The following is a 55,507-nucleotide window of genomic DNA, read 5'->3' as shown; positions in this document are numbered from 1 at the left end:
TGAAGGGGACGTCGCTCAGCGGCAATTGCGCGTCGACGCCGATGACCTCGAAGCCGCCTTCATGCAAAAGCGTCGCCGCCAGCCGTCCGACCTTGCCCAGGCCGAGAACGGCGATCTTTTCAAAACTCATTCATTCCTCCCACGCGCCGTTTTGGCGCTTCAGTCTTTGACATGCAGTTGATGCGCGGGAGGTATAGAATAAAAAACTTATAAAGGAAAACGGCCGGAATCGCTTCCGGCCGTTGAATCCTTAAGAAAACCCGTCGATTATTCGTTGATCAAGCGCTTCAGAAGCTCGACTTCGTGCGAAAGTTTGGTGTCTCCCGAAATCAGCTCCTCGATCTTGCGCACCGCGTGCAGCACGGTCGTGTGATCGCGCCCGCCGAAACGACGGCCGATCTCCGGGAAGGAGCGCGGCGTCAGCGTCTTCGACAGATACATGGCGATCTGGCGCGGTTTGACGATGACGCGGGTGCGGCGGTTCGAGACCAGTTCCTGACGCGAGACGTTGTAGTGCCTTGCGACGATGCGTTGGATATCCTCGATGCGCACACGGCGAGGCTCGCCGGAGCCGACCAGATGGGCGAGCAGTTCGTCGACGCGTTCGATCGACAGGTTCGGCTCGAAGGAGCGGCGGAAGACCAACTGGTTGAAGGCGCCTTCGAGTTCGCGGCCGCTGGCCGTGACGTTGCGGGCGACGTGCTGGAGCAGTTCGGCGGGAATGTCGAGCGACGGATCTTCGAGCCGGGCCACAGCAAGGCGACGCTTGAGGATTTCGAGACGCATTTCGTAATCCGGCGCGTCGAATTCGATCGCCACACCGCCCTGCAGGCGCGAGCGGACGCGGGGGTCGAGCGACTCCAGCTCCCAGGGCGCACGGTCGGCGGCAACGACGACCTGCTTGGCGCTGTCGAGCAGCATGTTCAGGAGATGGCAGAATTCATGCTGGATCATCTTGCCCTGCAGGAACTGCATGTCGTCGATGATCAAGAGATCGATGTTGCGCAGCGAATCCTTCAGCGTCAGCGCATCATTGTCGCGGATCGCGGTGGCGAAGCGCCACATGAAATATTCGGCCGTCAGATAGACGACGCGCAGCGCCCGCGGGTTCTGCACCGCGGCATTGGCGACCGCCTGTAGCAGGTGGGTCTTGCCGAGACCGACGGTCGAATGGATGAAGAGCGGGTTGAAGCGCACCGCGCCCTGACCAGCTTCCGAGATGGTCTTTGCAGCCGCAAGTGCGACCCGGTTCGAGCTGCCTTCGACGAAGGTGTCGAAGGTGAAGCGGCTATCGAGCGGCGAACCGAAGAGCGGCGAGCCGAAGCTTGCAGGCCTTGCGGCGGCAACAGCCGAAACCGCCTGCTGGACGGCCTGACCGGCCGGCTGCGCGCTTGTCGGGCGACGCATCTGCGTGGGGGCGGCTGGTTCCGGCGCGGCCGCCTCATCGAGCGCCTTCGTGCCGTGGCGCGTTGCCGTGCGCACCAGGACTTCGATTTTAAGAATTTCCGGATCCTCGGCCTGGAACAGACCGGTGATGAGATCGAGATAACGATTGTTGATCCACGACTTCAGGAAGGTCGTGGGAACCGAAAGGCGAACCACGCTCTTCGATACCGAATGCAGCTTCAGCCTGGCAAACCAGCTGGCATAGACGTCAGGACCGACCTGGGCCTTCAAGCGCGCGCTGACGCGCTCAAACAAGATGCTTTGCTTCATTTCCGCCTTTGCTTCGCCCACTTCGAGGCGAATGGAGCCGAACGCCTGCGGTGCCGCATCCCCATTGTCGAGCCCGCCCGTCGTCATCGTATTCATCTGCATAATGCCGCCTTTCAATTCCACCGGGCGGCATCCGCTAAAACGGCCGCCCGATCATCCCCGCTTTGGCGGGCTGACGGATCCTCATGAGCCGCTCGCCTGCCGGTTCACTCAAACACTGCCCCATAAGGGACCGGCGCAGAACTCCGTTGCAGGTGCCGCGCTCATGCGGCAACCTTCATCGGCTTTCCGTGCCAGGCTGGCGGTCGAACCTCGTTTTCGGCCGACCAGCCCGAACGCAATATAACTTTAACCTTCTCCGCTGGCCTCGCCTTAAACGTGTGGCCAATGAAGGCACAAAACATCCCCGCTCCGTAACAGCCACGTTACGGCTCAAATCCGTCGAGTGCTTGAAAAAACGGAAGCGCAATGCTCCGTAACAAACGGCACAAACTTATCGCCCTGCCGACGTGGCAGTTAAGACCGAGCCTGTGCAGGTGATGTCCGCGCCCTTTGTTGAAAGCCATTTAGGCAGGATCAAAAGGCAATATCAACGATGAATTTTACGCAAAATTAAGAAGCGGGCATTGACTCCGCCTGCCCTTTTCGGGCGTCACACCAGCGTCAAAAAAGAATCGCAGTTGAATCAAAGAGATTCCCCCGTTCGGGCTATTTTGACACGCATTGAAAGAAAAAAAATAAAATCCTCTTGACTCGCCTGTGGTCCCGGAAGCTTGGGGCAGAGTCGCGCGGCGTGAAAGCATCCTTGCGCAAACCTTTGTTTTTAAACAATTTTTCCTGTCATGGCGCTGACACGAAACAGTCGTCAGATTAACCATGCAGGGGCTGATCGGTGGAATCGAAAAAGCCCGGTAAAATTACCGGGCTAATCATAAAGAAGAAGTCCTTAATGGAAGATTACGCGGTCGTGGTGACCGAAAGAGCCTTCACACGAGCGGCCAGGCGCGAGACCTTGCGCGATGCCGTGTTGGCATGCAGCACGCCCTTGCTGGCGGCGCGGGCAAGCTCGGGCTGAGCAGCCAGGAAAGCTTCCTTCGCCTTGGCGGCGTCACCGGATGCGATGGCCTCTTCGACCTGGCGAACGAAAGTACGAACGCGCGAGCGACGAGCCTTATTGACGTCGGTACGGCGGGCGATCTTGCGGGTCGCTTTTTTCGCCGAAGTTGTATTGGCCATGGATGCCTCTCTCAAGAATTCGAACAAACTCCGCCATTACCGCGGGCCCTGCGGCCACAAAATCCAGCAATGCGGGAGCAATCGCGGAAAACCAAACCGGCTTTCCGAACCGTGGGCGGGCATATAACTCTAAAGCCGGCCCACGTCAACGCGGATTTTCACGCTTTACCACTGGCAAGCGCCTAAAAGCATTTAACGGTGCGTAAAAGCCGGTTTGCGCTTCTCGACGAAGGCCGCCATGCCTTCTTTCTGGTCGTCCGTGGCAAAGAGGCTGTGAAACAGGCGGCGCTCGAAACGCAAGCCCTCCTCCAGCGTCGTCTCGAATGCGCGGTTGACCGCCTCCTTGGCCATCATCACCGAGGGACGCGAAAGCGAGGCGATCTTTTCGGCCGCTGCCAGCGCCTCGTCGAGCAGGCGATCGGGCGCCACCACACGCGAAACGAGTCCCGATCGTTCGGCTTCCGCCGCATCCATCATGCGGCCGGTGAGGATGAGATCCATCGCCTTCGCCTTGCCGACGGCGCGCGTCAGTCGCTGCGAACCGCCCATGCCGGGAATGACGCCCAGGGTGATTTCCGGCTGGCCGAACTTCGCCGTCTCCGAGGCGATGATGAAGTCGCACATCATGGCGAGCTCACAGCCGCCGCCGAGCGCAAAACCGCTGACCGCAGCGATCACCGGCTTGCGCGCCTTGGCGACCTCATCCCAGCCGCTGATGAAATCACTCTTATAGATATCGGCGAACTGGAGTGGCTGCATCTCCTTGATATCGGCGCCGGCGGCAAAGGCGCGCTCGGAACCGGTGAGCACGATCGCCCCGACCGCCTCATCGGCGTGGAAGGCGGCATAGGCCTCTTTCAGTTCCTTCAGGACGGTGGAGTTCAGCGCGTTCAGCGCCTGCGGGCGGTTCAGCGTGACGAGGCCGACATTGCCTCGGGTTTCGACGATCAGGGTCTCGTAGGCCATGCTGTTCTCCCGGTTTCTCACTCTTACTTCTGGCAGGCTTACTTCTGGCAGGTGGCGCAATAGAAGGTGGAGCGACCCGCCTGGACGATGCGGGCGACCGTAGCGCCGCAGCCGGGCGTGCGGCAAGCCTGACTTTCGCGATCATAAACGGAGAAGGAATGCTGGAAATAGCCGAGCGATCCGTCGGTCTGGATGTGGTCGCGCAGCGATGATCCGCCGGCGGCGATCGCATCGGCGATGACGTCGCGGATCGAGGCGACGAGCAGGTCGAGCTGCGCCTTCGGCCGGCCAGTCGCCGTCACCAGCGTGCCGGCGGCGCGGATCGGCGAAAGATGCGCGCGCCACAGCGCCTCGCAGACATATATATTGCCGAGACCGGCAATGTTCTTCTGGTCAAGCAGCGCGCTCTTCAGCGGCTGCGCCTTGTCCCGGAAGCGTTCGGCAAGATAGGCGGCGCTGAGCTCGTTTCCTGTCGGCTCCGGGCCGAGATCGCGGAAGAAGGGATGGGCGGCGAGATCGGCACGTCCCACCATATCCATGAAGCCGAAACGGCGCGGATCGTTATAGATGACACGACGCGGGCCGCTTGCGGCTTGCAGATGGAAGACGACGTGATCGTGCTTTTCGTCCTTCGAGCGAGCATGGTGGAATTCGCCCGGCACGCCGGAGGCCGCACCCTCCTCGATGCGAAACGAACCGGACATGCCGAGATGCGAAATCAGCGTGTTGCCGTCGTCGAGATCGACCAGCAGATATTTGGCGCGGCGGCCAAGGCCAACGATGGTGCGGCCGGAAACTCTGTCTGCGAAAGCGTCGGGAAAGGGGAAGCGCAGATCGCCGCGGCGTAGCTCCAGCCTGGTGACGCGGGTGCCCTCCATCGCCGGCGTCAGGCCGCGTTTCACCGTTTCGACTTCTGGCAATTCCGGCATCTTAACCCATCTATATCTAACGTGTTTCAACCGGCGACGATGTGCGCTATAGCGCCAGTGTGCCGTGGAGAACGCGGCCCATAGATAACGTCGCGCGCGGTCTTTCGCTATGGCCGCCTCGCCCGAATCTTCAGGAACGGAGCAGTCTGATGTCAGAAAGCCGCACTTCCGCCGATGGCGGCATGGAGACCTCCTACGGCTTCCGCGAGGTGCCTGATGGCCAGAAGCAGAGCCTCGTCAACCAGGTGTTCCACAAGGTCGCCAAGCGCTACGACATCATGAACGACGTCATGTCGATGGGCATGCACCGCGCCTGGAAAGATGCGACGATCTCGGCGCTGAACCCGCGCAAGGAGCCGGGCTACAAGGTGCTCGACGTGGCCGGCGGCACCGGCGATATCGCCTTCCGCATCGTCGAGGCTTCGGGCAGACAGGCGCATGCCACCGTGCTCGACATCAACGGTTCGATGCTCGGTGTCGGCGCCGAGCGGGCGGAAAAGAAGAAGCTTTCCGGCAATCTCACCTTCGTCGAGGCGAATGCCGAGGAACTGCCCTTTGAGGCAGGCAGTTTCGACGCCTATACGATCGCCTTCGGCATCCGCAACGTGCCGAGGATCGATGTGGCGCTGTCTGAGGCCTATCGCGTCTTGAAGCGCGGCGGACGGCTGCTGGTGCTGGAATTTTCCGAAGTCGATATGCCGCTTCTCGACAAGATCTACGACGCCTGGTCGTTCAATGCCATTCCGCAGTTCGGCAAGGCGATCACCGGCGATGCCGAACCCTACCAATATCTGGTGGAATCGATCCGCAAGTTCCCGAACCAGGAGAATTTCGCGGCAATGATCCGCCAGGCCGGCTTTTCGCGCGTCACCTTTACCAATTATACCGGCGGCATCGCCGCACTCCATTCCGGCTGGAAGCTCTGACGCATGACGCCGAAAAGTGTAGAGCGGTTTTCGAATAGCGTCGCGCGAGAATCAAACAGAACATGAGTACTTTCGGCGCATATTTCCGCCTTTGGCGCGTCGGCTGGGTGCTCGTGCGTGAGGGTGTCGTGTCAGCCCTTCCTTCCGAAGGGCTGCCGCCTCCGGTCGCGCTCGCCAAATCCTTCGTCACGATTTTCGAGCGAGGCAAGGCGCGCCATCAGAAGCGCAGCGACCGGTTGGCCCAGGCTGTCGAGCGGCTCGGTCCCTCCTATGTGAAGATCGGGCAATTCCTGGCAACGCGGCCGGATGTCGTCGGCGTCGAATTCGCCAACGACCTGTCGCAGCTTCAGGACCGGATGGCCTTCTTTCCTTCGGCAGCCGCCAAGGCCAATATCGAAGGCTCGCTCGGACGGCCGATCGGCGAGCTCTATGCAAGCTTCGGCGATCCGATCGCTGCCGCCTCGATCGCGCAGGTGCATCCGGCCGAGGTCGATAGTGCCGAGGGCCGGAAGAAGGTCGCCGTCAAGATCGTGCGGCCCGGCGTGCGCCAGCGTTTTGCCCATGACATCGAGGCAATGTATCTCGTTGCCCATATGCAGGAGCGTTTCCTGGCGTCCAGCCGGCGGCTGCGGCCGGTCGAGGTGACGAAGACGCTGGAGCAGACGACCAAGGTGGAGATGGATCTTCGCCTGGAGGCGGCCGCTCTTTCCGAGATCGCCGAGAATACCGAAAAAGATCCCGGCTTCCGCGTGCCGAAGGTCGACTGGGAGCGCACAGGGCGCGACGTCATCACCATGGAGTGGATCGACGGCACGAGAATGTCCGATGTCGAGGGCCTGCGCGCGGCGGGCCACGATCTCAACCGGCTTGCCGATACGCTGATCCAGTCGTTCCTGCGCCACACGCTGCGCGACGGCTTCTTCCATGCCGACATGCATCCGGGCAATCTCTTCGTCGATGCGGACGGGATGATCGTCGCCGTCGACATGGGCATCGTCGGGCGGCTGGGCAAGAAGGAGCGGCGGTTCCTCGCCGAAATCCTCTATGGCTTCATCACCCGCGACTATATCCGCGTCGCCGAGGTGCATTTCGAGGCCGGCTATGTGCCCGGACATCACAATGTCGAAAGCTTCGCCCAGGCGATCCGGGCGATCGGCGAGCCGATCCATGGACAGCCGGCCGAGACGATCTCGATGGGCAAGCTGCTGACGCTGCTGTTCGAGGTGACCGAACTCTTCGACATGGCGACGCGGCCGGAGCTGGTGATGCTGCAGAAGACCATGGTCGTGGTCGAGGGCGTATCGCGCATGCTCAATCCGCGCTTCAACATGTGGAAGGCCTCCGAGCCTGTCGTCGGTGACTGGATCCGTACCAATCTCGGACCGAAACGGATCGCCACCGATCTCAAGGACGGGCTGAAGGCGGCGGTCAAGCTCGCCGAAGCCGTGCCCGAAATCGCAGCGAAGACCGAAAAATTCCATCATCAGCTCCTGCATATGAGCGAGCACGGCTTGCGTTTCGACATTGAGACGGCGGAGGCGATCGGCAAGGCCGAAGCGCGGCACAACCGCTCGGCCAAGATTGCTTTGTGGGTCATCGCATTGACGCTTGTCTATATTGCCTGGATGCTGAGCTGATCGGCTGCCAAAAACATGCTGTGTTCGGCATTTGGGATATCCCATGTGACGGAGGGCTCGCTTAGTCTCGCGTTCCGAGCATGATGCCGAAAAGTGTGAGCGGTTTTCGACATCATGCTCTGACTCTTTAATTCAGAACAGGATTCAGATTTTCGGCCGATCGGCCTAAAATCATCCTGTTCTAGGGACACACAGCACATGAAGCACGAATGCCTTGGCATCGAACTTTCCGGACAACCGCTCGGTTTTGCCGAGATGGTGACGATTGGTGCGGGCAAGGCTAAGATTTCGGCTTCGGCGACAGGCATGGCCCGCATCGCGATCGCCCGCGAGGTCGTCGAGGATGCGATTGCCTCCGGCATGCCGGTCTACGGCTCGACAACAGGCGTCGGCGCCATGAAAGACGTGGAGTGGTCGGCCGACGAACTCGACACCTTCAATCTCGGCCTGGTGCGCGCCCATCATTTCGGCACCGGCACACCCTTTTCCTGCAATATCGTGCGCAACGCCATGGCGATCCGCATCAACACGGCGCTGACCGGCCAGGTCGGCTGCACGCCGGAATTGATCCAGGCCTATATCAGGATGCTCGAGGCCGATCTTATCCCGGTCGTGCGCCGCACCGGCTCGATCGGCTGTGCGGATATCGGCCTGATGGGACAGATCGGCGCGGTGCTGACCGGCGTCGGCGAAGCGATCTATCGCGGCAACCGGATGCAGGCGGCCGAGGCTTTCCAGGCGGCTGGGCTGGAGCCGATGCGGATGGCGCCGCGCGACAGCCTCGCCTCGCTCAGCATCAATGCGGTGAGCTTTGCCTCTGCAGCGGAAACGACGCGCAATGCTGCTGCCTCGATCCGCGTCCTGCTGGCAACGGCGATGATGGCGGCCGGCGCGCTCGGCGCGTCCCGCGATCCCTGGAAGGCGGTCCGGCATGTCGGAACGGCGCGCGAGGCGCTGATCGGCGCCTGGCTCTGCAATGCCTCCGACGAGTGGAACTGGCCCGTCGCAACGCATGTGCAGGATCCGCTCAGCCTGCGCATGATCGCACAGGTGTTCGGCGCGGTGATCGAAAACCTTTTATCGACCGGCCACAAGATCCTTGCCGCCACCGGGCGCTCGGACGACAATCCCGTCGTGGTCGAAGGCCGGGTGATGACGTCGGGCGGCTCGCTTCCGCTCGATGTGACGATCCTGCTCGAATCGGCCGCGCTCTGCATGGCGCATGCGGCGCGCAACGCCTTCAACCGCTGCGTCATTCTCGGCAATGGCCAGCGGCGCGACCTGCCGGTCAATCTCGTGCCGCCGGGGCGGATTGCCACCGGTTTCGGGCCGATCATCAAACTTGCCGGCGAGATCTTTTCGCGCGTGCTGTCGATGTCCAATCCCGTGTCGGCGCAGTCGCTGGTGGTTGCGGCCGGGCTGGAGGACGAGGCTGCCTTCCTGCCGCTCGTCATCGAGCGCTTCGACCGGCAGATGCGGGCGCTGAAGCGTCTCGCAGCCCTCGAGGCGCTGCTGTCTGCCCAGGCGATCGACATTCTCGGCGATGAACCGAAGGGTGTCGCCGCCATGCTCTACGAGGTCGTGCGCAAACATGCGGATTTCTATACGGTCGACCGGCCGCTTTCGGCGGAGGTCGAGGCAATCGAGGAGGAACTCGGTTCGGACGACTTCGTTTCGAAGCTGACCGATCAGGTTCCGATCGCCTCCTTCGACGATTTCTTCGCGCTCGGCTCGCTGGAGCGCATCGAGGAGCGGCTGACCAGCCCCTAGAACAGGATGAGTTTAGGCCCAGTCGGCCCAAATTCTGAATCCTGTTCTAAATTAAGAGTTAGAGCATGATGTCGTCCGAAAACCGCTCACACTTTTCGGCATCATGCTCGAGCGGCAGTCTGATTTCAGCTTAGGAAGGAAGCGGCATGGATTTCGATCTCGTTCTGCAGGGCACGGTGGTGCTGCCGGACCGCATTCTCGACGAGGGTTATGTCGCCGTTCGCGACGGCAAAATCGCCGAGGTCGGCCTCGGCGTGCCGCCTGCGGGCCGCGAACGGCATCTGCTCGGAAAAGCGCTGATCCTGCCCGGGGCGATCGATGCGCAGGTGCATTCGCTTTCCCAGAAAGACCAGGAGGATTTCCTCTGGTCGACACGATCGGCGGCGGCCGGCGGCGTGACTGTCATTGTCGACATGCCCTATGACGAAGGCAATCTCGTCTGCTCGGCAGCGGCGGTGAAGCGGAAAGTCGATCATGCCGGTCCGCAGGCGCTGGTCGACTTTGCGCTTTACGGTACCGTCGATCCGGAAGAAGGCCCGGCGCGCATCCGTGAGATGGTGGAGGCAGGTGTCGCGGCCTTCAAATTCTCGACCTTCGGCACCGATCCCAAGCGCTTTCCACGCATTCCGCCGGCCCTGCTCGATGCCTGCTTTGCGGCAATCGCGCCGACGGGGCTGACGGCGGGCGTGCACAATGAAGACGACGAGGCGGTGCGCACCTATATGGAGCAGGTGAAGGCGAGCGGCATCTCTGATTGGCGGGCGCACGGCCTGTCACGGCCGCCGATCACCGAGCTGCTGGCGATGCATACGATCTTCGAGACGGGTGCTCATACCGGCTGCCCGGCGCATGTGGTGCACTGCTCGCTCGGGCGCGGCTACGATATCGCGCGCGCCTATCGCCGCGACGGTTTTGCGGCGACTGTGGAATGCTGCATCCACTACCTGACGCTCGACGAGGAAAACGACGTGAAGCGGCTCGGCGGCAAGGCGAAGATCAACCCGCCGGTGCGGCCGCGCGCCGAGGTGGAGAGGCTCTGGCGGAAGGTGGCCGAAGGCGATGTCTGGCTGGTCTCGACCGATCACGTCAGCTGGTCGGAAAACCGCAAGACCAATCCCGACATGCTCGCCAACGCCTCCGGCGTTCCCGGCCTCGAGGTGATGGTGCCGCTTTTCGTCAAAGGTGCCACCGAACGCGGCATTCCTTTGACCTGGGCCGCCAGGCTGATGGCGGAGAACCCGGCGAAGCATTTCCGGCTCGACCATATCAAGGGCGCGCTGACCCCGGGCAAGGATGCCGATATCGTCGTGCTCGAGCCGCGCGACAGCGTCTATGATGCATCGGCAAGCGGCAACAACGTCGTCGGCTGGAGCCCCTATAACGACATCCGCCTGCCCTGGACCGTCTCGGCCACCTATCTGCGCGGCGAAAAGATTGCCGAGGGCGCGAAGGTGCTGGCTGAGCCCGGCACCGGCCGGTTCGTGCGGCCGCTGCCGCGCCAGGTCATTGCGGGAGCTGAAGCATGAGCCGCAATCTTCCCGTCAATGCCAGCCGGATCGCTGACGATATCGAGGCGCTGGCCGGGATCACCGAGCCGGGGCGTCCCTGGACGCGGCGGGCCTTCTCGCCGCTCTTTCTCGACGGCCGGGCCTATATCGAAGCACGGATGAAGGCGGCGGGGCTGGAAACGCGGATCGATGCCGCCGGCAATCTGATCGGCCGGCGGACAGGCCGGAAACCGTGGCTCGGCACGATCATGATCGGCTCGCATTCCGACACGGTGCCGGACGGCGGCCGCTTTGACGGCATTGCCGGGGTCATCTCGGCGCTGGAGGTGGCGCGCGCGCTGCGCGATCAGGATATCGAACTCGATCACGATCTGGAAATCGTCGATTTTCTTGCCGAGGAGGTGAGCATCTTCGGCGTGTCCTGCATCGGCAGCCGCGGCATGACCGGCCAACTGCCGGAGACCTGGCTTTCGCGCGTCAGCGACGGGCGCGACCTGGCCGAGGGCATCGCCGAGGTCGGTGGCCGACCCGATGTGCTGATGCAGCAGAACAGGCCGGATATAGCCGGCTTTCTGGAGCTTCATATCGAACAAGGCCCGGTGCTCGAAGCCGAAAAGGAGGATGTCGGCGTCGTCACCGCGATATCAGGCATCACCCGAATCGAGATCACCGTCGAAGGGCGGGCCGACCATGCCGGCACGACGCCGATGGACCGGCGGGCGGATGCGCTGGTGGCGGCATCGCAGCTGGTGCTCGACATCCGCAATGCCGCCGCCGAACTTGCCAAATCGCCGGGGCATTTCGCAGCGACGGTCGGAGAGTTCAGGATCGAGCCGAATGCCGCCAATGTCGTGCCGTCGAAGGTGGTGCTGCTCATCGATGGCCGTGCCGAAATCCGCGCCGACATGGAGGCATTCTGCCGCTGGCTCGACGGTCATATCGAAAAGCTGGCGGGAGCCTATGACGTGACGATCAAGACGCCGAACCGGGTTTCCGACAATCAGCCGACGCCTGGCGATGCCGGGCTGCTGTCGATCTTGGAGGCTGCCTGCGAACGGGTCGGCGCGAAACACCGGCGCATGGCCTCCGGCGCGGGACACGATACGGCCTGGATCGCCAGGGTGGCACCGGCGGCGATGATCTTCGTGCCTTGCCGGGAAGGCCGCAGCCATTCGGCCGACGAATGGGCGGAGAATGACGATATCACGCTCGGCGCCGCCGTACTTTTCGAGGCTGTGCGCGAGATGGATGCGAGCTTGAATCAGGAGAGGACCGATGGGACGCATACTCGTTGAGAAGGACGTGGAAGCTGCCGTCAAAGGCGGCTCCGTCTATGCAGCCGGCGGCGGCGGCTGGGCCGATCACGGGCGAATGCTTGGGCTTGCCGCCGTCAATGTCGGCAAGCCGGAGCTGGTCTCGATCGACGAGCTGAAGGACGAGGAGTGGATCGCCACCGCAGCGGCGATCGGCGCACCGGCCTCCACCACCCCCTGGGAAATGCAAGGCATCGACTATGTGAAGGCTGTGCAATTGCTGCAGGAGGCGCTCGGCGAAAAGCTCTCCGGGCTGATCATCGGCCAGAACGGCAAATCCTCGACGTTGAACGGCTGGCTGCCGTCGGCGATCCTCGGCACCAAGGTGGTCGACGCGGTCGGCGATATCCGCGCGCATCCGACGGGCGACATGGGCTCGATCGGCATGGCCGGTTCGCCCGAGCCGATGATCCAGACCGCGGTCGGCGGCAATCGGGGGGAGAATCGTTATATCGAGCTGGTCGTGAAGGGCGCGACGGCGAAGATCTCGCCGGTGCTGCGCGCCGCAGCCGACCAATCCGGCGGCTTCATCGCCAGCTGCCGCAATCCGCTCCGGGCCTCCTATGTCCGCAGCCATGCAGCACTCGGCGGCATCTCGATGGCGCTTGCGCTCGGCGAAGCAATCATCGCAGCGGAGAAGCGCGGCGGATCTGCCGTCATCGATGCGATCTGCAAGACGACGGGCGGACATATCCTTGCCGAGGGCGTCATCACCCGCAAGGACGTCGTCTACACCAAGGAAGCCTTCGACATCGGCACAATCACCGTCGGCGCAGGCGGAACATCGGTGACGCTGCATGTGATGAACGAATATATGGCGGTGGACGATGCAGATGGCAAAAGGCTTGCGACCTTCCCCGCGGTGATCACCACGCTTTCACCGGAGGGCGAGCCGCTCAGCGTCGGCCAGCTTCAGAGCGGCATACATGTCTTCATCCTGCATGTGCCGATGGAGATCATTCCGCTGTCGGCAAGCGTGCTCGATCCGACCGTCTATCCCGTCGTCGAAAAGGCGATGGGGATCGAGATCGCACGTTATGCACTGGCGACGAAGGCCTGAGCCATGGCGCGCGATCCAGGCCTTGAAGAACTGATGCGTGAGGAACTCGGCGATCGGCCGGGCCTTGCCGAAAAATCCATGTTCGGCGGCTGGGCCTTCATGCTGAACGGCAATCTTCTCTGCTGCGCGCGCCATGACGGCATGCTGATCCGTCTCGGCAAAGGCAATGACGGCTGGGCGCTGGCGCTGCCGGGCGTGATCCAGATGCTGTCGGGCGAGCGGGTGATGCATGGCTGGGTGCGAGGCAATGCCGAAGTTTACGGCGACGATGCCCTGAGACGGCGTTTGCTCGATGCGGCACTCGGCTATGTGGAATCGCTGCCGAGCAAATAACGAACGATACCATTCCCTTCTCCCCAGCGGGGAGAAGATGTCCGAAGGACAGATGAGGGGGTGAGCGGCAAGGCCGCGAGTGCCCTGAGCGCAAGCGAAGGGCAACATATAGGTCCTGTCGTGCAGCCCCCTCATCGGACCCTTCGGCCCCCCTAGGGGAGAAGGGAAAAACAGAGAGCAAAACGAGGAACCCACGATGCCGAAGGCCAATCCACGTCATCCGAAATTTCCGATTCCCGGCGGGCCGGAGCTGCGCGCCAAGGGCTGGCGGCAGGAAGCGCTGCTGCGGCTGCTCGAAAATGTGCTGTCCGTCGGCGAGGATCCCGACAACCTGATCGTCTATGCCGCTCTCGGCAAGGCGGCCCGCAACTGGGCGGCACACAAGGGCATCGTCAAGGCGCTGACCGAGATGGAAGAGGACCAGACGCTGCTCATCCAGTCCGGCAAGCCGATCGGGCTGGTTCGAACGCATGCCAAGGCGCCGCTTGTTATCATGGCGAACTGCAATATCGTCGGGCAATGGGCAAAGGCCGAAGTGTTCTACGAGCTGCAGCGCAAGGGACTGATCTGCTGGGGCGGGCTGACGGCCGGCGCCTGGCAATATATCGGCAGCCAAGGCGTCATCCAGGGCACGTACGAGATCTTCATGCGCATCGCCGAGCGGCGCTTCGGCGGCGATCTCCTCGGCCGGTTCGTGCTGACGGCCGGTCTCGGCGGCATGGGCGGGGCGCAGCCACTCGCCGGCCGCATGGCAGGCGCTGCGATCCTCTGCGTCGACATCGATCCGGAGCGCGCCCGCAAGCGCCAGCAGATTGGTTATCTCCAGGAAATCGCCCCCGATCTCGATACCGCCCTTCAGATGATCGATGCGGCGGTGAAGGACAAGCGGGCGCTTTCCGTCGGCCTCGTCGGCAATGCGGCGGAGGTCTATCCCGAAATCGCCCGGCGCGGCATCGTGCCTGATATCGTCACCGACCAGACCTCGGCGCATGACCTCGTCTATGGCTACGTGCCGAAAGGCATGAGCCTCGATCAGGTCAAGGGCCTGCGCGATGATGGGCAGGGCCAGTTGATGGCGGCAAGCCGGGCCTCGATCGTCGAGCATGTGATGGCGATGCTGGAGTTCCAGAAACGTGGCTCGGAAGTCTTCGACAACGGCAATCTGATCCGCACACAGGCCAAGGAGGGCGGCGTCGCCAATGCTTTCGACATCCCGATCTTCACCGAAGCCTATCTCAGGCCGCTGTTTGCTCGGGCGATCGGCCCATTCCGCTGGATGGCTCTGTCAGGCGAGGAGAGCGATATCGCCCGCATCGACGACCTGCTGCTCGAAATGTTTCCCGACAACAAGATCATCACCAACTGGATCCGGCTGGCGCGCGAGCATGTGCCATTCGAGGGGTTGCCGGCCCGCATCGCCTGGCTCGGCCACGGCGAACGCACGGCACTCGCAAGGCGCGTCAATGCGCTGGTTGCGAGCGGCGAACTCAAAGGCCCCGTCGCCTTCTCCCGCGACCATCTCGACGCCGGCGCCATGGCGCATCCGAATATCATGACTGAGGGGATGAAGGACGGCTCGGATGCGATCGCCGACTGGCCGCTGATCGATGCGATGATGCTCTGCTCGTCGATGGCCGATCTCGTCGTCGTCCATTCCGGCGGCGGCGGCTATGCCGGCTACATGACCAGCTGCGGCGTCACCGTCGTCGCCGACGGCACGGATGCCGCCGACGAACGGCTCGACCATGCGCTGACCAACGATACGGCGCTCGGCGTCATGCGTTACGCCGATGCCGGTTATGAGGAGGCGCTGGACGAGGTGGCGAAGAAGGACGTGCCCTATATCCGGCTTGGTTGATGTGCGGGAGGCGGACGTCAAGCAATCAGATTGGAGAATTCGAGAAGGTTGCCGTCGGGATCCCTGAAATAGACCGAGCGCAAACGCCCGGTCGCGCCGGTGCGTTCGACCGGGCCTTCTTCGATCGCAACGCCCGCGGCCTGTAGATCAGCGATGACATCGGCAATCGGCGTTTCGGCGATGAAACAGAGGTCACCGGAGCCGGGTGTGGGGTGTCTCGCCTTGGGATCGAATTCGCGGCCGGCCTGATGCAGGTTGATCTTCTGCCCGCCGAATTTCAGCGCCTTGCGGCCCTCCGCAAAGGTTTCGACCGACATGCCGAGGATGCGGGAATAAAAATCGCAGGTGGTGGCGATATCGGTGACGGTCAGCACGAGATGGTCGAGACGGTCTATGCGGATCATGCTTTTCTCCTCGCGAATTGCTGGGCAAAACAGGCGGAGACAAAGGCCAGCCCCAGCATGGCTAGCGTGAAGATAACGACAGCGACCCAGCCTTCAACCGCGAAGAACCAGCCGCCCGCCGAACCCATGAGGCTGGAGCCGACATAATAGGCGAGCATATAGAGCGACGAAGCATGGCCCTTGGTGCCATGCGCCAGCTTGCCGACAAGGCCGCTGGCGATCGAATGGCTCATGAAGAAGCCGGTCGTGAGCACTGTTATACCGAGGATGATAACCGGGAGCGAGGCAAAGAGCGTCAACGCGCTGCCGGCGGCGGTGAGTGCCAGACCGAAGAGAAGCACGGAAAAGTGCCCGATCCTGTCCCCGAGCAGGCCGCCGATCGAGGAGGCGCCGATGCCGAAGAGATAGACGGTGAATATCAGCCCGAGTTCGGTCTGGTTGAGGCCGTAGGGCGGCGCCACCAGGCGGAAACCGGCATAGTTATAGATGGTCACAAAGGAGCCCATCGCCAGGAAGGCGATGGCGAAGATGAAGGGCAACGCCGGATTGCTGAGATGGCCGAGCCAGGCTTTTGCATGAAAGCGCGGATCGAAGCCCGGCCGGCGGACGAAATTGCGTGACGGCGGCAGGAGGGCGATGAAGCCGATCGCGGCGGCAAGGCCGATGGCGCCGATGATGAAAAGCGCCGGACGCCAGGTGAGATATTCGGCGAAGATGCCTGTCAGTACGCGGCCGGACATGCCGCCGAAGGCCGTGCCGCCGACATAAAGGCCCATGGTGGCGCCAAGACCGCGCGGATCGATTTCCTCGGCGAGATAGGCCATGGCGACAGCAGGCACGCCGCCGAGAACGAGGCCTTGGAGAGCGCGGATGACGAGCAGCAGATGCCAGTTCGGGGCAAAGGCGGTGGCGATGGTCAGCAATGCCGCGCCGACCAGCGATATCGACATCAGGCTGCGGCGGCCAAGGCCTTCCGAGACGGCGGCGGCGCAGACGATGGCGACCGCGAGAAAGCCGGTGGAGAGCGACAGGGACAGCGAGCTTTCGGCCGGACTGACGGAGAATTCCTGAGAGAAGATCGGCAGCAGCGGCTGCACGCAATAGAGCAGCGAGAAGGTGGAGAAGCCAGACAGGAAGAGCGCCAGGCTGGCGCGGCGATAGGCGCCGGTTCTGCGGGTCAGGTAGTGTTTTTGTCCTGGGATCGTGGTTGTCTCGGCGGTCTTCACGGCATGCGCTCTCGTCGGCATATCTCATCCTTCCGACCTCCGATCTAGTCAACGCCACTCCATTTGTCCAATATATGAAACTGGCGATTTCGATAGGTTTTGGAGATGGCAATGGAGTTGCGGCACCTGAGATATTTCCTGGCGGTGGCGGAGGAAGGCAATTTCACCCGTGCCGCCGGCAAGCTCGGCATCGGGCAGCCGCCGCTCAGCCAGCAGATCCGCGATCTGGAGAGGGAAGTGGGTGCGGCGCTGTTTCACCGCGTGCCGCACGGCGCCGAATTGACGGCAGCGGGTACGGCCTTCCTCGGCGAGGCAAAGGCTTCGCTGGCGGCTGCGGAAAAAGCGAAGCTTGTGGCCCAAAGCGCCAACCGCGGCGAGACCGGCCGGCTGTCGCTCGGCTTCACCGCTTCCTCCGCCTTCAATCCCGTGGTCAGCACGACGATCCGCCGGTTTCGCGCGCGCTGGCCGGAGGTGCAGCTGTCGCTGACGGAAATGAATACGCTGGCGCTGATGCAGAAGCTGGAACGCGGTGAGCTCGACGCCGCCTTCATGCGCCCCGGCCTCGACGATCCCGCGGGCATCCGGCTGCGGCGGCTGCCGGATGAGCCGATGGTGATCGCCCTGCCCGCCAGCCATCCCTTGGCACGACGCAGCGAGCTACCGCTTGCGGCGCTGGCGGACGAACCCTTCATCCTCTTTCCCCGGCTCGTGGGCTTGAGCCTCTATGACGATGTCGTGCTCGCCTGCCGCAAGGCGGGATTCGAGCTGACCGTGGCACAGGAGGCGCCGCAGATTTCATCGGTCGTCAATCTGGTGGCGGCCGATCTCGGCGTCTCGATCGTGCCGGCCTCGATTTCGCAGATCAAGCTCGAAGGTGTGGCCTATCGGCCGATCGAGGGACCGCCGGCCGTGGCGCGCCTGGCGCTGGCAATCCTGAAAACACACCGCTCGCCGGTCACCGAGAACCTGATCAGCCTGCTGAGTACATGAGTTAACCCACCGGATCCCAATAGGGCGGATCACCAAAACTCTTTTTCAGGTGATCGGCGATGGCGCGGAGCTTGGCGGAAGGATTTCGGCCCTCGGGATGGGCCATGTAGATGAATTCGGCCTCCGGCCTATGGCCGACATCGATTTCGGCAAGCCGGCCCTCACGGATGGCCGGGCCAGCGATGAAGGCAGGCAGCAGCGCGATGCCGAGCCCGGCAATCGCGGCGTCGCGGAGCATGTCGCCATTGTTGATGCCGAGCGCCAGTTTCGCGCGCACGACGATCGCACCGTCGGGCGTCTGGAAGCGCCAGTCGGCAACGCCGCGATTGGTGTAGAAGATTCCGCGATGGCTGTTGAGATCGGCCAGCGACGACGGAATTCCCTGGCGCGCGAGATAATCCGGCGAGGCGCAGAGAAGGCGGCGGCTGCGCGCGAGTTTCCAGGCGACCAGCCGGCTATCGGCGATCGGGCCGTTGCGGATAATGGCATCATAACCGTCCGAGGCGGCATCGACCCGTCGATCATCGATATCGAGGGTCAGTTCGATCTCGGGATGTTCGGCAAGAAAAGGATAAAGCGCCGGACCGAGATGCATGCGGCCGAAGGTGACGGGGGCGGCGATGCGGATCGGGCCTGACAGCGTTCCGCGCCGCTCGGCCATGTCGGCCGCGGCTTCCTCGATCTCGCGCACGATGCGCGCGGCGCGCCCGAGGAAGACCGTGCCATCCTCCGTCAAGGTAAGCTTGCGGGTCGTTCGATGCAGCAGTATGCCGCCCAGCGACTTCTCCAGTTCCGCCAGCCTTTCGCTGACGACGGATTTGGACAGCCGCAGGCGCCGGGCCGCCTCGCTGACCGAGCCCGCCTCAACCACGGCGACGAAAGCCGCAATACCTTCTATCCTGATCATCGTTCGGCTTTTCCGAATTCGAGTTCCCCGGTCTGGAGACTAATCCGAACGAATGGAAAATGCCATCTTCCACTCATCGAAAGGGCAGGGGCCGCCTCACCTTAAACGCAGGAGATGGAACCATGAACCGCTTGAACAACAAGGTCGCGATCGTCACCGGCGCAAGCTCCGGCATCGGCCGCGCCACGGCAAAGCTCTTTGCCGCCGAAGGCGCCAAGGTCGTCGTCGGCGCCCGCCGCCAGGGCGAACTCGACAGTCTCGTCGCCGAGATCAAGGCAGAGGGCGGCGACGCCATCGCCATTGCCGGCGACGTGCGCTCGGAAGACTATCACAAGGCGCTGGTCGCCGCCGCCGTGACAAATTACGGCAAGCTCGATATCGCCTTCAACAATGCCGGCACGCTCGGCGAAGCCGGTCCGAGCACCGCCGTTTCGGAAACAGGCTTCAGCGAGGCGCTGGCGATCAATCTGACGGCCTCCTTCCTCGCCGCCAAGCACCAGATCGGCGCAATGGTGGAGAATGGCGGCGGCTCGGTGATCTTCACCTCGACCTTCGTCGGCTACAGCTTCGCTTTTCCGGGCGTTGCCGCCTATGCCGCCAGCAAATCCGGCCTGATCGGCCTGACGCAGGCGCTCGCCGTCGAATTCGGCCAGCAGGGCGTGCGCGTCAATGCCATCCTGCCGGGTGCTGTTGATACCGACATGTATCGGGACATGAACGATACGCCTGAGAAGCAGGCCTTCGTCACCAATCTGCATGCGCTGAAGCGTGTCGCGACACCCGAAGAACTCGCCCGCTCGGTTCTCTATCTCGCCTCCGACGATGCGAGCTTCGTCACCGGCACGGCCTCGCTGGTCGACGGCGGCGCTTCGATCACCCGCACCTGAGACGGCGCGGCGCGATTATCCGCTGCGGGTTGACGATCCTTCAACACGCCGGCTTATCGCGCCGCTTTTTTCAGCGCATTCTCCCATTCAACAACAACAACGGGCCGCGGCCCAAAATTCGATCAAAGGAACGTCATCATGTCACGCCTGCAAAACAAGACAGCCCTCATCACCGGCGGCACCAGCGGCATCGGTCTCGAGACCGCCCGCCAGTTCATCGCCGAGGGCGCCCGCGTCGTCGTTACCGGCAGCAGCACGGCAAGCGTCGAGGCGGCCCGCGCCGAACTTGGCGGCAAAGCCACCGTCATCCAGGCCGATGCCGGCAATGCGGTCGGCCAGAAGGCCGTCGCCGATAGCGTGAGAGAGGCTTTCGGCACGCTCGACATCCTCTTCGTCAACGCCGGGGTCGCCGAATTCGGGCCGCTGGAACAGTGGAGCGAAGCCGCCTTCGACAAGTCGGTTGATATCAACGTCAAAGGACCGTTCTTCCTGATTCAGGCGCTGCTGCCGATTTTTTCGAAGCAGGCCGCGATCGTGCTCAACACCTCGATCAACGCCCATATCGGCATGCCGAACTCCAGCGTCTATTCACTGACGAAGGGCGCGCTGCTGACGCTTGCCAAGACATTGTCGGGCGAACTCATCGGCCGCGGCATCCGCGTCAACGCCGTCAGCCCCGGCCCGATCGCCACGCCGCTCTACAGCAAGCTCGGGGCGTCGGAAGCGGATTCCAAGGCGATGACCGAGCAGATCCAGGCCCAGATCCCCGTCGGCCGCTTCGGGAACCCCAGCGAAGTCGCCAAGACGATCGTCTTTCTCGCCTCCGATGAGGCGGCCTATATCGTCGGCAGCGAACTCATCATCGACGGCGGGATGAGCAACCTCTGACCCCACGAGCGCGGCGGAAACCAGCTGCCGCGCTGCTTGCCGGCTTCGGCATGGCGATCGCGATCGTCATGCAGCGGCTACCCGAGCAGGTCCGCTGCATGTCGCGGCGCGATTGCATGTTCTCCGCCAAAGGCTTAGGGTCGGGGACGGTCAGAAAAGGCGACGGGTAGAAGGCCATGGCTCTCAGCGGCAAACGCATCCTCCTCATCATCTCCGGCGGCATTGCGGCCTATAAGAGCCTGGACCTGATCCGCCGGCTGCGCGAGCGCGGCGCGAGCGTGCGCCCTGTGATGACCAAAGGCGCGCAGGAATTCGTCACGCCGCTTGCCGTCGGTGCACTGGCGGCGGACCATGTCTTCCTCGATCTGTTTTCGCGGCAGGACGAACAGGATATCGGCCATATCCGCCTGGCGCGCGAATGCGACCTCGTGCTGATCGCCCCTGCCACCGCCGATCTGATGGCGAAGATGGCGAACGGGCTTGCCGACGATCTCGCTTCGACCGTGCTTCTGGCGACGAACAGGCCGGTGCTTGCCGCACCAGCGATGAACCCCGCCATGTGGGCGCACCCGGCGACACGGCGGAATGCCGCGATGCTCCGAGCCGACGGCATCCGCTTCGTCGGGCCGATGGCCGGCGAGATGGCGGAAAGCCGGGAGGCCGGGCTTGGCCGGATGGCGGAACCGCTGGAGATCGTCGCTGCGGCCGAAATCATGCTCGATGACGGAGAAAAACCGCTGAAGGGTCGCAAGGCGATCGTCACGTCAGGACCGACCCACGAACCGATCGATCCGGTGCGCTACATCGCCAACCGCTCCTCCGGCCGGCAGGGACATGCGATCGCCGCAGAACTTGCAAGACTCGGGGCTGATGTGACGCTTGTTTCAGGGCCGGTGACGCTTTCCGACCCCGTCGGCGTTACCGTCGTGCATGTCGAGCGGGCCGAGGAGATGCGCGATGCCGTGCTGGCCGCACTGCCGGCCGACATCGCGGTGATGGTCGCGGCCGTCGCAGACTGGCGCGTGGCCTCGGCCGCCGACCAGAAGCTGAAGAAACATCCCGGCGAATCCATTCCGACGCTGGCGCTGACGGAGAATCCGGACATCCTGAAGACTGTCGGCCATCACACGATGCGGCCGAAGCTGGTGATCGGCTTTGCCGCCGAGACGCAGGACGTCGAAATCAATGCGAAGGCGAAACTCGAGAGAAAGGGCGCCGACATGATCGTCGCCAACGACGTTTCGCCGGCGACCGGCATCATGGGCGGCGGCCGCAACAGGGTCAAACTCGTCCGCCGCGACGGCATCGAGCAATGGCCTGACCTGGCGAAGGAAGAGGTGGCAGAACGGCTGGCGGCGCTGATCGCCAAGCAGTTCAGTTAACGCCGAGGGATCAGGCTGGAACGACGATGCGCTGCGATTTGACGGCCGCCCGTTTGCCCGGTCGAAAATCCGCGACGTCGATTCCTCCTTCGCCGACCGTGACGGCGCTGCCGTTCGGGATCTCGGCCCAGGCATCGCCATCGTCGTTCAGCGGCTCCGACACAAGACAATAGCCCTTGCCAACCGGCGAGGCATAAAGAGTCGGCGCCTTGCGATCGGTCGCATAGCGGATGGCATAAAGCGCCTTGCCGTCGGAGAAGGCAGCGGTAAAGCGCAGCAGCACCGAGCCGATGGTGTTTTCCGCCAGGTCCTCGATGAAGCCGATCATTTCCGCCATCGCGGCGATCGGCGCTTCGCGCAGGCCGAACTGCAGCGCCAGCAGGAACATCAATTCGGAATCGGTGGTGCCACCGCGGGCATTGAACAACTCGTCGTCGAGCATCGCCTCCATCGGCCGGCGCAGGCGCTCGAAGCCGGAGACCTGGCCATTGTGCATGAAGGACCAGCTCTCATGGGTAAAGGGATGGCAATTGTCGCGGCGCGTGCCGCCGCCTGTGGCAGCGCGGACATGGGCGAGGAAGAGCGGCGAACGGATCTGCCTCGCCAGGCTCTTCAGATTGCAATCCGACCAGGCGGGCAGGATATCGCGGTAGCGGCCGGGCTCGGGCCGATCACCATACCAGGCAATGCCGAAGCCATCGCCATTCGTCGCGGTCTTGGCGCGGGTGGCGCAATGCGACTGCTCGATCAGGGAATGGGCGGGCGAGGATACCAACTCCTCGAGATAGAGGGGGTCTCCGCGATAGGCTGCCCAGCGACACATGGCTCTTTGCTCCGGAACCCGCCGCATCGGCGGGAAATGCTGAAACGCAACTGAATTGTCGAATGTCGTCGCTAATAACAGCTTAACGCCCGGCCGGTTTGCAAGTGAAACATGACGATTTCTTGACGCCTGACCTCTTCAAATTCGGCGAAACGCTGTGTTCTTTTGTGAACACTGCGTTGTCTGCCCCGCAGACTTCGCGCCCGGCAGCCGGGCGGCTATAGTCGCCGCCAAGTTGAACCTCTAGGAGGACGCCATGTCGATCCGCCCCGTCAAGCATGAAAGTACTGCCACACCGACCATGGAAGGCGCCGGCGTCAAGCTGCACCGCGTCTTCGGCTTCGGCGATCCCGCGATGACCGATCCCTTCCTGATGATGGATGATTTCCGCAACGACAATCCGGCGGAATATATCCGCGGTTTTCCCTGGCATCCGCATCGCGGCATCGAGACGATCACCTATGTGCTCGCCGGCACCGTCGAGCACGGCGACAGCTTGGGCAATAGCGGCCTGCTCGGCGCCGGCGACATCCAGTGGATGACAGCCGGCAGCGGCATCATGCACCAGGAAATGCCGAAGGGCGATTTTGCCGGCCGTATGCACGGCTTCCAACTCTGGGCGAACTTGCCCTCCTCGCTGAAGATGACGGCGCCGCGCTACCAGGACGTCAAATCCACCGATATTCCTGTCGTCGTCGATGATGACGGCACGGCGGTGCGGGTGATCTGCGGCGATTTCTGGGGCAAGGCCGGTCCGGTCGATGGCGTCGCCGCCGAGCCGATCTATCTCGACGTTTCGGTGCCGCCCGGCCGGAAGAAGCGCCTGCCGGTCGATACCTACCGCAATGCCTTCGCCTATATCTTCGCCGGCTCCGGCACCTTCCGCGATGCATCGAAACCCTTCGGCGTGCGCGTCGAGAAGGAAGTCGACGGCGAGGAATTGAATATCCGCGACATGTCCGGCAACCGCACGCTCGTGGTCTTCGACAGCGGCGACGAAGTGACGGTGCAGGCAGGCGACCAGGGCATCCGTTTCCTGCTTGTCTCCGGCAAGCCGATCGAGGAGCCGGTTGCCTGGCACGGCCCGATCGTGATGAATTCGCGCGAGGAAATCATGCAGGCGATGCGCGAACTGCAGAACGGCACCTTCATCAAAGCTGCGCACTGAACGCATTTCTCTCTTGCATCTGCGAAGAATCGGCCTACTTTTAAGCCATCAGCAACAGAACGAAAGGAAGGTGATCCAATGTCTAATGAGATTTCGGACCTCGTAACGGGCATGGAAGAGGTGACGAAGGCGAGGCAGCCCTCGCTCTAATCCCCGCCTTCCTGGGGCTGCATAGACAGTCCAGGCCAGTTTGAGGCCAAACTCATGGAAAGGGTCGCTGAGGCGGCCCTTTTTTATTGTCTTGATGTCTTTATTGTCTTGGCGTCAGGCGTTGACGAAAGATCGAAATCTCACTACTCATAAAGTCATCTGATGACTTTATGAGTAGTGAGATGCGCGCACTGAGCAAGACCAATCTCGCGGATGAGGCGATCGAGGCGATCCGCGACGACATTCTCGGCAAACGCTGGGCGGTCGGCGAGAAATTGCCGAATGAAGCCTCGCTGTCGGCCATGCTGTCCGTCAGCCGCGGCACGGTGCGCGAGGCGGTGCGGGTCCTCGCCTCCCAGGGTTATCTCGAAACAAGGCAGGGTTCGGGCACCTATGTCCGCGCCACCAGCGATGCCGGCCGGCCGCTGACGATGGCGCGGCGCGCCAGCCTGCGCGACCAGTTCGAGGCGCGCCTGGCGCTCGACGTCGAGGCAGCCCGGCTGACGGCGATCCGCAAGACGCCGGAGATTGTTGCCGGGCTTCGCAGACTGCTTGCCGAACGCGGCAATTACGACGGCGGCAACCAGGCGGCCTTCATCGAACGCGACCTCGCCTTCCACAAGGCGGTCATCGCCGCCTCCGGCAACCGGGCGATGATCGAGATCTATGATTTTTTCTCGGCCTCGATCGCCGATACCATCGCGGCGACGCTCGGCAAGGATATTCCGGAACCCGATATGCAGGCGCATGCCGATATCGTCGACGCCATCGAAACCGGCGATCCCGACAAGGCGGATGCGGGGGTGCGGCGCTTCATGGCGCCGGTTCTTGCCGCACTCGACCGGATGATCCTGTCATGAACACGCCTTCCAACAATGCCGCCAGCGCGCTCGAGGCGGCCGACGAATTGCTTGTAGAGGCCGAGGCCGGCAGCCTTCTACCGCCGCAGGCAACGCCGGTGCGGGGAGCGGCGGATCGCTTTCTGCTCGGCGCGAGCCTGGTGCTGATCGCCTTCAACCTGCGCCCGGTCTTCTCGAGCGCCTCGGCGCTTCTGCCGGAAATCCGCTCGGAGCTCGGCCTCAGCACGCTGGGCGCCAGCCTGCTGACGACGCTTCCGGTCGTCTGCCTCGGCGCCTTCTCGCCGCTTGCGCCTCGTCTTGCCCAGCGCCTCGGCACGGAACGCACGCTGCTCGGCGTTCTCCTGCTTCTGGCCCTCGGCACGGGTTTGCGCGGGCTTTCCTCCGTGCCGCTGCTCTTCATCGGCACCGCCCTTGCGGGCGCCTGCATCGCCGTCGGCAACGTGCTGCTGCCGGGGCTGGTGAAGCGGGATTTCGCCGGGCGCGCGGCGCTGATGACCGGCTTCTACACGATGGCGCTCTGTGCCGGGGCGGCAAGTGCGGCCGGGCTGACGCTGCCGATCGAGCATGGATTAGGCGGCTCTCTCGCGGGCGCGCTCGCCATCTGGGCGCTGCCCGCCCTGTTCGTCAGCCTGCTCTGGCTGCCTGAAGTTCTTCGCAGCGGCGGACAGGCAAGACGAAATGGCTTCCACGTCAAAGGCCTCTGGCGCGACCGGCTCGCCTGGCAGGTGACGCTGTTCATGGGGCTGCAATCGGCACTTGCCTATTGCGTCTTCGGCTGGCTGGTCCCTATCTTACGCGAACGCGGGCTCGACGGCGTCACTGCCGGGGCGATCGTTTCGCTGTCGGTGATGGTGCAAGCGGCATCCTGCCTGATCGTGCCGCATATCGCCGTGCGTGGCCGGGACCAGCGGCTGATCAATGCGAGCCTCTGCGGCGTCGCCGTCACCGCCCTGCTCGGCCTGCTCTTCGCGCCGCTTTCGACGGTCTGGCTGTGGGCGGTGCTGCAGGGCATCGGCCAGGGTGGACTGATCGCGGCGGCCATGACGACGATCGTGCTGCGCTCGCGCGATCCCGATGTCGCCGCCCATCTTTCCGGCATGGCGCAATGCGTCGGTTATCTGCTCGCCGCCATCGGCCCGCTCATCGTCGGCCTCATCCGCGGCTGGACCGGCAGCTTTTCCTGGTGCGCAGCCCTCTTCGTCGCGCTCGGACTGGGCGCGGCAATCAATGGCTGGAAGGCGGGCCGGGCGGTGGAGATCAACGTCCATGCGGTCGAAAAGGACGGCTGAGCCGCTCGCTCACCTATCCATCACCATCTCTTGATGCCGGTCGTCGGTCGCGGATGTTACGCTATCTCAGCCTCTCATCCCGACCGCCGGAGGAAACATCTTGCGCATACGAACCCTGTTTCTGCTCGCCGCGTTTATGGCGTCGCTAGCACCTGCCTTTTCCCATGCGCAGGAAAGCGGTCCACCGAGGGCGAATGTCCAGAGCGGTGCACGCGACGGCATGCTGAAGCTGCTGCCGGCCGATTCCGTCACCGAGCACGCGCTGACGATCGGCGGCCGGAAGATTGCCTATACCGCCACCGCCGGCACGCTGGATCTCTTCGGCCAGGACGGGGCGCAGACCGGCGCGATCTTCTACACCGCCTATGTCGCAAGGGATGGCGGGCCAAATCGACCTCTGACCTTTGCCTTCAACGGTGGGCCGGGTGCCGCCTCCGCCTTCCTGCATCTCGGGCTGGTCGGGCCGAAAGTGCTCGATTTCGGGCCGGACGGACGCGACGGCGCCAATGCGAAACTCGTCGACAATCCGCAAAGCTGGCTCGATTTTACCGATCTGGTGCTGATCGATCCGATCGGCACCGGCTGGAGCCGGACGGCAAAGGCCGACGACGCCTCCAATTATTACAACGTCGGGGCCGACGCGCAGAGCATCGCCAAGGCGATCGCGCTTTATGTCGCGCACAACAACCGTTCCAACTCGCCGAAATATCTTCTCGGCGAAAGTTATGGCGGCTTCCGCGCCGCCAAGGTCGCTTCAGCACTGCAGGAAAGCCAGGGCATCATCGTCGCCGGCGCGGTGATGCTTTCCCCCTTGCTCGAGGGCCAGCTGATGTTCAATGCCGATCAGTTCGCACTCGGCGCGGCGCTGGAGCTGCCATCGCTGGCGGCGGCCGAACTCGACCGGCACAAGGCCTTTGACGAAGAGAAGCAGAAGGAGGCAGAGACCTTCGCGCTCGGCGACTATCTGACGACGCTGGCCGGAACACCGCCGACGGGTGCCGATGCCGCCGCCTTTTATGGCAGGATCGCTCGCCTGACGGGCATTCCAGAGGATATCGTCACCCGCAACCGCGGCTTCCTCGGCAGTTCCTTCGTCAAACATTCAGGTGAGGGCAGCGGCGAGGTGATGAGCTCGTACGACGCCTCCTTTGCAGCACCCGATCCCTATCCGGAATCGGATTACGATCGCGGCGACGACGCCATCCTCGACGGCTTCACCCGCGCCTATGGAGGGGCCTTTGCCGATTACGCCCGCAACGAGCTCGGCTTCAAGACCGAGATGACCTATTCGCTGCTCGACGGCGATATCAGCCGGCGCTGGGAATGGGGCGGCGGACGCGGCGGCGGATCGCGCTTCCAGGCCAGCGCTACCGACGACGTCAGGCAGCTGCTCGCCTCAAACCCGGCCTTCCATCTGCTGATCGCGCATGGCTACAGCGATGTGGTGACGCCTTATGGCGTTAGCCGCTACGTGGTCGACCACCTACCGCCCTCGCTCGCCGACGGCCGTGTCGGACTGAAGCTTTATCGCGGCGGCCATATGTTCTATACAAGAGCTGATCAGCGGGCCGCCTTCACGGCGGATGCAAAGGCCTTCTACGCCACACATTTGGCCGCTCAGCCGGCGGACTAAAGCGTGGCGATGGCTCCGCCGTACAGTTTTGCGCGACATGCTTTGGGGACTTGCCGATGCATATTACCGGAGGATGTCACTGCGGCGCGATCCGCTATCAGGCGGAGATCGACCCGGAGCGGGTCTCGATCTGCCATTGCACCGATTGCCAGCGGTTGACGGGCTCGGCCTATCGCATCACCGCGCCGGCGCGGCCGGGAAGCTTCACGCTCACGTCAGGCGAGCCAAGAGGCTACGCAAAATATGGCGACAGCGGTGGTCTCAGCCGGCAATTCTTCTGCCCGAATTGCGGATCGCCGCTTTACCGCACGGATGGCGACGGCGGCGGGTTCGGCATCCGCATCGGCAGCATCGACCAGCGGCGGGAACTGACGCCGAAAAAGCAGATATGGTGCCGCTCGGCCCTGCCCGGGGTAGAGAATATCGAAACGCTTCCGCGCTTCGAGGGCGAGGATTAGGCTGGCGTCGCCTTTATTCCGGCAGAGGCATGTCCGGCCAGCTATCGGTGACGCCGGCTTGGACCGGGCGCTCGAGATAGGTGGAAAGCGCGATATAGCTGCGGGTGCCGGTGACGCCGGGAACGGCGTGGATCTGGGCGAGAAAAGCCTCCAAGGCCTGAGGGCTGGCGGTGCGGACCTTGAAGAGAACGCTGGCGTCGCCGGCGACCGAATGCATCTCCTCGACTTCGGGAAACTGCAGGACCTGCATCAGCCGCTCGCTCTTGCCCCAGCCCGCCGCCTCCACATGCACGAAGGCAAGCAGCGGCTTGCCGAGGGCTGCGCCATCCAGCGCGGCATGCACGCCCTTGATGGCGCCGGATTGTCTCAGGCGGCGCACCCGCTCATGCACGGCCGGCGCCGACAGGCCGACCGCTTCGCCAAGCCTGGCATAGCTCTGGCTGCTGTCGGCGGCGAGCGCGGCTAATATTCTTCGGTCGAATGCATCGATGACCGGCTGCTGCCTGCGTCCCTGCCGAAGATCGTCTGTATTTTTCGCCATTCCGCAAACTCCCCTTTCTGCCGAAGAATAATCGCCGATACTGGCATTCTTCAATAGAATATTCGGAGTGGGAGAAATTACATGGAGATGATCGCGCGCAATCCGGCAAGTGGGACTTATGCAGCGAGCCCTGATTACATCCATGCGCTGGAGGTCAAGCATCCATCCCGGCTGCTCTTCGTCAGCGGCACCATGGGTCTCAATCAACAGGGAATGGCGGCGGCCGATCTGGAAGGACAGCTGGAGCTCATCTGGTCCAATCTGCGCGCTATCCTCACTTCCGCTGATATGACGGTGGGCAATATCGTGCGGCTGACGAGCTATCTCCGCGACGGCGCCTTTATGGAGGCGAATCAGAATGCCCGTCTTCGGGCCCTCAATGGCCGCGCCGTGCCGACCACGGCGATCATTGTCGAAACGCTGCGCGACGACTGGCTGGTCGAGATCGAGATCATCGCTGCCGGCTAAGCCACATTGGCCGTCGCACCGCAGGGGTGCGACGGCGGCGGCGATCAGGCCGCCTGTTTCAACAGGCCGAGCGCTTCGGCCAGATCGACCTCGCCGCGGAAACCGCCACTGCTTTTCGCCTCCTGCCGATGCTCGATCGCATGGGCAAAACGCACGGCCGGCTCCAGCTGCATGCGCTCATAGAGGCGATGCAGGCCGGGAAACTGCCGGCGGTCGACGACCTTGTGGAAATCGTTCCAGCGGGCGATCCCGACGAAATAGGCATCCGCCAGGCTTGGCCCATTGCAGAGAAGCCATTCACGGCCATCCAGCAGACGCTCCAGCGTCTGATGCGCCTTTTCGACCGCGGCGATGCCGTAGGCTGTGAGGGCCTGCTTCTGCTGCGGCTCCAGCGGATGCTCGATCGCATACCAGAGCGGGCCGAAGGCCTGGAAGAAACTGGTGTTGAGAAAGGCGAGCATCTGGTTCAGCCGATCGAAATCCGCCGACCCCTGCGCAAAGCCCAGACCGTTGCCGACCGCGCGGGCGCCGATATGGTGGAGGATCGCCATGCTTTCGCTGATCGCCCTGCCATCTTCGAGCAGCAGCGACGGCGTTTCGCCGACCATGTTGATCCGCTTGTATTCTTCGCCGGAGACCATGTCCGGCATCTCGACGCGGCAGAGCCGATAAGGCAGGCCGGACCATTCCAGCGCGACGATCGAGCCGAAGGAGCAGCCCTCCGGCACGCCGTAAAACAATATGGGTGACATCAATCGTTCCTTTCAGAATTGAACCCGTTTGGACACGTTGAATGTGCAGATGTGGACGATCCCGCGGTAGAGGCTATAAATGCATCGCAATGTCTACATAGCTGGAAGCTGACGATGACGCTCTTCAACCTCAACGACCTCCATCTTTTCGTGCAGGCCGTCGACAGCGGCAGTTTTACCGCCGCCGCCAGGCATCTCGGCATTCCGAAATCGACCGTGAGCAAACGGGTTGCGGAGCTGGAGGCCCGGCTCGGCGTCCGGCTGATCCAGCGCACGTCGCGAAGCTTCGCGCTAACCGAACTCGGCCGGGAATTCTTTCAGCACGCCCAGGCCTCGATCATCGAGGCGGAGATGGCCGAGGGCATCGTGCGGCGGCATCTGGCTGAACCCGCCGGCAGCGTTCGCCTCACCGCCTCGGTGCCGACGGCGCAGTTTACCTTGACTGAGCATCTGCCGGCGCTGGCAGCACGTTATCCGAAGCTCCGGCTTTCCGTGCACGTGACGGACCGCTTCGTCGACATCGTGCAGGAAGGCTTCGACATCGCGCTGCGCAGCCATCGCGGGCCGCTGCCGGATTCCGCACTGGTACAGCGGAAGCTCGCCAGCCACCCTTTCTTCATCCTCGCCTCGCCGGATTATATCTGCGCCCATGGCGAACCGCGCCGGCCGGAGGAGCTGGCACAGCATGCGACGATCATGACCAGCCTGACAGAGGATCAGTGGCGGCTATATTCGCGCGGCGACGAGGTTCTCGTCACGCTGCATTCCGTCATGGCGGCGGATGAGCCCTATGTCCTGATGGAAATGGCCATGTCAGGGCTCGGCATTACCTGCCTGCCGACATCCGTCTGCCGCAAGGCGCTGGCAGACGGGCGGCTGGTGCGGGTGCTGCCGGAATGGACGGCAGGCAGCATCGAGACGACGATCCTGATGCCGCATCGGCGTGGCCAACTGCCGGCAGTGCGCGCCGTCGTCGATTTCCTGGCGGAACGGCTTGGCGATTAGCTATCACGCCGCCTTGGCGGCGTGATATTCCTTGATCGCGACCATCTTGATCGCCGGATGGCGCTCGGACTCGTAACGCAGCGAGAAACCGTCCTGGGCGAGGAAAACCGGGTCGCCGTCGAGATCGCGGGCGATATCGCCGCGCTTGACGGTGAGGAATTTCTCGAGATCGGCCGGCTGCTCGGCCGAGATCCAGCGGCAGACGGAGAAACGCGACATTTCGAAGGAGACCGGCAGGCCGTATTCGGCCATCAGCCGCTCCTTCAAGACGTCGAGCTGCAGGGCGCCGACGACGCCGACGATTGCCGGCGAGCCGTCTTCCGGCGAAAACAGCTGGACGACCCCTTCTTCGGCCATCTGCTGCAGGGCTTCCTTCAGCTTCTTCGCCTTCATCGCGTCTTCCAGGCGCACGCGGCGCAGGATCTCCGGCGAGAAGTTCGGCACGCCCTGGAAGACAAGCGATTCACCTTCGGTCAGCGTATCGCCGATCCGGAGCGTGCCGTGGTTGGGAATGCCGACGACGTCGCCGGCATAGGCGGTGTCGGCGAGCTGGCGCTGCGAGGCGAAGAAGAATTGCGGCGCCGTCAGGCCAAGCTGTTTGCCGGTGCGGGCGAGCCTTGCCTTCATGCCGCGTTCGAGCTTGCCGGAGCAGATGCGGGCAAAGGCGATGCGGTCGCGGTGATTGGGATCCATGTTCGCCTGGATCTTGAAGACGAAGGCGGTCATCTTGTCGTCGGTCGCATGCACGGTCCTGGTATCGGCGACCTGGTCACGCGGCGGCGGCGCAAAATCGCCGAGCGCGTTGATGAGATCGCGAACGCCGTAATTGCGCAGCGCCGAGCCGAAAAAGACCGGCGTCATATGGCCTTCGAGGAAGGCTTCGCGGTCGAACGGACGGCAGGCCTCGATCGCCAGCTCCGTCTCCTCGATGAAGACCTGGCGCTCGTTTTCCGGCAGCCTGCCGGCCACGCTTTGCGGGCCATTGACCGGCGTCCCCTCGATTTCGGTATCCGAACCGCGCACCGTGTTGGCGGCGATATTGTAGGAGCCGCAGAAAGTCTTGGAGCGGCCGATCGGCCATGTGATCGGCGCCGTATCCAGCGCCAGCTTCTCTTCCACCTCATCGAGGATCTCGAAGGGATCGCGGCTTTCGCGGTCCATCTTGTTGATGAAGGTGATGATCGGAATATCGCGCATGCGGCAGACTTCGAAGAGCTTCAGCGTGCGCGGCTCGATGCCCTTGGCGGCATCGATCACCATGACCGCGGCGTCGACGGCCGTCAGCGTGCGATAGGTGTCGTCGGCGAAATCCTCGTGACCCGGCGTATCGAGGATGTTGAAGACATTATCGTTATATTCGAAGGTCATCACCGAGGTGACGACGGAGATGCCGCGTTCGCGCTCGATCTTCATCCAGTCGGAGCGCGTCTGCATGCGATCCTTCTTCGCCTTGACTTCGCCGGCAAGCTGAATGGCGCCGCCGAACAGCAGCAGCTTTTCAGTGAGCGTCGTCTTACCCGCGTCCGGGTGGGCGATAATAGCGAATGTGCGGCGGCGGGAGACCGCCTCGGCGAGACTTTCGGCCATGCTTGTGAATCCTGTGGAATTGCCGCGTATCTAGCGATTAAAGCCCGGCAATGCAATTGACCTCGGGCCCGCGGGCGCAAAGTAATGGGCCATGACCATTCATCACGATACGCGCCCGACGCTGAACCTGATCCGCTTAGCCAATGGCGAAGGCCTCGACCTGCCTGGCTATGAAAGCAAGGGAGCCGCCGGCATGGACCTGCGCGCTGCCGTCGACGAGGCAGCACCCCTCACACTTCTGCCCGGCAAACGAGCGCTGGTGCCGACTGGCTTCATCTTCGAGATCCCCGAAGGATTCGAGGGACAGGTGCGGCCGCGTTCCGGCCTTGCCTTCAAAAACGGCATCACCTGCCTGAATTCGCCGGGCACCGTCGACAGCGACTATCGCGGCGAAGTGAAAGTGCTGCTTGCCAATCTCGGCGAGGAAGCATTCGTTATTTCGCGCGGCATGCGCATCGCCCAGATGGTGATCGCACCGGTGACCCAGGCACGGGTGGCCGAGATCACCGCGGCCAGCGAAACGGTGCGTGGCGCAGGTGGCTTCGGCTCCACCGGCGTCTGATGGCACAGCGCCTCGACAGCGCTGGCCTGACCTTCCGGCAGGACTATTTCGGCGACCCTGCCGGCTGGGCGGCGCTTGTTTGCCTGCTCAAGGATATTTTCGGCATCGATATCGGGCCGCTGCAGCAGCTTGGCGGACCCGATCCCACCAGCATGCCCTTCGGCTGGTTTGATGCCGAAGGCGAACTTACGGCCAATATTTCAGCCTTTGCACTGCCCTTCGTCCTCAATGGCAGGATTGTCCATGCCGCCGGGCTGCAATCGGGTGCGGTGCGGCCACCATGGCGGGGCCGCGGGCTCTATCGCGACGTCACGGTGAACGCGCTCGACTGGTGCGAGCGGCAGGGCTTTGAAGCCGTCATCCTCTATACCGACAAGCCGTCGCTTTACGAGCCCTATGGTTTCCACGCGATACCGCTGCACCGATACGAGGGAGCGGCACCCGCCCCTTCGACACCAGCCGCACCTGCCCGGCCGCTTTCGCCGACCAACGCGGATGATCTTGCCCTGCTGCAAGCGCTGCTGAAAGGCCGAAGCCCGGTTTCGACCTCGCTGGCGGTCACGGTCAATGCAGCGATGTTTCTGATCAACACCCAGCTCGATCCGGATGTCCGCATCAGTTTCCTGGCAGAGCGGCAGGCGGCCATCGCCTGGAAGATCGACGAGGCGGGCCGCCTCAGCCTCCTCGACGTGGTGGCGGCGGAGATGCCCTCGCTTGCCGCGATCCTTGGCGGACTGGAGATCGTGCCCGCCTCTGTCGAAGTGCTGTTCCGTCCCGACAAGCTCGGCTGGGAGGGTGCTCCACAACAGTTGGAAAGCGGCACGAGGCTGATGCTGCGCGGGCTCGACCATGCTACCCCGGATTTTCCGGCGATGCTGTCGCCGATGGCGGAATTCTAGATCTCCCTATTTTCGGCGGGAAAGCGGTGGCAGGCGGCGCTTGACGGGCGAGGCTTTGATCATCGCGGTGTTGGTCTCCGCCCTTTCGGCGACCCGGTCGAGGATGCCGTCGAGATCGGCCATGGAGCGGATGACCAGGCGGGCAATGAAGCAATCATCACCCGTCACCTTGTCGCATTCGATGATTTCGGGAATTTCCTGGATGATGCGCTCGACGATGTGCAGCTGTCCCGGCAGCGGACGCACGCGCACGATCGCCTGCAGGGGATAACCGACGGCGGCGGGATCGAGATCGATAGTGAAGGCCTTGATGACGCCGCGTTCCTCCAGCCGGCGCAGGCGCTCGGCGGCACTCGGCGAGGACAGGCCGACCTGCTGCGCCAGTTCTTTCAGCGAGATCCGCGCATTGCCGGCCAGCGCCTCCAGAATGGCCTGATCGGTTTCGTCGAGCGATTGCACATCATTAGCCACGGCGAGATATTCCCCTCACATGATTAGGTGATACCGATCATTTTCCTTCTTATCCTTATATAAAAATGCCTCTCGCCGCAATATTCTGATGCCACCGAAATGGAGGCGATCATGGGCAGCGACATCAAAAGAGGCACGGTGGAAATGACGGCAGCGATGCTGATCTCGGGCACGATCGGCTGGTTCGTCGTCATGTCGGGCCAGCCGGTCAGCGGCGTGGTCTTCTGGCGCTGCCTGTTCGGCGCGCTCACTTTGCTTGTCATCTGCGGCGCTCTCGGGCTGCTGCGGCCCGGCACCATCACGCTGCGCGCCTTCGGCATCGCCATATCAGGCGGCGTCGCCATCGTCTTGAACTGGCTGCTGCTGTTTGCCTCCTATTCACATGCGACGATCTCGATCGCGACGACTGTCTATAACACCCAGCCTTTCATGCTGCTCGTGCTCGGCGCGCTCTTCCTCGGCGAGAAGATCACCGCCACCAAGCTGTTCTGGCTGACGCTCGCCTTCGCCGGCATGATTGCCATCGTCGAGGCAAAACCGGAGACAGGCGGGGCGACATCTGACGGTTACGGCCTCGGCATCCTGATGGCGCTCGGTGCGGCCTTCTTCTATGCGCTCGCAGCCCTTGCCGCGAAATGGCTGAAAGGCACGCCGCCGCATCTGATCGCGCTCATCCAGGTCGCAACCGGCATGCTGATGCTGGCGCCGATGACGGATTTCTCCCATCCGCCCGGCGATGTCAGGTCTTGGGCGATCCTGGTGACGGTCGGCGTCGTCCATACCGGGCTGATGTATGTGCTGCTCTATGGCGCAATCCAGAGGCTGCCGACGCATCTCACGGGCGCGCTATCCTTCATCTATCCGATCGCGGCGATCCTCGTCGACCGGCTGGCCTTCGGCCACGCGCTGCAGCCGATGCAGATCGCAGGCGCGGCGATCATTCTGCTTGCCGCCGCCGGCATGAATCTCGGCTGGACGCCGCGTTGGCTGCGGCCGCGGGCGCTGGAGAGCTGAGAACCGGGCATGACAGACATGCCCGGTCTGCCGATGTTATTTCTGCCGGCGTGTCGTTTCGAACAGGAACCAGGTGCGGCGCTCGGCCTCGTCGATCCAGACCTCCAGCAGGCTCGTCGTTGCCACATCATTGTGCTCGGCGCAGACCTCATGCGTTTCGCGCAGCAGCGAGACGAGACGGCCGTTGTCGTCGCGCAGTTCGGCGAGCATATCCTCGGGCGTCACGTAATCGGCGTCGTTGTCGGCAATGCGCTGCAGGCGGGCGATATGGCCGATCGAGCGCAGCGTCACGCCGCCGATCTTGCGGGCACGCTCGGCGATGGCATCGGTGGTCGCGAAGATCTGCTCGCCCTGCTCATCGAGCAGCAGATGGTAGTCGCGGAAATGCGGGCCGGACATGTGCCAGTGGAAATTCTTGGTCTTGAGATAGAGCGCGAACATATCGGCGAGCAGCGTGGTGAGCGCTGCCGAAATATCGGTAATGGCGTTGGTCGGCAAATCCGAAGGCGTCTTCAGGGGCGCAAGTCTGGTCTTCTCGGCCTGTGAGGGGGACATCCGTTTTCTCCTTGGGTGACGAAGCGATATTGGGGACCTGATAGGGCGGCGATGACATCCTGATGAAGACGACCATGACGATGGGTGCCCATCGGAGATCTTCACCGCAAGAGATACGGGAGCCTCGCGGTTCTTCAAGGTCACGGGCGTGCGGCGGCCAAGCATTCTTGTCGGTGATGCATCCATCAACGCCGGCGGATTGATGGTTGCAGGCACCGGATATAAAATAGCGGGGCAAAAAGAAGGGAGCGTCTCATGAGCCTAGCCGCCTTGCTGACCTATGCTGGAGCGCTGTTCATCGCAGCGGCCATTCCGGGACCGGGGATCACCGCGATCGTTGCACGCGCGCTCGGCTCGAATTTCCGCGAGACCTTCTTCATGGGTCTCGGCCTGGTGCTCGGCGACATGACCTATCTCACGGCGGTCATTCTCGGCCTTGCCTTCGTGGCGCAAACCTTCACCGAGGTGTTCATAATAATCAAGATCGCCGGCGTCCTTTATCTCGGCTACATCGCCTGGAAACTCTGGACGGCGGGGCTGTTGCCGCAGGATATCGCGGCGCGGAAATCCACCAATATCGGCCTATCCTTCCTCTCCGGCCTGCTAGTGACGCTCGGCAATCCGAAGACGATGCTCTTCTATGTCGCCCTGGTGCCGACGCTGATCGATATCGGCAATATCAGCCTGCGCGACTATGCGCTCCTGCTCACCACCACCTTCGTGGTGCTGATCGTCGTGCTCGTGCCCTATATGCTGCTTGCCTCGCGAGCCCGGACGATGCTGAAGCAGCCGCGGGCCTTGCAGGCGCTGAACCGGGTTGCATCAGGTATCCTCGCCGGCACGGCAGCCTTCATCGCCACGCGGGCGGCCTGAAATAAACATTCGGCAAGAAACGGTTTTCAAAGGTTTTTTTCTCTCCTGATCGCTCCTCCAGGTCGAACGCGGTCTGGCCTAGACGGGCCTTTGACCCTATTCTCCCCCTCGATTTCAGGAGCAGGATTTCAAAGGGAGAGCACCCATGTCGCACAAGCCCGGCCGCGGCCGCATCTATTCCTCGATCACCGAGACCATCGGCGACACGCCGCTCGTACGCTTCGACAAGCTGGCGCGGGAAAAAGGCGTCGTGGCGAACCTGATCGGCAAGCTCGAATTCTTCAACCCGATCGCCTCCGTGAAGGACCGCATCGGCGTCGCCATGATCGAAAGCCTCGAAGCCCAGGGCAAGATCACCCCCGGCAAGACGGTGCTGATCGAGCCGACCTCCGGCAACACAGGCATCGCGCTCGCCTTTGCCGCCGCCGCCAAGGGTTATCGGTTGATCCTCACCATGCCGGAAACGATGTCGGTCGAGCGCCGCAAGATGCTGGCGCTGCTCGGCGCCGAGCTGGTGCTGACCGAGGGACCAAAGGGCATGAAGGGCGCCATCGCCAAGGCCGAGGAACTGGCGTCCTCCCTTCCCGATGCCGTCATTCCGCAGCAGTTCGAAAACCCGGCCAATCCCGAGATCCACCGCAAGACGACCGCTGAGGAAATCTGGAACGATACCGACGGCACGGTCGATATCGTCGTCTCCGGCATCGGCACCGGCGGCACGATCACCGGCGTCGGACAGGTGCTGAAGAGCCGCAAGCCCGAGATCAAGATCATCGCCGTCGAGCCGGCCGATTCGCCGATCCTGTCCGGCGGCAACCCCGGCCCGCACAAGATCCAGGGCATCGGCGCGGGCTTCGCGCCGAAGATCCTCGATACCGGCATCTATGACGAGGTCGTCACCGTGACCAATGACGAGGCCTTCGAACAGGCGCGCCTGGTCGCCAGGCTCGAAGGCGTCCCGGTCGGCATCTCCTCGGGCGCGGCACTGACGGCGGCGATCAAGGTCGGCGTCCGTCCCGAGAACGCCGGCAAGAACATCGTCATCATCATCCCCTCCTTCGCAGAGCGCTATCTCTCGACAGCGCTGTTTGAGGGTCTCGGTAGCTAAGGCCGCACTTTCCCGGCTCTCATCTTCGCAGAATATCGGGGCGCTTCGGCGCCCCTTCTTGTTACGCCGCAGCCGTCAGCGGCGGTAGATCGACGGCAGCCTTGTCGCCAACGTCGACTTTCGTGCCGAATTACGCGCCAGCCAAGGGCATTGGTATTGCCGGGCCAAAAGCAAGATGCATAAGTTTTGAAATATGAATTCCCCCGGCGCGGAGGTCACCCTTATGGCTTTAGAAGCAATCACATTATCTGGCCGGCACGTTGAGCTTGTTCCATTGGCGCACGAGCATCACGACGGACTTGCTAAGCCGTGCAAGACGGGAACCTCTGGCAGCTATGGTACACGGGCGTTCCTGCACCTGAAGCTATGTCAGCCCACATTGATCGGTGTCTAGGCCTTCAGGCGACAGGCGTGATGCTGCCCTTTGTGGTATTTGATAGAGCTAGCGAGAGCGTGGTGGGAATGACCACCTACATGAATATCGACCCTGCAGGGCCGCGTGTCGAAATAGGAAGCACCTGGTATGCCAAACGCGCTCAGCAGACTCCGCTGAACACTGAAGCCAAGCTGCTGTTGCTATCGCACGCATTTGACAGCCTCGGCTGCCTGGCTGTCGAATTTCGTACACACTTCCTCAACCATCAGAGCCGACGCGCAATTGAGCGCCTTGGGGCGAAGCTAGACGGAATTTTGCGCCAGCATATGCGCATGCGTGACGGTACCCTTCGCGATACTTGTGTCTACAGCATCATTCCATCTGAATGGCCTGCAGTGCGCTCCAATCTCGAGTGGCAACTTGAAAAGCCTCGCTGATACATGGTCCCAGTGCGTCAACAGTCGACATCGGCGTTGGTTTCGGCCGGCATCGGCGGAAGCGGAGTTGAGACTGGCTGCAACCATGCGCGTCAGCCTAGCAGTGCGGTGATCATCCGTTGTGACCCAGACGGATCCTCGAGCACGGGGGTTAGATCGCTCACCTGGTCCAGGGCGCCGACGACCGGAAGTTCTTTGATCAAGGGGTCCCGTATCCCCTTGAGGGTTGCCTCGATCAGGTGGTCGGCATTGATCGTCGCGAAGGGGCGTTCGAAGTATGGGCCAATGACCGGCTCGACCTTGCCGCCGATGCCGTCCGCCAGTTGGCGACGTGCCAGCGCAAGATAGGCCGAAGCAAGTGCCTCTCCGCGCTGCTGCCATTCTTCGGCCAGCAAGGCCCGCTGCAACAGCGGTAAGAGGGTTTCGGCCAGCGGCAGTTTTCCGAACGCACTGCCAAACCACTTCGCGTACGGCGCATAGCGGCGGTCGAGCAGGAAACCCATCCGCATGATGTCACGCACGAGCCGGCTCGCAACCACGCGGGACCCCAGATCGTCGCCGACCTGTCCTGCTCGGCCAACAAAGGCCTGCTCCTCGGCAATACGCCGCCACTGACAGGCGATTTTGTACAGCCACACGTCGTCAGGGAAATAGGCCAGTGCCGTTCGGGCGCGTGTCAGCCGTTTGTCGTCATCGTGGAAAACGGCACCTCCCGTGAAGGCGAGCAGCCGCTGTTCGGCGAAACCCAGCCACTGCAAGGGAGCAAGGTTATCGACGGACCGAACGGCCAGAAGCCGTTCCAGCGTAGCCTCAAAGGTGTGGAATTCGAGTCCATGCTCAATGGCGCCTGCCGCCTCCGGGCCATTTGCAGGAGGATGTGGGCGGCTCCGCCACCCAATAGGTTCACCAAGGTAATTGGTGAGCGCCACCTTGGTGAACTCGACGACCAACCGTCGGGCATAGTCGTTGAATCTATCTGCGTCCAAGAAGACGTGGACCCGAGGCCCCCAGTTGTGATCCCTGGAAACCTCGTCGTCTAAACCAAGCAGCTCCGATCCAAATCCAATCAAGGCCGCTGAATGTGGGAGTTCCGGTGCAACACTGGTCAACCAGGGCCTGACAACGTCCGCGTAGAAGCGACGCGACAACTCAATCCCCTGCATGACCTCTCCTCCGTTCAGGCCGCACATAATCCTTTGCGGACACTGCGAAGTCCAGCATCAAGACCGGCGGGCTCAAGGATGACTCTGCAGTTATCTTCACAGGATATCGGGCCGCTCGGTGCGCCCTCTTCCTACGCCGCCGCCGTCAGCCTTTCGCCGGCGATGCGGTAGGAGATGGCTTCGGCGAGATGGGCGGCCGACGCGGCGCGCAACGTCGACGCTGGTTTCAGCTGCCATCGGCCGGATCAGATCGGCGGCGGAGACGGCAGGTACGTCAATGCGAATATACCTTCCCGACCGAAAATGTCGAAGGTGTCTTGCCATAACGTGACGGCTACAGCTACCCCGCAACTTCGTTTGCTTTGCGGACCCGCGCGTCGATTTCAATCTTCATCTTCCCCCACGCCGTGCTGTTTTCGAAATAGGCTTTCAGCTTTTCCCAATCATCAAGGCGAGCGACCACGATCTTAGGGTCAAGCGGCTGGCGGGGAGCGATCCGATGTTCGAATAACTCACCAACGAGAAGGTTCTGCATGTCGATTTGAAAGTCGTACATGAAACCACCGAAGCTATCGATCGCCTTGATGAGCGCGTCGGTCGCGACTTTGAGAGTTTGAATAGTGGCGTCGTCTGGCATGGTCCAAGGAAAGAGCGATCCCTGCTCAGGGCTATTCGGGATCTCTGCTGGCATGAAGCGAATGACCAGACTGCGGTATGGGTCAAACGCAATTTCCGCATCGTGCAGAGCGACATTGAACGCCAAGCGGTACATCTCAAGGCCGGGATGAATAACGCCCCACCGCTCCGCCAAGCTAATCAAGGCTATCACCGCCTTACTGAAATGTGCCTGCTTCTCGAACAAGCTCAGTGCCCTGGCCTTCGGCAAGCCCCAACTTAGACCCGCTCGTGCCATCTCCCTATAGAGCGTCAGGTCGATCACAAAGCCACTAGCGTAGGAAGAATAGGACACTTCCGCATCACCTGCTTCACGACAAAGGCCGACAATCTCTTCGTACACGCGCATCTTCAGTTTAAGCGCCTCGGTATGCCTGAGTTGTACGGTGGCACGTCTCGCCTGCTTAGCATTCTGCGAAATGACAACCAGAGCAGCTAAGGTGGCTGCGATAATTGTTGCAATGGCGCCGATAAAAGGTGTCAGCGAGACCCATGGAACTATGTGCCACAAATTGGAAAGGTAGTCAGCCATAAGCCCCCGCTTCATGCTACATGACCAAGTAATGGTTGGAGACTGCACGAATACAACCCCGTTCAAATATTTCCGGCGGAAATTTCTTCTACTGCATGATCAGGGTAGCTCCCTCGCGCAGCCCCCGTGTACACCCCTGGCACGCCTACGGTCTAATAGGTTGTCGTCTAGCAGCCAGCAGCCGAATAGCCCACCGCCTAGCATGCACCGCACTAAGATCACGTGTCGCGGAATCGGTGTCTGCCTATCTTGAGCAGAGACTACAGATCACCCTGGAAACCAAAGGCAACAGCAGATCGGTAGGCGCCAGATTGACCGTCACCCGCTTGGCCGGCAGCGCCAGGCCGGAGGCGTGGAGGGCCACACGCACGCGTTCTCAGTTTCCGGCAACCGTGCTGTCAAGTAGTCCTTTCTTCTCACGCCGCAGCCGTCAGCCTCTCGCCGGCGATGCGATAGGAGATGGCTTCGGCGAGATGGATGCGGCCGACCGTTGGCTTGCCGTCGAGATCGGCCAGCGTGCGGGCGACCTTGAGTATGCGGTGGTAACCGCGGGCGGAGAATTTCATTTTTTCGGCGGCGTCGCGCAGCAGCTGCAGGCCGCTGGCGTCGGGCTCGGCCAGTTTCTCGATCATCGCGGTGGAGCAGCGGGCATTGGTGCCGATGCCCTTTGCGCCGGTGCTGTCGAAGCGCTCCTGCTGGATCTCGCGGGCGCGGGCGACGCGGCGGGCGACGTCGGCACTGGTTTCGGCCGCCATCGGCCTGATCAGATCGGCGGCGGAGACGGCCGGCACATCGATGCGGATATCGATGCGGTCCATCAGCGGGCCGGAGATGCGGGCCTGGTAATCACTCATGCAGCGCGGGCCGCGGGCGCAGGTATGGCCAGGCTCTCCCGCCATGCCGCAGCGGCAGGGGTTCATCGCCGCGATCAGCTGGAATTTGGCCGGATAGGAAACGCGGTGATTGGCGCGGGCAATGACGCATTCGCCGCCTTCGAGCGGCTGGCGCAGCGCATCGAGCGCCTGCGGCGTGAATTCGGGAAACTCGTCGAGAAAGAGCACGCCGTGATGGGCAAGCGAGGCTTCGCCCGGACGGGCGCGCAGGCCACCGCCGACGAGGGCTGCCATGGTGGCGGAATGATGCGGGGTACGGAAGGGCCTTCGATCGGAAAGCTTGCCGCCGGAGAGCTGGCCGGCGATCGAATGAACCATCGACACTTCCAGCAGCTCGGCGGCCGAAAGTGGCGGGAGGATCGATGGCAGCCTGGCCGCCAGCATCGACTTGCCGGAGCCCGGAGGACCGACCATCAGAAGATTATGGCCGCCGGCCGCGGCCACTTCGAGCGCCCGCTTGGCGCTTTCCTGGCCCTTGATCTCGGCAAGATCCGGCAGGTTTGCGGCATTGGCGCGGATCGACGCCTCCGGCCTGGACAGGACCTGCGTGCCGCGGAAATGATTGGCAAGGGCAATCAGGCTGCGGGGTGCGAGGATATCGACATCCGCGCCCGCCCAGGCGGCTTCGGCGCCGCTTTCGGCCGGGCAGATCAGCCCCTTGCCGAGCGCATTGGCGCCGATCGCAGCCGGCAGCGCGCCTGATATGGCGGCGATCGTTCCGTCGAGATTGAGCTCGCCGACGACGACAAAATCCGACAGCGCATCGGCGGGAATGGCGCCGAGGGCAGCCATCAGGGCAAGGGCGATCGGCAGATCGAAATGCGAGCCTTCTTTCGGGAGATCAGCCGGCGCCAGATTGACGGTCACCCGCTTTGCCGGCAGCGCCAGGCCGGAGGCGTGGAGGGCCGCCTGCACGCGCTCGCGGCTTTCGGCCACCGCCTTGTCGGGCAGGCCGACGATCTGCATGCCGACCTTGCCGGGAGCGACCATGACCTGGACCTCGACCGGCACACCTTCGATGCCCTGAAATGCCACCGTACTGACACGCGCGACCATAAGCCCATCCCTTGTCCCGCAAACTCTACCATACCGCCGCCCTCCGACCCTTGAAGCGCGTCGCATCGATGCGACGCGCTTCAAGTCTTTATTTTATGCATGTCGTGTTCCCAAAACCGCTTCGCACTTTTGGGCGACAGGCATTAAGGCTAGCGGTTGCAATCTGGCATGGAAGACGGAATAAAACAAGAACAATCAAAGAACGCAATCATGTATCCGCTGTGACCATGGTTGTGCTCGGTCGCAGGACCAGAACGGTCTTGGGCCGCCTGGCTCAGCCGCGCTTGCGCTCGATCGCATCCCAAAGCAGGGCTGCTATATCGGCGCCGCCGAACTTCTTCACCTCGCGGATGCCTGTGGGCGAGGTGACGTTGATCTCGGTCATGTAATCGCCGATCACGTCGATGCCGACGAGCAGGAAGCCGCGCTCCCTCAGCGCCGGGCCGATGCGGGCGCAGATTTCACTTTCGCGCGCCGTCAGCTCGGTCGCCTCGGCGCGGCCGCCGACATGCATGTTGGAGCGGCTGTCGTGTTCGGCAGGCACGCGGTTGATGGCGCCGGCGAATTCGCCGTCGACCAGGATGATGCGTTTGTCGCCCTTGCGCACGTCAGGCAGATATTGCTGAGCGATGAAGGGCTCGCGGAAAAGCTGGCCGAACATTTCGAGCAGCGAAGAGAGGTTGCGGTCGTCGCGGGTCGAATGGAAGACGCCAGCGCCGCCATTGCCGTAGAGGGGCTTCAGGATGATGTCGCCCATCTCGTCGCGGAAGCGGCGGATCTCGGCGGCATCCTTGGTGATCAGCGTCTTCGGCATCAGGTCGGAGAATTCGGTGACGAAGATCTTCTCCGGCGAATTGCGCACCCAAGCCGGATCGTTGACGACGAGCGTCTTCGGGTGGATGCGCTCGAGCAGATGCGTCGAGGTGATGTAGGCCATGTCGAAGGGCGGATCCTGGCGCAGCAGCACGACGTCCATGGTCGAGAGATCAACGCGCTCCGGCGCGCCAAGCTCGTAGTGATCGCCCTTGACGTCGCGCAGCACCATCGGCTCGACGCTGGCATAGAGCTTGCCGTCGCGAAAGCTCAGGCGGTCGGGGGTATAATGGAACAGCTTGTAGCCGCGCGCCTGTGCTTCCAGGCTCATGGCGAAGGTGGAATCGCCTGCGATATTGATGCCTTCGACATGGTCCATCTGGACCGCTACATTGGTGATCTTGGCCATTTCCATCCCTCGCTGAATGCCGGACAGATGTAGGTCGGCCGGATTTCAAACGCAACGGCCAATCAAGGGCTTCCGGCACTGGAGCATTTTTGTTTTTGCGCAACTCCGGACGCAAAACCGCTGCACAGTTTTGCTGGAATTGCCTTTCACCGCGTTTCGAGTTTCCGCATCAACCGGCCGCGATAGCTGTCGAGAATAACGGCGAGCACGATGACGGCGCCGATGACGATCGGCTTGATATTGTCGTCGGCGCCCAAGAGCTGCAATCCCGTCGACAGCACCTGCAGAATGCAGGCGCCGACCAGCGTGCCGACAATCGAGCCTTTGCCGCCCGAAAGGCTGGTTCCGCCGATAATAACGGCGGCGATCGCATTCAACTCGTAGCCGATGCCCGCAACCGGGCTGCCGACATTGAGACGGAGCAGATAGACCATGGCCGCAATGCCGGCCGTCAGCCCTGAGATCGTGAAGACGGCGATCTTATACCGTTTCGGCTCATGCCCCGACAGCCGCACAGCCTCTTCATTGGTGCCGATCGCGAAGACGAAGCGCCCGAAGACGGTGTAGCGCAGCACGAACCAGCCGATGAGGACGACGACGATCGCAATCAGAAAGATCGAGGGAAATATGCCCCAGAAGATCAGGTTGCCGAAATCGACGAAAGGCTGCGGCAGGCCGGTGATCGTGGAATTGTCGCTGACCACGCGCGCCAGGCCGCTGGCGACGTTCAGCATGCCAAGGGTGACAATGAAGGAAGGAAGCTTCCACTTCTCGCAAATCCAGCCGTTGACAGCGCCAAGGATGGCACCCGTGCCCATCGACGCAAGACATGCGAGAACAATCGCCTGCCATGGCGAGAACGCCGGATTGATCATGATCGTCGCACCGATCACCGTGCAAAGGGCAAGCAGCGACCCGACCGAGAGATCGATGCCGCCAACGAGGATGACGAAGGTCATGCCCGCAGCAAGCACGGTGTTGATGGCAATCTGCACGAAGATCTTCAGAAAATTCTCCGGCGTTGCGAAATACGGCGCCGTCGCCGAGAAAAACGCCAGGATCAGAATGAGGGCAATGGCGACGCCCGCCTCCTTCAGCGAGATCCGGACAAGCTTGTCCCAGACGCTCACCTCTTTCGCCTCGGTCTGTTTTTCAATGTTGGCGGACACGACTGTACTCCTTGTAGGCGAGCGAAAGGATCCTGCTCTCGTCAAATTGTTCCCGAACTATTTCGCCCGATATCTTGCCGTCGGAGAATACGATGATGCGATGGCAAATGCCCATGAGCTCCGGCAGATCCGACGATACAACCAGAACGCCTTTTCCTTCGGCGGCAAACTTCCACAGAAGCTCATAAATCTCGGCCTTTGCACCGACGTCGATTCCACGGGTCGGCTCATCGAAAATCAGCACTTTTGGACCGCGGAACAGCCATTTTGCAATGACGACTTTTTGCTGGTTGCCGCCGGAAAAGGTCCTGACCGCCTGATGGATGGACGGGGTCTTGATGCGCAGTTCACGCACGAGGCGCTGCGAATGATCGTCCTGCGCCCGTCGCATGATCAAGCCGTTGCGGGAGATCTTGCCGAGATCGGTTATGGTGGCATTTTCAGCGCAGCTCATGTCGAGCATCAAGCCCTGCATCTTGCGGTCTTCGGTTGCAAGGCAGAGCCCGGCAGCAACGGCATCCCTAGGCGAATTTATCTCAACCAGATCGCCATTCACGCGAATTTCGCCGGCCGCTTTGGCATCGGCGCCGAATATGGCGCGAACCGCCTCCGTCCGGCCGCTGCCGACAAGACCGGCAATACCGACGATTTCCCCCTTTGCCACGGAAAATGACAGTTCCGGGCTATTGCGCGTCACCTTCAGGCCGGAAACACCGAGCGCCTCGCCGGACACGGTGCTGTCGCTGCGAAAAATGCCATGATCCGAAAGCTTGCGCCCGACCATGAGTTCGACGATGTCAGGAATAGCAAGTCCGGACAGCGGTCGTGTGATCACATGCTGGCCGTCGCGCAGCACCGTCACATCGTCGCCGACGTCAAAGATCTCTTCCAGCCTGTGAGAGATGTAAAGCGTGGTCACGCCCCGCCGCTTCAGCCGCTTCAGAATATCGAAGAGGCGATCGACCTCCTTGGAGGTCAGGGTTGCCGTCGGTTCGTCGAGAACGAGAAGCTTGCTTTCGTAGCAAAGCGCCTTGGCGATCTCGGCCAGTTGAAGCTGAGCGACGCTGAGGCGGCTCGCCAGTGTGGTCGGAGCCACGTCGAGGCCGACCTCTTCCAGGAGTTCCGCCGCTCTGCTGTTCATCGCCTTATAGTTCACCAGGCCGTAGCGGCGCGGCAGATGCTCGAACAGCAGGTTTTCCGCCACCGTGAGGTTGGAAAGCGGGTGCAGCTCCTGGTGAATGACACGGATGCCCGCCTTGAAGGCCTCCAATGGCGAGGCCGGATGGTATTGCTTGCCGTCAAACAGGATGTGACCGTCATCCGGCCTGAAGACACCGCCGAGCAGATTGATCAGGGTCGACTTTCCAGCACCGTTCTCGCCGAGAAGAACGTGCCCCTTGCCGCGGCCGATCCGCATGGAGACATCCTTGAGCGCCACGACGCCCGGGAAGCGTTTGCCGATCCCTTCCAGCCTCAAAATGTCGTCATTTGCTGCGTCTGACACGTCGACCTCATACACGCTCTGTTCGAACTCCGCGCAGCGCGCATCCTAGGGCTCGGAAGCGAGCCTCATCCGGAGCGAATAACGCGTCGATCGGTTGGTAGCGGTTAGCGCCGGCCAACAGCCGGCGCTTCCTGTAGGGTACCGCGCGTCTTGTCAGACACGCGATGCGGGCGATCTCGACTATTTGAGATCCGCTGCGGTGACCAGCTTGATGTCGGTCTTGACCCAGCCGGTGAATGTCTCGCCGGCAAGTTCACGCATGCCATACTGGATGCCGAGGACTGCCATCTGCGCGCCATACTGTTCGACGGTGGCAAGCATCTTGCCATCCTTGATCAGAGGCTGAACCGGCGGAATGTTATCGAAGCCGACAACCTTGATCTTGCCGCTCTGACCGGCCGCATCGAGCGCCTTGACAACGCCGAGGGCCATGGAGTCGTTGGCTGCCATCACGCCCTGAATATCCTTATACTTCGTCAGGAAATTCGTCATGACGGTATTGGCTTCTTCCGTCTCCCAATGGGCCGTCTTGCTGTCGAGAAGCTCGAGCTTGCCAGACTTGACGGAGTCCATGAAGCCTTCCTTGCGCTCCTTGGCATTATCGGCCTCGGGGTTACCCTCGAGGATGACAACCTTGGCGCCGGGTCCCAGATCCTTGGCGAGCGCATCGCCCGCAAGCTTCGCCCCGCCCTTATTGTCAGGACCGAAGAACGCGAGATCGATACCGGCTTTCTTCTTCGCATCGGCATCGAGCGGCACGTCGATGTTGATGACCTTGACGCCAGCCTTGACTGCCTTTGCCAGAGGGGTTGCCATTGCCTTTGAATCGGCCGGCGCGACAACGATGATATCGTATTTCTGCGTGACGAAGTTTTCGACGGCATCGACCTGCGCGGCGAAGTCACGCTCATCCTTCATGCCGACGGCCTTGAAGTCGAACTTGTCCTTGTTTTCGGCCGCATATTTGTCGGCTCCTGCCTTCATTTGCTTGAAGAACTCATTGGACAAGGACTTCATGATCAGGCCGACCTTCGGCTTGCCGGCCGCAAAGGCGGGCGACACGCCACAGGACAGCGCAAGCACCAAGGTGCCGGCAAGTCCAAGCTTCAATGCCGCACGGCGCGGCGCATTGATCAAGACGGATTCACGCTTCATAAAATTGGACATTTTTTCCTCCCGAACGGCCCTGGGCTCAGCTCCACCTGAGTTGCCCGCGGCAATGAACCGTTTCCAACGACATCTGGGTAGCACGCCTTTAAAAATTGTCAAGCAGTGGAAATCGGCCCAAGCATCCGCTTTTGCCGCCTCCTTCGATCCATATCAACGCGGATATGATGAACCGTTTCCATTGAGCGTCGGCCCACGCTCGTGCTATGGAGACTGGCGGTTAAAATTGAGATGCAGCCCTTTGACGAGGGCGGTAAAGACCATTAGCTGGAAGCGTCGATCAGGCGCCCGTCGGTGTCTTCCGAAGGCGTAGAGAAAGGGCCACTGTTTCCGTTATGTCAAAGGTCGGGATTCGAGAGGTTGCCAAGCTTGCGGGAGTTTCCACCGGGACCGTTTCGCGGGTTTTGAATGATCATCCCTCCGTGACGAAGGAATTGCGGGCGCGCGTCACAGCGATCATCAAAGACCTCGGCTATACGCCCGACGCGTCGGCGAGAAGCATGCGCGGCAAGGTCAGCCGGCTCATCGGCATCGTCATTCCGGATCTGACCAATCCGTTCTTCGCGGAACTTGTCCAATCGGCGGAACAAGCGGCGGCAAATCACGGCTATAATATCATCGTCATGACGTCGTTTGATCATGCGGCCAAGGAGGCCGACCGCATCAAACAGCTGACAAGCCGAAAGGTCGACGGCATCATGCTGGTTCCCAGCAATGATTTCCATACACTCAAGCTGCCGAAGGGATTGCCGATCGTCGTCGTCGACCGCCTTATGCCGGGATATTCCGGCATAGCCGCCGATCACCGCAATGGGGTTCGGCTTGGCGTCGAGCATCTTTTGAAGCTCGGCCATCGCCGCATCGGCTTCATTTCGGGGCCCGGGCACTCCGTCCCCGCCAACGATCGCCTCAGGGGCTATCTCGATGCAATCGAGCAGGCGGGGGAGCAGGCGGACGACAGCACGCCGATGGCGGGACCACCGCTGATCGCCGAAGCGGCTTTCGACTATGAAAGCGGCCGTTCCGCGGGAAATTATCTTCTGGCCCGCGCGCGCAACGAGCGTCCGACGGCGATCTTTGCAAGTTCGGACCAGCAGGCCATCGGCTGCATGCGGGCAGCGCATGATCTGGGAATCCCGATACCTGCAGCCCTTTCGATCCTCGGCTTCGACGGCATCCCGCTCGCAAGCATGACAACGCCACGCCTGACGACAGTGAAACAGCCGATTCAAGACATAGCCGCAGCGGCGGTGGCCGTTCTGTTGAACAAGCAAACCGCGCCCGACCTCGACAATCCGATCCTATTCGCCTGCGAGATCTTGAAGGGCGAAACAACCGCCCCGCCTCAGCCCGATTAGCGTATAGGCGCGAACATCGAAGTCGTCAGGCGGCGATGCCCTGGTTGCCGCTGTTGCGCAGCATGTTGCGGAGACGGTAGGCGATCGCCAAGGGCTTCGGGAAGGGTTTTCGCAGGAAGGCGACCTTGCGGACGTAATTGTCGACCCGCCAGCTCGCCCAGGTTCCGCCTGCAAAAAAAGCGACGTCGCCGGCACGCAGGGTTCGTTCCGTGCCGTCCTCGGCAGTGATATGGACCTCGCCTTCGAGGATCATCACCGTCTCGTCCCAGCCGAAGCGCCAGCGGAATTCGCCCGCCGTGCAGTCCCAGATCGCCGTTAGCGATGCTTCGTCATGACCGCGCGAATGTTCGGCGGTGCGAGCCTGCGGATTGCCGCTGACGATCCAGTCCGGATTGATCGGCGTCGGCTTCAATGGCAGCAGGTCGCTCGCATGCGCCACGAAGGATTTTCCGGCCGGCTTCGCCACGACATAAGGCGCGGAGCGCGCGGCCATGGCGACCGCACTTGCAAGCATCAGCTTCCAGGCCATGAAACAATCCCCAATTGTTATCCCTACCGAGATTTGACGTAGCAGAGAGTCGTAAGAACCTGGTTCACGCGGGGACTAAAAGTTTAACGATCCGGAAATCCAATGGGTCGAAAGGGGGTCAGAAGGCATCAATAAAGTGCCGCGGCAGCCGGCCGGGCATGATCGCCACGATATCATAGCGTTGGGAAAGGCGGGCCTGATACGCCTGGCGGGCGAGCCAGAGATCGCTTGCCGCCCGTATGCGCTTCTGCGCGGCGACAGAGACGGCATCGACCGCCGCGGCCTCGCCACGGCGGGCCTTGACCTCGACGAAGACGGCGAGATCGCCCTTGCGGGCAATAATATCAATCTCGCCGAGCCGGGTGCGGTGGCGCAGCGCCAGGATGCGGTAGCCCTTCAGCATCAGGAAGGCGGCCGCGATATATTCCGACATGCGGCCCCGGCGCAGCGCCTTCCTCCTGATGGCGGTGAGATCGCTATCGCCCATCGGCGTTCTTGATCTCCAGCAGGCGCTGGTAGAGCACCTTGCGCGGCAGGCCGGTGAGGCGGGCGGCCTCGGTCGCAGCGCCGGCCGTCGGCATCGACTTCGACAGGTCGGCCAGCATGGCTTCGACATCGGCCTCATCCGTCTCGACCGGCTCCGGCGGACCGATCACGAGGACGATCTCGCCCTTGACGTTTTCCACCTGCTGATAATGCGCCGCAAGGTCGGCAAGCGTGCCGCGGCGGAACTCCTCATAGGTCTTGGTCAGCTCGCGGCAGACAGAGGCGGGCCGGGTGGCTCCGAGCACATCGGCAGCGGCCAGAAGCGTTGCGCCGATGCGATGCGGCGATTCAAAGAAGATCAGCGTCGCGGGTGCCGCGGCAAGTTCGCTGAGACGGTCGCGGCGGGCCTTGTCCTTGGCCGGCAGGAAACCGGCGAAAAGGAAGGCATCGTTCGGCAGGCCGGAGCCGACAAGGGCTGCGAGCGGCGCGGAGGCGCCGGGAATGGGAATGACGCGGTAACCTGCCGCTATCGCCTGCTGAGCCAGCCGATAACCGGGATCGGAGACCAGCGGCGTGCCGGCATCGGAAACCAGCGCCACCGAGCGCCCGGCTTCGAGCGCCTGCAGCAGCCTTGGACCGGCCTCGTCGGCATTGTGCTCGTGATAGGCGAAGGGGCGGTTCTGGATGCCGTAGCGGTCGAGCAGCACGCGGGTGACGCGCGTATCCTCGCAGGCAAGCACATCGGCGCCGGCCAGCGTTTCCAGCGCCCGCAGGGTGATGTCGCCGAGATTGCCGATGGGGGTGGCGACGAGATAGAGCGCCGGCTCCAGCGGCCGCGCCGGCACCGTTGCATTGTGCAGGCGGAAGCTTCGCCGGCTGGCGGCGTCCGCTGTCGTTTCCTCATTCATGCCATTTGCTTTCGTCCCGCCGGCTCTTGGCCGGCATCGAAGCCTTTATGGGCGAGCCGCACCGCTTCGGCAAGGGTTCGGATTTCTGTGAGCATTGCTCTGGAAAACGGCAAATGCAGGGGCGCGAGCGTCCATGCCTCTTGCAAAGCAATGCTGAAGTCTGCCATTTTGCCCGTCCACTCCCCCGGCCTCAAGCCGGGACAGCATTCTTCGGGTGCTCGACGCGCCCGGACAGTCACGGTCGAAAGCGGTAGCATCCCATGCGTATTACTATTGAGCGGTCAAACCTGTTGAAATCGCTGAACCACGTCCACCGCGTGGTCGAACGTCGCAACACGATCCCGATCCTGTCCAACGTATTGCTCAAGGCCGACGGCCAGAAGCTCGACATGAAGGCGACCGACCTCGATCTTGAGATTACCGAGGCGACACCGGCAAGCGTCGAACAGCCCGGCGCCACCACCGTTCCCGCGCATCTTCTCTACGACATCGTGCGCAAGCTTCCCGACGGCTCGGAAGTGCTGCTTGCCACCAGCACCGATGGCGGCGCGATGACCGTACAGTCCGGCCGCTCGAAATTCTCGCTGCAGTGCCTGCCGGAATCGGACTTCCCTGACCTCACAGCCGGCACCTTCACGCATTCCTTCAAGCTGAAGGCGACCGATCTGAAAATGCTGATCGACCGCACCCAGTTCGCGATCTCGACGGAGGAGACGCGTTATTATCTCAACGGCATCTTCTTCCACACGATCGAGAGCAATGGCGAGCTGAAACTCAGGGCGGTTGCCACCGACGGCCACAGGCTGGCGCGCGCCGATGTCGATGCGCCCTCCGGTTCCGAGGGCATGCCCGGCATCATCATTCCGCGCAAGACGGTCGGCGAGTTGCAGAAGCTGGTCGACAATCCCGAAACGTTGGTGACCGTCGAGGTCTCCGACGCCAAGATCCGGCTGACGATCGGCTCGATCGTCATGACGTCGAAACTGATCGACGGCACCTTCCCGGATTATCAGCGCGTCATCCCCACCGGCAACGACAAGGAAATGCGCGTCGACTGCACGACCTTCGCACAGGCCGTCGACCGCGTCTCGACCATCTCCTCCGAGCGCGGACGCGCCGTCAAGCTGGCGCTTTCCGAGGGGCAGCTGATGCTGACCGTCAACAATCCCGATTCCGGCAGTGCGACTGAGGAAGTCGCCGTCGGCTACGACACCGATGCGATGGAAATCGGCTTCAACGCCAAATACCTGCTCGACATCACCGCCCAGCTTTCCGGCGAGGAGGCGATCTTCCTGCTTGCCGATGCCGGCTCGCCGACACTGATCCGCGACACGGCCGGCGACGATGCGCTCTACGTGCTGATGCCGATGCGCGTCTGAGGGGAACGAAGGCGACCGCTTGCCGTTTTTCCTCCTGTCAAAACGGAGGATCCCATGACCAAAAAGGCGGGAACGGTGCGCATCGGTATATCCGGCTGGACCTATGCGCCCTGGCGCGGCCAATTCTACCCAAAGGACCTGCCGCAGAAGCAGGAGCTTTCCTTCGCCGCCCGGCACTTCCGGTCGATCGAGATCAACGGCACCTTCTACGGATTGCAGCGGCCCGAAAGCTTCGGCCGCTGGCGCGATGAGACGCCGAATGATTTCGTCTTCGCGGTCAAGGGACCGCGCTTCATCACCCATATGCTGCGGCTGCAGAATATCCAGATGGCGCTCGCCAATTTCCTCGCCTCGGGCCTGCTGCGGCTTGGCCCCAAGCTCGGGCCGATCCTCTGGCAATTGCCGCCGAACATGGCCTTCGACCCATCCCTTTTCGAAAGTTTTTTGTCGCTGCTGCCGCATGACCGCGACGCGGCGATAGCGCTTGCGAAGCAGCACGACTGGCATATCAAGGGACCGGCCTGGCTTAAAAGCGACGGGCACCAGCCGATCCGTCATGCGCTCGAAATCCGCCACGAGAGCTTCCGCTCACCTATCTTCATCGACATGCTGAGGCGTCACAAGGTCGCTCTCGTCTGCGCCGATACGGTGAAATGGCCGCTGCTGATGGATATCACCGCCGATTTCGTCTATTGCCGCCTGCATGGCTCCGAAAAGCTCTATGTCAGCGGCTACGAGGACGAAGCCCTCGATATATGGGCGCAACGCATCCGCGTCTGGGCCACGGGCGGAGAACCTGAGAATGCGACGCGGGTGCTGGCGCCCGTAGCGGCGCGCAGCAAGGGCCGAGACGTCTATCTCTACTTCGACAATACCGACGTGAAGCTGCGCGCGCCTGTCGACGCCGATCACCTGGCCGAAAGGCTTGCCGATCTCATGCCGGGTTCAGCGTCGAAAGCCGCATGAGCTGTTGATGTCGATGTCCTTGTTGCGAAAATCCTTGTCCCTTAAGCGACAAGCGGCATATTAAGGCATTCGATCAACATGCGGATGGGTGGAGAATGAGCTTACGGGTCAAGGTGAAGGAACGGTTCGGGAAGAGGTTCGACGACGAGATCCGCTTCTTCCGGGGCATGATGCAGGGGCCGAAGACGGTGGGCTCGATCGTGCCGACCTCCTCGATCACGGCGAAGCGCATGGCAAGCGTCGTCGATATCCATTCCGGGCTGCCGGTGCTTGAACTCGGACCGGGCACGGGCGCCATCACCAAGGCCATTCTCGGCCGCGGCGTCCGTCCGGAAAATCTCGTCGCAATCGAATATTCGACGGATTTTCATAAGCATCTGCAGCGGACCTATCCCGGCGTGCACTTCATCAACGGCGATGCCTTCGATCTTCAGGCCACCCTTAGCAATTTCAGCGGTCTCACCTTCGATTCCGTCGTCTCGGGCATTCCGCTTCTGAATTTCCCAATGGCGAAGCGCATCTCGCTGCTCGAAAGCCTACTCGATCGACTGCCGGCCGGCCGGCCGATGGTGCAGATTTCCTATGGCGCGATCTCGCCGATCGCCGCCAATCCCGACCGCTACCATATCCAGCATTTCGACTTCGTCATGCGCAACATTCCGCCGGCGCAGCTCTGGATCTATAAGCGCGGCTAAGATGTTCGGGCTCTATATCACCCATCCGCAAGTCAGGATCGATCCGAACGTGCCCGTGCCGAAATGGGGGCTTTCCGATATCGGTGCGGCGCGCGCCCGCAAAGCGGCAGAGAGCGGCTGGGCCAGGCAATTGCGGCGCATCGTCTCCAGCGACGAGACGAAGGCGATCGAAACGGCCGAAATCCTGGCGGAAGCTTCCGGCGTGCCCGTCGAGGTCGTGCGCGCCATGCACGAGAACGACCGCTCGGCCACCGGCTTCCTGCCGCCGCCGCAATTCGAAGAAGCCGCCAACTGGTTCTTTGCCCATCCGGAGCAGAGCTTCAAAGGCTGGGAGCGCGCCGTCGATGCGCAGGCCCGCATCGTCGAGGCTGTGACCACCGTTCTTGCGACGCATGATGCGGCGGCGCCGATCGCCTTTGTCGGCCATGGCGGTGTCGGCACGCTGCTCAAATGCCATCTGGCGGGCAGGCCGATCGGCCGCGACCGCGACCAGCCGGACGGCGGCGGCAATCTCTATGCTTTCGGCCTTGCAGATCGGCGCCTAACATGCGACTGGACGCCCATCGAAGACTGGCAGGGATGACTTCAGATGGACGCACGCGAGCGGTTGATCGTCGGCCTGGATGTTCCAACGATCGACGAGGCGGAAAGACTGGTTTCCGCGCTCGACGACGACATTCTCTTCTATAAGATCGGCTATCAGCTGGTCTTTGCCGGCGGCCTGGAATTCGCCCGCGATCTTGCCGCAAGCGGCAAGAAGATCTTTCTCGACATGAAACTGCTCGACATCGACAACACCGTCGCCTCCGGCGTCGAGAACATCGCCAAGATGGGCATGTC

At 62.4% G+C, this 55,507-nt stretch carries 55 protein-coding genes and 1 pseudogene (2 of these 56 cut by a window edge); 31 read left to right on the top strand and 25 right to left on the bottom strand.

Going from position 1 to position 55,507, the window contains the following annotated elements; genetic code table 11:
* The 5 genes from C3Y91_RS07365 to mutM form a co-directional block, all read right to left on the bottom strand.
* Nucleotides 1-130, bottom strand: the beginning of a protein-coding gene (locus C3Y91_RS07365) for a saccharopine dehydrogenase family protein (RefSeq protein WP_003556030.1). The gene continues 953 nt to the left of window position 1, outside the view; 130 of the gene's 1,083 nt are visible here — the first part of the coding sequence; it begins with the start codon at nucleotides 128-130; its stop codon lies off the left edge, out of view.
* A 137-nt stretch (nucleotides 131-267) separates the two neighbouring features.
* A complete protein-coding gene (dnaA, locus tag C3Y91_RS07360; RefSeq protein ID WP_168575214.1) occupies nucleotides 268-1,818 on the bottom strand; it encodes a chromosomal replication initiator protein DnaA in 1,551 nt (516 codons plus the stop codon).
* Nucleotides 1,819-2,673: 855 nt separating this feature from the next.
* On the bottom strand, nucleotides 2,674-2,952 hold the full coding sequence (rpsT, locus tag C3Y91_RS07355) for a 30S ribosomal protein S20 (protein WP_003556028.1): 279 nt from the start codon (nucleotides 2,950-2,952) through the stop codon (nucleotides 2,674-2,676).
* Nucleotides 2,953-3,144: 192 nt separating this feature from the next.
* On the bottom strand, nucleotides 3,145-3,918 hold the full coding sequence (locus tag C3Y91_RS07350; protein WP_018070044.1) for an enoyl-CoA hydratase: 774 nt from the start codon (nucleotides 3,916-3,918) through the stop codon (nucleotides 3,145-3,147).
* Nucleotides 3,919-3,956: 38 nt separating this feature from the next.
* Nucleotides 3,957-4,847: a bifunctional DNA-formamidopyrimidine glycosylase/DNA-(apurinic or apyrimidinic site) lyase gene (gene mutM, locus C3Y91_RS07345; protein WP_018070043.1), complete on the bottom strand. Its 891-nt coding sequence runs from the start codon at nucleotides 4,845-4,847 to the stop codon at nucleotides 3,957-3,959.
* Between the two features lie 149 nt (nucleotides 4,848-4,996).
* Here mutM and ubiE point away from each other — a divergent pair, with 149 nt between their 5' ends.
* The 8 genes from ubiE to ertB all read left to right on the top strand — a co-directional run bounded on the left by ubiE (nucleotide 4,997) and on the right by ertB (nucleotide 15,252).
* On the top strand, nucleotides 4,997-5,773 hold the full coding sequence (gene ubiE / locus C3Y91_RS07340; protein ID WP_018070042.1) for a bifunctional demethylmenaquinone methyltransferase/2-methoxy-6-polyprenyl-1,4-benzoquinol methylase UbiE: 777 nt from the start codon (nucleotides 4,997-4,999) through the stop codon (nucleotides 5,771-5,773).
* A gap of 62 nt (nucleotides 5,774-5,835) precedes the next feature.
* On the top strand, nucleotides 5,836-7,410 hold the full coding sequence (ubiB, locus tag C3Y91_RS07335; protein WP_018070041.1) for a 2-polyprenylphenol 6-hydroxylase: 1,575 nt from the start codon (nucleotides 5,836-5,838) through the stop codon (nucleotides 7,408-7,410).
* Nucleotides 7,411-7,608: 198 nt separating this feature from the next.
* Nucleotides 7,609-9,180 carry an aromatic amino acid lyase gene (locus tag C3Y91_RS07330; RefSeq protein WP_018070040.1) on the top strand — a complete coding sequence of 524 codons (1,572 nt, stop codon included), beginning with the start codon at nucleotides 7,609-7,611 and terminating at the stop codon, nucleotides 9,178-9,180.
* A gap of 146 nt (nucleotides 9,181-9,326) precedes the next feature.
* The gene (ertD, locus tag C3Y91_RS07325; protein ID WP_018070039.1) at nucleotides 9,327-10,706 is read left to right on the top strand and encodes a hydantoin-5-propionate amidohydrolase; all 1,380 of its coding nucleotides are present in this window, start codon (nucleotides 9,327-9,329) and stop codon (nucleotides 10,704-10,706) included.
* On the top strand, nucleotides 10,703-11,983 hold the full coding sequence (locus C3Y91_RS07320) for a Zn-dependent hydrolase (protein WP_018070038.1): 1,281 nt from the start codon (nucleotides 10,703-10,705) through the stop codon (nucleotides 11,981-11,983). The genes ertD and C3Y91_RS07320 overlap by 4 nt, the downstream gene beginning before the upstream one ends.
* Nucleotides 11,964-13,061, top strand: a complete 1,098-nt coding sequence (gene ertC / locus C3Y91_RS07315) for a thiohydantoin desulfurase (protein ID WP_018070037.1) — start codon at nucleotides 11,964-11,966, stop codon at nucleotides 13,059-13,061. The genes C3Y91_RS07320 and ertC overlap by 20 nt, the downstream gene beginning before the upstream one ends.
* Nucleotides 13,062-13,064: 3 nt before the next feature.
* Entirely contained in the window at nucleotides 13,065-13,394 is a 330-nt protein-coding gene (locus C3Y91_RS07310) for a TfoX/Sxy family protein (RefSeq protein ID WP_168575213.1), read from the top strand.
* Nucleotides 13,395-13,590: 196 nt separating this feature from the next.
* Nucleotides 13,591-15,252, top strand: a complete 1,662-nt coding sequence (ertB, locus tag C3Y91_RS07305; protein ID WP_018070035.1) for a thiourocanate hydratase — start codon at nucleotides 13,591-13,593, stop codon at nucleotides 15,250-15,252.
* 17 nt (nucleotides 15,253-15,269) lie between these two features.
* Here the strand turns inward: ertB and C3Y91_RS07300 are convergent, their stop codons facing one another.
* Both C3Y91_RS07300 and C3Y91_RS07295 read right to left on the bottom strand, forming a co-directional pair.
* A complete protein-coding gene (locus C3Y91_RS07300; protein ID WP_168575212.1) occupies nucleotides 15,270-15,656 on the bottom strand; it encodes a VOC family protein in 387 nt (128 codons plus the stop codon).
* Entirely contained in the window at nucleotides 15,653-16,903 is a 1,251-nt protein-coding gene (locus C3Y91_RS07295) for an MFS transporter (RefSeq protein WP_018070033.1), read from the bottom strand. Before C3Y91_RS07295 ends, C3Y91_RS07300 begins: the two co-directional genes overlap by 4 nt.
* 90 nt (nucleotides 16,904-16,993) lie before the next feature.
* Between C3Y91_RS07295 and C3Y91_RS07290 the strand changes: the two genes are divergently transcribed.
* Nucleotides 16,994-17,872: a LysR family transcriptional regulator gene (locus C3Y91_RS07290; RefSeq protein ID WP_026170751.1), complete on the top strand. Its 879-nt coding sequence runs from the start codon at nucleotides 16,994-16,996 to the stop codon at nucleotides 17,870-17,872.
* 1 nt (nucleotide 17,873) lies between these two features.
* Here the strand turns inward: C3Y91_RS07290 and C3Y91_RS07285 are convergent, their stop codons facing one another.
* The gene (locus tag C3Y91_RS07285; protein WP_168575211.1) at nucleotides 17,874-18,779 is read right to left on the bottom strand and encodes a LysR family transcriptional regulator; all 906 of its coding nucleotides are present in this window, start codon (nucleotides 18,777-18,779) and stop codon (nucleotides 17,874-17,876) included.
* 122 nt (nucleotides 18,780-18,901) lie between these two features.
* Between C3Y91_RS07285 and C3Y91_RS07280 the strand changes: the two genes are divergently transcribed.
* From C3Y91_RS07280 to coaBC, 3 genes are all read left to right on the top strand, one after another.
* Nucleotides 18,902-19,666: an SDR family oxidoreductase gene (locus C3Y91_RS07280; protein ID WP_018070030.1), complete on the top strand. Its 765-nt coding sequence runs from the start codon at nucleotides 18,902-18,904 to the stop codon at nucleotides 19,664-19,666.
* Between the two features lie 138 nt (nucleotides 19,667-19,804).
* On the top strand, nucleotides 19,805-20,554 hold the full coding sequence (locus C3Y91_RS07275; protein WP_018070029.1) for an SDR family oxidoreductase: 750 nt from the start codon (nucleotides 19,805-19,807) through the stop codon (nucleotides 20,552-20,554).
* A gap of 176 nt (nucleotides 20,555-20,730) precedes the next feature.
* The gene (gene coaBC, locus C3Y91_RS07270) at nucleotides 20,731-21,936 is read left to right on the top strand and encodes a bifunctional phosphopantothenoylcysteine decarboxylase/phosphopantothenate--cysteine ligase CoaBC (RefSeq protein WP_168575210.1); all 1,206 of its coding nucleotides are present in this window, start codon (nucleotides 20,731-20,733) and stop codon (nucleotides 21,934-21,936) included.
* 10 nt (nucleotides 21,937-21,946) lie between these two features.
* On the opposite strand, the gene C3Y91_RS07265 is transcribed toward coaBC, so the two are convergent.
* A complete protein-coding gene (locus C3Y91_RS07265) occupies nucleotides 21,947-22,759 on the bottom strand; it encodes a class II glutamine amidotransferase (RefSeq protein WP_024322213.1) in 813 nt (270 codons plus the stop codon).
* Between the two features lie 256 nt (nucleotides 22,760-23,015).
* Between C3Y91_RS07265 and C3Y91_RS07260 the strand changes: the two genes are divergently transcribed.
* The 5 genes from C3Y91_RS07260 (at nucleotide 23,016) to C3Y91_RS07240 (ending at nucleotide 28,317) form a co-directional block, all read left to right on the top strand.
* The gene (locus C3Y91_RS07260) at nucleotides 23,016-23,927 is read left to right on the top strand and encodes a pirin family protein (RefSeq protein ID WP_003544775.1); all 912 of its coding nucleotides are present in this window, start codon (nucleotides 23,016-23,018) and stop codon (nucleotides 23,925-23,927) included.
* 332 nt (nucleotides 23,928-24,259) lie between these two features.
* Complete coding sequence (locus C3Y91_RS07255) at nucleotides 24,260-24,937, top strand: FadR/GntR family transcriptional regulator (RefSeq protein ID WP_018070024.1); 678 nt, start codon at nucleotides 24,260-24,262, stop codon at nucleotides 24,935-24,937.
* On the top strand, nucleotides 24,934-26,226 hold the full coding sequence (locus C3Y91_RS07250) for a CynX/NimT family MFS transporter (RefSeq protein ID WP_168575209.1): 1,293 nt from the start codon (nucleotides 24,934-24,936) through the stop codon (nucleotides 26,224-26,226). Before C3Y91_RS07255 ends, C3Y91_RS07250 begins: the two co-directional genes overlap by 4 nt.
* 100 nt (nucleotides 26,227-26,326) lie before the next feature.
* Entirely contained in the window at nucleotides 26,327-27,859 is a 1,533-nt protein-coding gene (locus C3Y91_RS07245; protein WP_168575208.1) for a S10 family peptidase, read from the top strand.
* A gap of 56 nt (nucleotides 27,860-27,915) precedes the next feature.
* Entirely contained in the window at nucleotides 27,916-28,317 is a 402-nt protein-coding gene (locus tag C3Y91_RS07240; RefSeq protein WP_168575207.1) for a GFA family protein, read from the top strand.
* Between the two features lie 13 nt (nucleotides 28,318-28,330).
* Here C3Y91_RS07240 and C3Y91_RS07235 read toward each other — a convergent pair whose 3' ends face one another.
* A complete protein-coding gene (locus tag C3Y91_RS07235) occupies nucleotides 28,331-28,912 on the bottom strand; it encodes an Lrp/AsnC family transcriptional regulator (protein WP_168575206.1) in 582 nt (193 codons plus the stop codon).
* A gap of 27 nt (nucleotides 28,913-28,939) precedes the next feature.
* Between C3Y91_RS07235 and C3Y91_RS07230 the strand changes: the two genes are divergently transcribed.
* Complete coding sequence (locus C3Y91_RS07230; protein WP_168575205.1) at nucleotides 28,940-29,326, top strand: RidA family protein; 387 nt, start codon at nucleotides 28,940-28,942, stop codon at nucleotides 29,324-29,326.
* Between the two features lie 44 nt (nucleotides 29,327-29,370).
* Here the strand turns inward: C3Y91_RS07230 and C3Y91_RS07225 are convergent, their stop codons facing one another.
* On the bottom strand, nucleotides 29,371-30,078 hold the full coding sequence (locus C3Y91_RS07225) for a glutathione S-transferase family protein (protein ID WP_168575204.1): 708 nt from the start codon (nucleotides 30,076-30,078) through the stop codon (nucleotides 29,371-29,373).
* 114 nt (nucleotides 30,079-30,192) lie between these two features.
* On the opposite strand from C3Y91_RS07225, the gene C3Y91_RS07220 reads away from it, so the two are divergent.
* Nucleotides 30,193-31,083 carry a LysR substrate-binding domain-containing protein gene (locus C3Y91_RS07220; protein WP_168575203.1) on the top strand — a complete coding sequence of 297 codons (891 nt, stop codon included), beginning with the start codon at nucleotides 30,193-30,195 and terminating at the stop codon, nucleotides 31,081-31,083.
* Nucleotides 31,084-31,086: 3 nt separating this feature from the next.
* Here C3Y91_RS07220 and C3Y91_RS07215 read toward each other — a convergent pair whose 3' ends face one another.
* Entirely contained in the window at nucleotides 31,087-32,670 is a 1,584-nt protein-coding gene (locus tag C3Y91_RS07215) for a peptide chain release factor 3 (protein ID WP_017990055.1), read from the bottom strand.
* A gap of 91 nt (nucleotides 32,671-32,761) precedes the next feature.
* Here C3Y91_RS07215 and dut point away from each other — a divergent pair, with 91 nt between their 5' ends.
* The gene (dut, locus tag C3Y91_RS07210; protein ID WP_130688612.1) at nucleotides 32,762-33,232 is read left to right on the top strand and encodes a dUTP diphosphatase; all 471 of its coding nucleotides are present in this window, start codon (nucleotides 32,762-32,764) and stop codon (nucleotides 33,230-33,232) included.
* Entirely contained in the window at nucleotides 33,232-34,131 is a 900-nt protein-coding gene (locus C3Y91_RS07205) for a GNAT family N-acetyltransferase (RefSeq protein WP_130688611.1), read from the top strand. The genes dut and C3Y91_RS07205 overlap by 1 nt, the downstream gene beginning before the upstream one ends.
* Nucleotides 34,132-34,137: 6 nt before the next feature.
* Here C3Y91_RS07205 and C3Y91_RS07200 read toward each other — a convergent pair whose 3' ends face one another.
* Nucleotides 34,138-34,602 carry an Lrp/AsnC family transcriptional regulator gene (locus tag C3Y91_RS07200; protein WP_130688610.1) on the bottom strand — a complete coding sequence of 155 codons (465 nt, stop codon included), beginning with the start codon at nucleotides 34,600-34,602 and terminating at the stop codon, nucleotides 34,138-34,140.
* Nucleotides 34,603-34,701: 99 nt separating this feature from the next.
* On the opposite strand from C3Y91_RS07200, the gene C3Y91_RS07195 reads away from it, so the two are divergent.
* On the top strand, nucleotides 34,702-35,616 hold the full coding sequence (locus C3Y91_RS07195; protein ID WP_174826971.1) for a DMT family transporter: 915 nt from the start codon (nucleotides 34,702-34,704) through the stop codon (nucleotides 35,614-35,616).
* Between the two features lie 36 nt (nucleotides 35,617-35,652).
* Here the strand turns inward: C3Y91_RS07195 and C3Y91_RS07190 are convergent, their stop codons facing one another.
* Entirely contained in the window at nucleotides 35,653-36,171 is a 519-nt protein-coding gene (locus C3Y91_RS07190; RefSeq protein WP_018070013.1) for a Dps family protein, read from the bottom strand.
* Between the two features lie 255 nt (nucleotides 36,172-36,426).
* Between C3Y91_RS07190 and C3Y91_RS07185 the strand changes: the two genes are divergently transcribed.
* From C3Y91_RS07185 to C3Y91_RS07175, 3 genes and pseudogenes are all read left to right on the top strand, one after another.
* Nucleotides 36,427-37,044: a LysE family translocator gene (locus C3Y91_RS07185; RefSeq protein ID WP_168575201.1), complete on the top strand. Its 618-nt coding sequence runs from the start codon at nucleotides 36,427-36,429 to the stop codon at nucleotides 37,042-37,044.
* A 145-nt stretch (nucleotides 37,045-37,189) separates the two neighbouring features.
* Nucleotides 37,190-38,152 carry a cysteine synthase A gene (gene cysK / locus C3Y91_RS07180; RefSeq protein ID WP_017966677.1) on the top strand — a complete coding sequence of 321 codons (963 nt, stop codon included), beginning with the start codon at nucleotides 37,190-37,192 and terminating at the stop codon, nucleotides 38,150-38,152.
* Between the two features lie 223 nt (nucleotides 38,153-38,375).
* Nucleotides 38,376-38,965, top strand: a pseudogene (locus tag C3Y91_RS07175) (GNAT family N-acetyltransferase).
* Between the two features lie 92 nt (nucleotides 38,966-39,057).
* On the opposite strand, the gene C3Y91_RS07170 reads toward C3Y91_RS07175, so the two are convergent.
* The 7 genes from C3Y91_RS07170 to C3Y91_RS07130 form a co-directional block, all read right to left on the bottom strand.
* Nucleotides 39,058-40,128, bottom strand: a complete 1,071-nt coding sequence (locus C3Y91_RS07170; RefSeq protein WP_024322224.1) for a DUF4037 domain-containing protein — start codon at nucleotides 40,126-40,128, stop codon at nucleotides 39,058-39,060.
* A gap of 340 nt (nucleotides 40,129-40,468) precedes the next feature.
* Entirely contained in the window at nucleotides 40,469-41,335 is an 867-nt protein-coding gene (locus C3Y91_RS07160) for a hypothetical protein (RefSeq protein WP_024322225.1), read from the bottom strand.
* A 416-nt stretch (nucleotides 41,336-41,751) separates the two neighbouring features.
* Nucleotides 41,752-43,284 carry a YifB family Mg chelatase-like AAA ATPase gene (locus C3Y91_RS07150; protein WP_168575200.1) on the bottom strand — a complete coding sequence of 511 codons (1,533 nt, stop codon included), beginning with the start codon at nucleotides 43,282-43,284 and terminating at the stop codon, nucleotides 41,752-41,754.
* A gap of 274 nt (nucleotides 43,285-43,558) precedes the next feature.
* On the bottom strand, nucleotides 43,559-44,506 hold the full coding sequence (gene gshB / locus C3Y91_RS07145; RefSeq protein ID WP_018485287.1) for a glutathione synthase: 948 nt from the start codon (nucleotides 44,504-44,506) through the stop codon (nucleotides 43,559-43,561).
* 146 nt (nucleotides 44,507-44,652) lie between these two features.
* Entirely contained in the window at nucleotides 44,653-45,675 is a 1,023-nt protein-coding gene (locus C3Y91_RS07140) for an ABC transporter permease (RefSeq protein ID WP_003555988.1), read from the bottom strand.
* Nucleotides 45,659-47,179, bottom strand: coding sequence for an ATP-binding cassette domain-containing protein (locus C3Y91_RS07135; protein WP_168575199.1), 1,521 nt, complete (start codon nucleotides 47,177-47,179; stop codon nucleotides 45,659-45,661). Before C3Y91_RS07135 ends, C3Y91_RS07140 begins: the two co-directional genes overlap by 17 nt.
* A 180-nt stretch (nucleotides 47,180-47,359) precedes the next feature.
* On the bottom strand, nucleotides 47,360-48,346 hold the full coding sequence (locus C3Y91_RS07130; protein ID WP_130665408.1) for a sugar ABC transporter substrate-binding protein: 987 nt from the start codon (nucleotides 48,344-48,346) through the stop codon (nucleotides 47,360-47,362).
* A gap of 335 nt (nucleotides 48,347-48,681) precedes the next feature.
* Here C3Y91_RS07130 and C3Y91_RS07125 point away from each other — a divergent pair, with 335 nt between their 5' ends.
* Nucleotides 48,682-49,704, top strand: a complete 1,023-nt coding sequence (locus tag C3Y91_RS07125) for a LacI family DNA-binding transcriptional regulator (RefSeq protein ID WP_130822926.1) — start codon at nucleotides 48,682-48,684, stop codon at nucleotides 49,702-49,704.
* A gap of 25 nt (nucleotides 49,705-49,729) precedes the next feature.
* Here C3Y91_RS07125 and C3Y91_RS07120 read toward each other — a convergent pair whose 3' ends face one another.
* From C3Y91_RS07120 to C3Y91_RS07105, 4 genes are all read right to left on the bottom strand, one after another.
* Complete coding sequence (locus tag C3Y91_RS07120; protein ID WP_018070002.1) at nucleotides 49,730-50,233, bottom strand: cupin domain-containing protein; 504 nt, start codon at nucleotides 50,231-50,233, stop codon at nucleotides 49,730-49,732.
* Between the two features lie 118 nt (nucleotides 50,234-50,351).
* Nucleotides 50,352-50,720 (bottom strand): YraN family protein, encoded by a 369-nt coding sequence (locus C3Y91_RS07115; RefSeq protein ID WP_168575198.1) that lies wholly within the window; start codon nucleotides 50,718-50,720, stop codon nucleotides 50,352-50,354.
* Complete coding sequence (gene rsmI, locus C3Y91_RS07110) at nucleotides 50,710-51,627, bottom strand: 16S rRNA (cytidine(1402)-2'-O)-methyltransferase (protein WP_168575197.1); 918 nt, start codon at nucleotides 51,625-51,627, stop codon at nucleotides 50,710-50,712. The genes C3Y91_RS07115 and rsmI overlap by 11 nt, the downstream gene beginning before the upstream one ends.
* Nucleotides 51,624-51,794, bottom strand: a complete 171-nt coding sequence (locus C3Y91_RS07105) for a hypothetical protein (protein WP_018069999.1) — start codon at nucleotides 51,792-51,794, stop codon at nucleotides 51,624-51,626. Before C3Y91_RS07105 ends, rsmI begins: the two co-directional genes overlap by 4 nt.
* A gap of 93 nt (nucleotides 51,795-51,887) precedes the next feature.
* On the opposite strand from C3Y91_RS07105, the gene dnaN reads away from it, so the two are divergent.
* The 5 genes from dnaN to pyrF all read left to right on the top strand — a co-directional run.
* Nucleotides 51,888-53,006, top strand: a complete 1,119-nt coding sequence (gene dnaN / locus C3Y91_RS07100; protein ID WP_018069998.1) for a DNA polymerase III subunit beta — start codon at nucleotides 51,888-51,890, stop codon at nucleotides 53,004-53,006.
* 54 nt (nucleotides 53,007-53,060) lie between these two features.
* On the top strand, nucleotides 53,061-53,972 hold the full coding sequence (locus C3Y91_RS07095) for a DUF72 domain-containing protein (RefSeq protein WP_168575196.1): 912 nt from the start codon (nucleotides 53,061-53,063) through the stop codon (nucleotides 53,970-53,972).
* Nucleotides 53,973-54,067: 95 nt separating this feature from the next.
* Nucleotides 54,068-54,667, top strand: coding sequence for a phospholipid N-methyltransferase PmtA (gene pmtA, locus C3Y91_RS07090; RefSeq protein ID WP_168575195.1), 600 nt, complete (start codon nucleotides 54,068-54,070; stop codon nucleotides 54,665-54,667).
* 1 nt (nucleotide 54,668) lies between these two features.
* A complete protein-coding gene (locus tag C3Y91_RS07085) occupies nucleotides 54,669-55,250 on the top strand; it encodes a histidine phosphatase family protein (RefSeq protein ID WP_168575194.1) in 582 nt (193 codons plus the stop codon).
* 6 nt (nucleotides 55,251-55,256) lie between these two features.
* Nucleotides 55,257-55,507, top strand: partial view of an orotidine-5'-phosphate decarboxylase gene (pyrF, locus tag C3Y91_RS07080; RefSeq protein ID WP_168575193.1) — the 5' portion only. The gene runs 457 nt beyond the window's last position; 251 of the gene's 708 nt are visible here — the first part of the coding sequence; it begins with the start codon at nucleotides 55,257-55,259; its stop codon lies beyond the right edge, outside the window.

It is taken from the genome of Rhizobium ruizarguesonis, assembly GCF_012349115.1.
GTDB classification, from domain to species: domain Bacteria; phylum Pseudomonadota; class Alphaproteobacteria; order Rhizobiales; family Rhizobiaceae; genus Rhizobium; species Rhizobium ruizarguesonis.
This window is presented reverse-complemented; position numbering and strand designations above follow the sequence as displayed.

Excerpts from the sequence above, each read along its gene's own strand:
- dnaA (WP_168575214.1), bottom strand. The coding sequence starts at position 1,818 with ATGCAGATGAATACGATGACGACGGGCGGGCTCGACAATGGGGATGCG.
- rpsT (WP_003556028.1), bottom strand. The coding sequence starts at position 2,952 with ATGGCCAATACAACTTCGGCGAAAAAAGCGACCCGCAAGATCGCCCGC.
- C3Y91_RS07350 (WP_018070044.1), bottom strand. The coding sequence starts at position 3,918 with ATGGCCTACGAGACCCTGATCGTCGAAACCCGAGGCAATGTCGGCCTC.
- mutM (WP_018070043.1), bottom strand. The coding sequence starts at position 4,847 with ATGCCGGAATTGCCAGAAGTCGAAACGGTGAAACGCGGCCTGACGCCG.
- ubiE (WP_018070042.1), top strand. The coding sequence starts at position 4,997 with ATGTCAGAAAGCCGCACTTCCGCCGATGGCGGCATGGAGACCTCCTAC.
- ubiB (WP_018070041.1), top strand. The coding sequence starts at position 5,836 with ATGAGTACTTTCGGCGCATATTTCCGCCTTTGGCGCGTCGGCTGGGTG.
- C3Y91_RS07330 (WP_018070040.1), top strand. The coding sequence starts at position 7,609 with ATGAAGCACGAATGCCTTGGCATCGAACTTTCCGGACAACCGCTCGGT.
- ertD (WP_018070039.1), top strand. The coding sequence starts at position 9,327 with ATGGATTTCGATCTCGTTCTGCAGGGCACGGTGGTGCTGCCGGACCGC.
- C3Y91_RS07320 (WP_018070038.1), top strand. The coding sequence starts at position 10,703 with ATGAGCCGCAATCTTCCCGTCAATGCCAGCCGGATCGCTGACGATATC.
- ertC (WP_018070037.1), top strand. The coding sequence starts at position 11,964 with ATGGGACGCATACTCGTTGAGAAGGACGTGGAAGCTGCCGTCAAAGGC.
- C3Y91_RS07310 (WP_168575213.1), top strand. The coding sequence starts at position 13,065 with ATGGCGCGCGATCCAGGCCTTGAAGAACTGATGCGTGAGGAACTCGGC.
- ertB (WP_018070035.1), top strand. The coding sequence starts at position 13,591 with ATGCCGAAGGCCAATCCACGTCATCCGAAATTTCCGATTCCCGGCGGG.
- C3Y91_RS07300 (WP_168575212.1), bottom strand. The coding sequence starts at position 15,656 with ATGATCCGCATAGACCGTCTCGACCATCTCGTGCTGACCGTCACCGAT.
- C3Y91_RS07295 (WP_018070033.1), bottom strand. The coding sequence starts at position 16,903 with ATGCCGACGAGAGCGCATGCCGTGAAGACCGCCGAGACAACCACGATC.
- C3Y91_RS07290 (WP_026170751.1), top strand. The coding sequence starts at position 16,994 with ATGGAGTTGCGGCACCTGAGATATTTCCTGGCGGTGGCGGAGGAAGGC.
- C3Y91_RS07285 (WP_168575211.1), bottom strand. The coding sequence starts at position 18,779 with ATGATCAGGATAGAAGGTATTGCGGCTTTCGTCGCCGTGGTTGAGGCG.
- C3Y91_RS07280 (WP_018070030.1), top strand. The coding sequence starts at position 18,902 with ATGAACCGCTTGAACAACAAGGTCGCGATCGTCACCGGCGCAAGCTCC.
- C3Y91_RS07275 (WP_018070029.1), top strand. The coding sequence starts at position 19,805 with ATGTCACGCCTGCAAAACAAGACAGCCCTCATCACCGGCGGCACCAGC.
- coaBC (WP_168575210.1), top strand. The coding sequence starts at position 20,731 with ATGGCTCTCAGCGGCAAACGCATCCTCCTCATCATCTCCGGCGGCATT.
- C3Y91_RS07265 (WP_024322213.1), bottom strand. The coding sequence starts at position 22,759 with ATGTGTCGCTGGGCAGCCTATCGCGGAGACCCCCTCTATCTCGAGGAG.
- C3Y91_RS07260 (WP_003544775.1), top strand. The coding sequence starts at position 23,016 with ATGTCGATCCGCCCCGTCAAGCATGAAAGTACTGCCACACCGACCATG.
- C3Y91_RS07255 (WP_018070024.1), top strand. The coding sequence starts at position 24,260 with ATGCGCGCACTGAGCAAGACCAATCTCGCGGATGAGGCGATCGAGGCG.
- C3Y91_RS07250 (WP_168575209.1), top strand. The coding sequence starts at position 24,934 with ATGAACACGCCTTCCAACAATGCCGCCAGCGCGCTCGAGGCGGCCGAC.
- C3Y91_RS07240 (WP_168575207.1), top strand. The coding sequence starts at position 27,916 with ATGCATATTACCGGAGGATGTCACTGCGGCGCGATCCGCTATCAGGCG.
- C3Y91_RS07230 (WP_168575205.1), top strand. The coding sequence starts at position 28,940 with ATGGAGATGATCGCGCGCAATCCGGCAAGTGGGACTTATGCAGCGAGC.
- C3Y91_RS07225 (WP_168575204.1), bottom strand. The coding sequence starts at position 30,078 with ATGTCACCCATATTGTTTTACGGCGTGCCGGAGGGCTGCTCCTTCGGC.
- C3Y91_RS07220 (WP_168575203.1), top strand. The coding sequence starts at position 30,193 with ATGACGCTCTTCAACCTCAACGACCTCCATCTTTTCGTGCAGGCCGTC.
- C3Y91_RS07215 (WP_017990055.1), bottom strand. The coding sequence starts at position 32,670 with ATGGCCGAAAGTCTCGCCGAGGCGGTCTCCCGCCGCCGCACATTCGCT.
- dut (WP_130688612.1), top strand. The coding sequence starts at position 32,762 with ATGACCATTCATCACGATACGCGCCCGACGCTGAACCTGATCCGCTTA.
- C3Y91_RS07205 (WP_130688611.1), top strand. The coding sequence starts at position 33,232 with ATGGCACAGCGCCTCGACAGCGCTGGCCTGACCTTCCGGCAGGACTAT.
- C3Y91_RS07195 (WP_174826971.1), top strand. The coding sequence starts at position 34,702 with ATGGAGGCGATCATGGGCAGCGACATCAAAAGAGGCACGGTGGAAATG.
- C3Y91_RS07190 (WP_018070013.1), bottom strand. The coding sequence starts at position 36,171 with ATGTCCCCCTCACAGGCCGAGAAGACCAGACTTGCGCCCCTGAAGACG.
- C3Y91_RS07185 (WP_168575201.1), top strand. The coding sequence starts at position 36,427 with ATGAGCCTAGCCGCCTTGCTGACCTATGCTGGAGCGCTGTTCATCGCA.
- cysK (WP_017966677.1), top strand. The coding sequence starts at position 37,190 with ATGTCGCACAAGCCCGGCCGCGGCCGCATCTATTCCTCGATCACCGAG.
- C3Y91_RS07170 (WP_024322224.1), bottom strand. The coding sequence starts at position 40,128 with ATGCAGGGGATTGAGTTGTCGCGTCGCTTCTACGCGGACGTTGTCAGG.
- C3Y91_RS07160 (WP_024322225.1), bottom strand. The coding sequence starts at position 41,335 with ATGGCTGACTACCTTTCCAATTTGTGGCACATAGTTCCATGGGTCTCG.
- C3Y91_RS07150 (WP_168575200.1), bottom strand. The coding sequence starts at position 43,284 with ATGGTCGCGCGTGTCAGTACGGTGGCATTTCAGGGCATCGAAGGTGTG.
- gshB (WP_018485287.1), bottom strand. The coding sequence starts at position 44,506 with ATGGCCAAGATCACCAATGTAGCGGTCCAGATGGACCATGTCGAAGGC.
- C3Y91_RS07130 (WP_130665408.1), bottom strand. The coding sequence starts at position 48,346 with ATGTCCAATTTTATGAAGCGTGAATCCGTCTTGATCAATGCGCCGCGC.
- C3Y91_RS07125 (WP_130822926.1), top strand. The coding sequence starts at position 48,682 with ATGTCAAAGGTCGGGATTCGAGAGGTTGCCAAGCTTGCGGGAGTTTCC.
- C3Y91_RS07120 (WP_018070002.1), bottom strand. The coding sequence starts at position 50,233 with ATGGCCTGGAAGCTGATGCTTGCAAGTGCGGTCGCCATGGCCGCGCGC.
- C3Y91_RS07115 (WP_168575198.1), bottom strand. The coding sequence starts at position 50,720 with ATGGGCGATAGCGATCTCACCGCCATCAGGAGGAAGGCGCTGCGCCGG.
- rsmI (WP_168575197.1), bottom strand. The coding sequence starts at position 51,627 with ATGAATGAGGAAACGACAGCGGACGCCGCCAGCCGGCGAAGCTTCCGC.
- C3Y91_RS07105 (WP_018069999.1), bottom strand. The coding sequence starts at position 51,794 with ATGGCAGACTTCAGCATTGCTTTGCAAGAGGCATGGACGCTCGCGCCC.
- dnaN (WP_018069998.1), top strand. The coding sequence starts at position 51,888 with ATGCGTATTACTATTGAGCGGTCAAACCTGTTGAAATCGCTGAACCAC.
- C3Y91_RS07095 (WP_168575196.1), top strand. The coding sequence starts at position 53,061 with ATGACCAAAAAGGCGGGAACGGTGCGCATCGGTATATCCGGCTGGACC.
- pmtA (WP_168575195.1), top strand. The coding sequence starts at position 54,068 with ATGAGCTTACGGGTCAAGGTGAAGGAACGGTTCGGGAAGAGGTTCGAC.
- C3Y91_RS07085 (WP_168575194.1), top strand. The coding sequence starts at position 54,669 with ATGTTCGGGCTCTATATCACCCATCCGCAAGTCAGGATCGATCCGAAC.